At 70.1% G+C, this 57,671-nt stretch carries 47 protein-coding genes (2 of these 47 only partly in view); 19 read left to right on the plus strand and 28 right to left on the minus strand.

Annotated features, from left to right (window positions below; genetic code table 11):
- Positions 1-416: the 3' portion of a class I SAM-dependent methyltransferase gene (locus tag MED01_RS11295; protein ID WP_238668462.1), read on the plus strand. Its footprint begins 388 nt before the window's first position; the window shows 416 of its 804 coding nt (coding positions 389-804); the start codon falls outside the window, past its left edge; the stop codon is at positions 414-416.
- Between the two features lie 317 nt (positions 417-733).
- On the opposite strand, the gene MED01_RS11300 is transcribed toward MED01_RS11295, so the two are convergent.
- Positions 734-1,675, minus strand: coding sequence for a hypothetical protein (locus MED01_RS11300; protein ID WP_238668463.1), 942 nt, complete (start codon positions 1,673-1,675; stop codon positions 734-736).
- 286 nt (positions 1,676-1,961) lie between these two features.
- On the opposite strand from MED01_RS11300, the gene MED01_RS11305 reads away from it, so the two are divergent.
- Entirely contained in the window at positions 1,962-2,945 is a 984-nt protein-coding gene (locus tag MED01_RS11305) for an ATP-binding cassette domain-containing protein (RefSeq protein WP_238668464.1), read from the plus strand.
- Positions 2,942-3,769 (plus strand): ABC transporter permease, encoded by an 828-nt coding sequence (locus MED01_RS11310; RefSeq protein ID WP_238668465.1) that lies wholly within the window; start codon positions 2,942-2,944, stop codon positions 3,767-3,769. The genes MED01_RS11305 and MED01_RS11310 overlap by 4 nt, the downstream gene beginning before the upstream one ends.
- A 1-nt stretch (position 3,770) precedes the next feature.
- Here MED01_RS11310 and MED01_RS11315 read toward each other — a convergent pair whose 3' ends face one another.
- Positions 3,771-6,950 (minus strand): ATP-binding protein, encoded by a 3,180-nt coding sequence (locus MED01_RS11315; RefSeq protein WP_238668466.1) that lies wholly within the window; start codon positions 6,948-6,950, stop codon positions 3,771-3,773.
- A gap of 113 nt (positions 6,951-7,063) precedes the next feature.
- Here MED01_RS11315 and MED01_RS11320 point away from each other — a divergent pair, with 113 nt between their 5' ends.
- From MED01_RS11320 to MED01_RS11345, 6 genes are all read left to right on the plus strand, one after another.
- Positions 7,064-7,897 (plus strand): ABC transporter ATP-binding protein, encoded by an 834-nt coding sequence (locus tag MED01_RS11320; RefSeq protein ID WP_238668467.1) that lies wholly within the window; start codon positions 7,064-7,066, stop codon positions 7,895-7,897.
- A 31-nt stretch (positions 7,898-7,928) separates the two neighbouring features.
- Positions 7,929-8,912 (plus strand): ABC transporter substrate-binding protein, encoded by a 984-nt coding sequence (locus tag MED01_RS11325; RefSeq protein WP_238668468.1) that lies wholly within the window; start codon positions 7,929-7,931, stop codon positions 8,910-8,912.
- Positions 8,913-8,917: 5 nt separating this feature from the next.
- Positions 8,918-11,017 (plus strand): iron ABC transporter permease, encoded by a 2,100-nt coding sequence (locus tag MED01_RS11330; protein WP_274525590.1) that lies wholly within the window; start codon positions 8,918-8,920, stop codon positions 11,015-11,017.
- A 25-nt stretch (positions 11,018-11,042) separates the two neighbouring features.
- Entirely contained in the window at positions 11,043-11,948 is a 906-nt protein-coding gene (locus MED01_RS11335; protein ID WP_238668470.1) for a siderophore-interacting protein, read from the plus strand.
- A gap of 131 nt (positions 11,949-12,079) precedes the next feature.
- A complete protein-coding gene (locus MED01_RS11340; protein ID WP_091406888.1) occupies positions 12,080-13,540 on the plus strand; it encodes an SDR family NAD(P)-dependent oxidoreductase in 1,461 nt (486 codons plus the stop codon).
- A gap of 40 nt (positions 13,541-13,580) precedes the next feature.
- On the plus strand, positions 13,581-14,057 hold the full coding sequence (locus MED01_RS11345; RefSeq protein ID WP_238668471.1) for a heme-degrading domain-containing protein: 477 nt from the start codon (positions 13,581-13,583) through the stop codon (positions 14,055-14,057).
- Between the two features lie 44 nt (positions 14,058-14,101).
- On the opposite strand, the gene MED01_RS11350 is transcribed toward MED01_RS11345, so the two are convergent.
- Positions 14,102-15,478, minus strand: a complete 1,377-nt coding sequence (locus tag MED01_RS11350; RefSeq protein ID WP_238668472.1) for an FAD-dependent oxidoreductase — start codon at positions 15,476-15,478, stop codon at positions 14,102-14,104.
- A gap of 236 nt (positions 15,479-15,714) precedes the next feature.
- Here MED01_RS11350 and MED01_RS11355 point away from each other — a divergent pair, with 236 nt between their 5' ends.
- Positions 15,715-17,091: a serine hydrolase domain-containing protein gene (locus MED01_RS11355; protein ID WP_238668473.1), complete on the plus strand. Its 1,377-nt coding sequence runs from the start codon at positions 15,715-15,717 to the stop codon at positions 17,089-17,091.
- Between the two features lie 86 nt (positions 17,092-17,177).
- Positions 17,178-18,506: an alpha/beta hydrolase gene (locus tag MED01_RS11360; protein ID WP_238668474.1), complete on the plus strand. Its 1,329-nt coding sequence runs from the start codon at positions 17,178-17,180 to the stop codon at positions 18,504-18,506.
- Between the two features lie 59 nt (positions 18,507-18,565).
- Here the strand turns inward: MED01_RS11360 and MED01_RS11365 are convergent, their stop codons facing one another.
- The gene (locus MED01_RS11365) at positions 18,566-19,786 is read right to left on the minus strand and encodes an MFS transporter (RefSeq protein ID WP_238668475.1); all 1,221 of its coding nucleotides are present in this window, start codon (positions 19,784-19,786) and stop codon (positions 18,566-18,568) included.
- A gap of 41 nt (positions 19,787-19,827) precedes the next feature.
- On the opposite strand from MED01_RS11365, the gene MED01_RS11370 reads away from it, so the two are divergent.
- Entirely contained in the window at positions 19,828-20,937 is a 1,110-nt protein-coding gene (locus MED01_RS11370) for an ROK family protein (protein ID WP_238668476.1), read from the plus strand.
- A gap of 83 nt (positions 20,938-21,020) precedes the next feature.
- Here the strand turns inward: MED01_RS11370 and MED01_RS11375 are convergent, their stop codons facing one another.
- The 3 genes from MED01_RS11375 to MED01_RS11385 form a co-directional block, all read right to left on the minus strand.
- Positions 21,021-21,404, minus strand: a complete 384-nt coding sequence (locus MED01_RS11375) for a MerR family transcriptional regulator (RefSeq protein WP_238668477.1) — start codon at positions 21,402-21,404, stop codon at positions 21,021-21,023.
- Between the two features lie 256 nt (positions 21,405-21,660).
- On the minus strand, positions 21,661-22,113 hold the full coding sequence (locus MED01_RS11380) for an Rv0361 family membrane protein (RefSeq protein WP_238668478.1): 453 nt from the start codon (positions 22,111-22,113) through the stop codon (positions 21,661-21,663).
- Between the two features lie 57 nt (positions 22,114-22,170).
- Complete coding sequence (locus MED01_RS11385; protein ID WP_238668479.1) at positions 22,171-23,421, minus strand: L,D-transpeptidase; 1,251 nt, start codon at positions 23,419-23,421, stop codon at positions 22,171-22,173.
- A gap of 215 nt (positions 23,422-23,636) precedes the next feature.
- On the opposite strand from MED01_RS11385, the gene MED01_RS11390 reads away from it, so the two are divergent.
- Positions 23,637-24,161: a hypothetical protein gene (locus MED01_RS11390; RefSeq protein WP_238668480.1), complete on the plus strand. Its 525-nt coding sequence runs from the start codon at positions 23,637-23,639 to the stop codon at positions 24,159-24,161.
- A gap of 223 nt (positions 24,162-24,384) precedes the next feature.
- Positions 24,385-25,515, plus strand: coding sequence for a DUF1996 domain-containing protein (locus tag MED01_RS11395; RefSeq protein ID WP_238668481.1), 1,131 nt, complete (start codon positions 24,385-24,387; stop codon positions 25,513-25,515).
- 134 nt (positions 25,516-25,649) lie between these two features.
- On the opposite strand, the gene MED01_RS11400 is transcribed toward MED01_RS11395, so the two are convergent.
- The 3 genes from MED01_RS11400 to MED01_RS11410 are packed head-to-tail and all read right to left on the minus strand — an operon-like array spanning position 25,650 to position 26,214.
- Positions 25,650-25,823 carry a hypothetical protein gene (locus tag MED01_RS11400; protein WP_238668482.1) on the minus strand — a complete coding sequence of 58 codons (174 nt, stop codon included), beginning with the start codon at positions 25,821-25,823 and terminating at the stop codon, positions 25,650-25,652.
- The gene (locus tag MED01_RS11405; protein WP_238668483.1) at positions 25,820-26,038 is read right to left on the minus strand and encodes a hypothetical protein; all 219 of its coding nucleotides are present in this window, start codon (positions 26,036-26,038) and stop codon (positions 25,820-25,822) included. Before MED01_RS11405 ends, MED01_RS11400 begins: the two co-directional genes overlap by 4 nt.
- The gene (locus tag MED01_RS11410) at positions 26,035-26,214 is read right to left on the minus strand and encodes a hypothetical protein (RefSeq protein WP_238668484.1); all 180 of its coding nucleotides are present in this window, start codon (positions 26,212-26,214) and stop codon (positions 26,035-26,037) included. The genes MED01_RS11405 and MED01_RS11410 overlap by 4 nt, the downstream gene beginning before the upstream one ends.
- A 406-nt stretch (positions 26,215-26,620) precedes the next feature.
- Between MED01_RS11410 and MED01_RS11415 the strand changes: the two genes are divergently transcribed.
- Positions 26,621-27,748: a helix-turn-helix domain-containing protein gene (locus MED01_RS11415; RefSeq protein WP_238668485.1), complete on the plus strand. Its 1,128-nt coding sequence runs from the start codon at positions 26,621-26,623 to the stop codon at positions 27,746-27,748.
- Positions 27,745-28,323, plus strand: coding sequence for an HD domain-containing protein (locus MED01_RS11420; RefSeq protein WP_238668486.1), 579 nt, complete (start codon positions 27,745-27,747; stop codon positions 28,321-28,323). Before MED01_RS11415 ends, MED01_RS11420 begins: the two co-directional genes overlap by 4 nt.
- Positions 28,324-29,134: 811 nt before the next feature.
- Here MED01_RS11420 and MED01_RS11425 read toward each other — a convergent pair.
- The 13 genes from MED01_RS11425 to MED01_RS11485 form a co-directional block, all read right to left on the minus strand.
- Positions 29,135-30,496, minus strand: coding sequence for a hypothetical protein (locus MED01_RS11425; RefSeq protein WP_238668487.1), 1,362 nt, complete (start codon positions 30,494-30,496; stop codon positions 29,135-29,137).
- Between the two features lie 332 nt (positions 30,497-30,828).
- On the minus strand, positions 30,829-32,388 hold the full coding sequence (locus MED01_RS11430) for a hypothetical protein (protein WP_238668488.1): 1,560 nt from the start codon (positions 32,386-32,388) through the stop codon (positions 30,829-30,831).
- Positions 32,389-33,143: 755 nt separating this feature from the next.
- On the minus strand, positions 33,144-34,121 hold the full coding sequence (locus MED01_RS11435; protein ID WP_238668489.1) for a hypothetical protein: 978 nt from the start codon (positions 34,119-34,121) through the stop codon (positions 33,144-33,146).
- Positions 34,122-34,153: 32 nt separating this feature from the next.
- A complete protein-coding gene (locus MED01_RS11440; protein WP_238668490.1) occupies positions 34,154-35,683 on the minus strand; it encodes an OmpL47-type beta-barrel domain-containing protein in 1,530 nt (509 codons plus the stop codon).
- A gap of 8 nt (positions 35,684-35,691) precedes the next feature.
- Entirely contained in the window at positions 35,692-39,630 is a 3,939-nt protein-coding gene (locus tag MED01_RS11445) for a ThuA domain-containing protein (protein WP_238668491.1), read from the minus strand.
- Positions 39,631-39,653: 23 nt separating this feature from the next.
- Positions 39,654-40,658 (minus strand): multicopper oxidase domain-containing protein, encoded by a 1,005-nt coding sequence (locus tag MED01_RS11450; protein ID WP_238668492.1) that lies wholly within the window; start codon positions 40,656-40,658, stop codon positions 39,654-39,656.
- A 312-nt stretch (positions 40,659-40,970) separates the two neighbouring features.
- The gene (locus tag MED01_RS11455; protein WP_238668493.1) at positions 40,971-41,777 is read right to left on the minus strand and encodes an amino acid ABC transporter ATP-binding protein; all 807 of its coding nucleotides are present in this window, start codon (positions 41,775-41,777) and stop codon (positions 40,971-40,973) included.
- A gap of 5 nt (positions 41,778-41,782) precedes the next feature.
- A complete protein-coding gene (locus tag MED01_RS11460) occupies positions 41,783-42,577 on the minus strand; it encodes an amino acid ABC transporter permease (protein WP_238668494.1) in 795 nt (264 codons plus the stop codon).
- 77 nt (positions 42,578-42,654) lie between these two features.
- Positions 42,655-43,473 carry a basic amino acid ABC transporter substrate-binding protein gene (locus tag MED01_RS11465; RefSeq protein WP_238668495.1) on the minus strand — a complete coding sequence of 273 codons (819 nt, stop codon included), beginning with the start codon at positions 43,471-43,473 and terminating at the stop codon, positions 42,655-42,657.
- A gap of 176 nt (positions 43,474-43,649) precedes the next feature.
- A complete protein-coding gene (locus MED01_RS11470) occupies positions 43,650-44,327 on the minus strand; it encodes a hypothetical protein (protein ID WP_238668496.1) in 678 nt (225 codons plus the stop codon).
- Between the two features lie 86 nt (positions 44,328-44,413).
- Positions 44,414-45,325, minus strand: a complete 912-nt coding sequence (locus MED01_RS11475) for a sulfotransferase family protein (RefSeq protein WP_238668497.1) — start codon at positions 45,323-45,325, stop codon at positions 44,414-44,416.
- Positions 45,326-45,328: 3 nt separating this feature from the next.
- Positions 45,329-46,348: a sulfotransferase gene (locus tag MED01_RS11480; protein WP_238668498.1), complete on the minus strand. Its 1,020-nt coding sequence runs from the start codon at positions 46,346-46,348 to the stop codon at positions 45,329-45,331.
- Entirely contained in the window at positions 46,345-47,628 is a 1,284-nt protein-coding gene (locus MED01_RS11485; protein ID WP_238668499.1) for a glycosyltransferase family 4 protein, read from the minus strand. The genes MED01_RS11480 and MED01_RS11485 overlap by 4 nt, the downstream gene beginning before the upstream one ends.
- Positions 47,629-47,886: 258 nt before the next feature.
- On the opposite strand from MED01_RS11485, the gene MED01_RS11490 reads away from it, so the two are divergent.
- The 3 genes from MED01_RS11490 to MED01_RS11500 are packed head-to-tail and all read left to right on the plus strand — an operon-like array spanning position 47,887 to position 51,099.
- Positions 47,887-48,849, plus strand: coding sequence for a sulfotransferase family protein (locus MED01_RS11490; RefSeq protein WP_238668500.1), 963 nt, complete (start codon positions 47,887-47,889; stop codon positions 48,847-48,849).
- On the plus strand, positions 48,842-49,621 hold the full coding sequence (locus MED01_RS11495; RefSeq protein WP_238668501.1) for a sulfotransferase family protein: 780 nt from the start codon (positions 48,842-48,844) through the stop codon (positions 49,619-49,621). Before MED01_RS11490 ends, MED01_RS11495 begins: the two co-directional genes overlap by 8 nt.
- The gene (locus MED01_RS11500) at positions 49,618-51,099 is read left to right on the plus strand and encodes a hypothetical protein (RefSeq protein WP_238668502.1); all 1,482 of its coding nucleotides are present in this window, start codon (positions 49,618-49,620) and stop codon (positions 51,097-51,099) included. Before MED01_RS11495 ends, MED01_RS11500 begins: the two co-directional genes overlap by 4 nt.
- A gap of 158 nt (positions 51,100-51,257) precedes the next feature.
- Here MED01_RS11500 and MED01_RS11505 read toward each other — a convergent pair whose 3' ends face one another.
- The 5 genes from MED01_RS11505 to MED01_RS11525 form a co-directional block, all read right to left on the minus strand.
- Positions 51,258-52,112, minus strand: a complete 855-nt coding sequence (locus MED01_RS11505; protein WP_238668503.1) for a sulfotransferase family protein — start codon at positions 52,110-52,112, stop codon at positions 51,258-51,260.
- A complete protein-coding gene (locus MED01_RS11510; protein ID WP_238668504.1) occupies positions 52,109-53,689 on the minus strand; it encodes an oligosaccharide flippase family protein in 1,581 nt (526 codons plus the stop codon). The genes MED01_RS11505 and MED01_RS11510 overlap by 4 nt, the downstream gene beginning before the upstream one ends.
- Before the next feature lie 31 nt (positions 53,690-53,720).
- A complete protein-coding gene (locus MED01_RS11515) occupies positions 53,721-54,734 on the minus strand; it encodes a Wzz/FepE/Etk N-terminal domain-containing protein (protein ID WP_238668505.1) in 1,014 nt (337 codons plus the stop codon).
- Positions 54,735-54,759: 25 nt separating this feature from the next.
- Complete coding sequence (locus tag MED01_RS11520; protein WP_238668506.1) at positions 54,760-56,184, minus strand: O-antigen ligase family protein; 1,425 nt, start codon at positions 56,182-56,184, stop codon at positions 54,760-54,762.
- A gap of 205 nt (positions 56,185-56,389) precedes the next feature.
- Positions 56,390-57,671, minus strand: the 3' portion of a protein-coding gene (locus MED01_RS11525; RefSeq protein WP_238668507.1) for a glycosyltransferase family 4 protein. 32 nt of this gene lie beyond the right edge of the window; the window shows 1,282 of its 1,314 coding nt (coding positions 33-1,314); its start codon lies off the right edge, out of view; it ends in the stop codon at positions 56,390-56,392.

The raw sequence follows: 57,671 nt of genomic DNA on the forward strand, positions 1-57,671 counted from the left end.
GCGCGCTCAGGCCCGGCGGGTGGCTGGTGGTCGAGGAGTTCGACTGCACAGCGCCACAGCGGGTGCTGACCGCGCCCAGCGACGACGCCGCGAAGCTCTTCGCGCAGGTCATGGACGCCATGATGGGTGTCCTGGAGGACCACGGCGCCGACCTGGGCTGGGCGCAGGACGTACACACCGAGATGGCCCTCGCCGGACTGACCGACCTGGACACCATCACGCACTCGCAGAGCTGGGCCGGCGGGTCCACCGGAACGTCGCTCTACGAGACCAACTCCCGCCAGTTGGAGCCGGACCTGCTGGCGGCCGGGCTGTCGTCCCAGCAACTGCACGCCTTCCGGCGGCTGCTCGGTGACCCCGGATTCGCCGTCATGTCGTACCACTTCGTCTCCACGCGAGGCCGCCTACCGAGCTGAGCAGGTGGACCACCGCGCGGAGCGCGGTCACGCCGCCCGTACCTCTCCCGCCGCAGCACCTCCCCCCGCTGCGCTCCGGACAGCTCTACGACGGCGTCGATCGCACCGGCCGGGCTCCCTCGCGAGGGAGCCCGGCCGGCCCATGTCCGCGCCCGAGCCCGAGCCCGCGCAAGCGCCCGCGCCCGCGCCCGCGCCCGCCGATCTTGCACTTTCGGTCGCCGATTCGCGTGGGATGGTCCCTATGTCGGGACAGAAAGCGCAAGATCGCGGCTCGTGGGCGGGCTGGCCTCGTGGATCATGGAGTCGAGGATCGTGGCTCAGCGCGGAATGGTCTCCTGGTCGGCCAGGACAATCAGGTCGTCCGGGCGGGCCGACACCGGCGCTGTCGCTCCGTCGAGCCACACGAGATAGCCCACCGGCGGACCGGAGGAACCCCACCGGGCACCGACGATCGTGGCCGACCGCGCGTCGTGCGGCTGCGTGAGCAGGCGTACCCGGGTGCCCGGCGCGTGTCCGTCGTCGGCGACGATGAGCAGCGCATCGAGGATCTGCCGGACCCCGGCGACGGGCAACCCCGGAACCCACGGCTCGCCCGCGTATCCCAGACGCGGCGTCATCATCGTGCTCAGCAGCGCGGTCTGCCGGATCGCCTCCTGGCGAACCTGCCCGTCCACGCTGCGTTCGGCCACGATCAGCGCCTTCTGGATGCTCGACCAGAGGGCCAGTGGCTCCTGGTCGACCAGGCGGCGGGCCTCGCGGTCGACTTCGGCGCAGGCCGTGTCGAGCGCTGTGTCCTCGCCGAGTTCCGCGATCCAGGCGAGGTCCCCCACCTCGGGCAGCAACCCTGGCGAATCGGCCACGATCACGATGTACAACATCGCGAGCAGTTCCTCGCGGCCCTGGCCGTGATAGAGCGGGCCCACCCCGCTGCCGGTACGCCCACGGCTGGGCGGGAACCGCTCGACGAGATGCTGCGCGCGGCCATGAGGCAGGGCAGCGGCCCGCCTGGTGTCCGACACCCGCTCCTCGAACGACCGCCGCTCACGGCGTTCGACGAGCAGTTGGCGATGCGGGTCGAACCCGATCGGATAGATCGTCCGCCCGTACCGGGAAAGGGTTTCGCCGGGTCGGAGGCCGACCGATTCGAGTTGCCGGGCCGCCTCCGAGTAGGCAACGCCGGCCCGCGCTGCATGCTCTCGGATGGCGCGCTTGCGGGCGCGTCCCGGGGCCGGGGTCCGTCGGGGGATGGAATCAGACATGACGCCTCCGGTGCAGCCCCACGCACTCCACCGAACGGGCGACGTGACCGGCACGCCGGAAGTCGACACATCGGCGCGGAGTCGGAGACTCTTGGCCCCAGGCATGCGGTCAGACGTGGGCCACCGCATCGGGCGCTGGCAGGCGCTCTGCCGTGGCCAGCATATCGTGACGCCGACCGTCGGTGTGGATCTGACCGCCCTGACTCTCGGCCCCGGTGTCAGCCCGTGTCAGCCCGTGTCGGTGGCGTGTCAGGGTGGTGTCAGCGGGCCCGCGCAGACTCGGCGCATGACAGCTGACCTGGTGATCGAGGCCGAGGGCCTCGTGAAGACGTTTGGGAAGACGAGGGCGCTGCAGGGCGTGGACCTCGCCGTACCCCGTGGGACGGTGCTCGGGGTGCTCGGGCCCAACGGCGCCGGCAAGACCACCGCCGTGCGCATCCTCTCCACCCTGCTCGCCCCGGACGGCGGGACCGCCCGAATCAGCGGTTTCGACGTGGTACGGGACGCCGAGCGCGTTCGGCAGAGCATCGGCCTCACCGGCCAGTACGCCTCGGTCGACGAGGACCTGACCGGGCGGCAGAACCTGGAGCTGTTCGGCACCCTGCTGGAGCTGGGGCGCGCCGGTGCCCGGCGGCGGGCCGCCGAACTGCTCGACTGGTTCGACCTGACCGACGCCGCGAACCGTCAGGCCAAGACCTACTCCGGCGGCATGCGGCGACGGCTGGACCTGGCCGCCAGCCTCGTCGGCTCCCCCGACGTGATCTTCCTGGACGAGCCGACGACCGGGCTCGACCCGGCCAAGCGCGAGGACATGTGGGACGTCGTCCGTTCGCTTGTCAACAACGGTTCGACGGTGCTGCTCACCACCCAGTACCTGGAGGAGGCCGACGCGCTCGCCGACGCGATCACGGTGATCGACCATGGCCGGGTCATCGCGCACGACACGCCCGAAGGGCTCAAGCGGGTGGTCGGCGGGCAGACCCTGGAGGTCCGGCCGTCCGATCCGGCTCAGCTGCCCCGCACCGCGGAGATCCTGACCCAGGTCGGGTCCGGGGCGCAGGCCGACGAGATCCGCAAGGGCGTGCTCGCGGTGCCGGTCACCGACGACGCGGCCCTCACCGAGAGCGTCGCGCGGTTCGCCACGGCCGGCATCGCGGTCACCGAACTCTCCCTGCACCTGCCGAGCCTCGACGAGGTGTTCTTCACCCTCACCGGGCGTACGGCGTCCGAAGACGACACCACCACCCGCCCCACGGAGGTCGCGGCATGAGCACTCTGACCGACACCGCGCCCACGCGAAGCCGCGCACTCTCGACAACCACGCCGAACCCTCGGCCGTTCCGACTGGTCCGGCACTCGTTGGCGCTCGCCAAGCGCAGCCTCATCAAGACCTGGCGTACGCCCGAGGCGCTCATCGACGTCACACTGCAACCGGTGCTGTTCCTCATCATCTTCGTGTACGTCTTCGGCGGCGCCGTCGCCGGCTCCACTCACGACTACCTGCAGTTCCTGCTGCCCGGCATCCTGGCGCAGACGATCGCGACCGGTGCCATCGCGATCGGCGTCAACCTCAACACCGACATCGCCAAGGGCATCTTCGACCGGTTCCGATCGTTGCCGATCCCCCGCTCCGCACCACTTGTCGGCGCGGTCCTCGGCGACGTCGTCAGGTACGTCATCGTCACCGTGTCGACCCTCGCGATCGGCTACGTGATGGGTTTCCGGATCGACACCGACCCGTTCCGGGCGATCGCCGGGTGTCTGCTGGCGGTGCTGTTCGCGCTCTGCCTGAGCTGGCTGCCGGTGCTGGTGTCGATGAAGGTGCGGACCGCGGGTGCCGTGCAGGGTGTGATGTTCGCGTTGATCATGCCGCTGAGCTTCGCGTCCAACGTGTTCGTCGGCGCCGACACCCTGCCGGGCTGGATGCAGGCGTTCGTGGACGTCAACCCGATGACCCACCTGGTGGCCTCGGTCCGCGGGCTGTTCCTCGGCACCCCACTGGGCAACCACGTGTGGTGGACGCTCGCCTGGTGCGCCGGCTTCGTCGCGGTGTTCATGCCGCTGGCCCTGCGGGCGTACCGCAAGAAGATCTGACCTACGCGAGCAGGTCGTCCATCAGCTCGCGGACCCGGCTGACGGCCGCGGCGGGTGGCCGCTCGCGCCACGCGGCCAGCAACGGCTCACGCTGCTCCTCGCTCCCGAGGATGGCGTTGAGCCGTTCGCCGTTCTCAAAGGGGAAGAACATCTCGATCTGGGTGCCGATCCGCTTCGCGAGCACCGCCAGTTCGCGGGCGGTGTCGACGTCGCCGCGGTACGCCGCGAACTCCGCGCCGCCCGACGCCCACGCCCCGATCACCGGCAGGTCCCGTGAGGTCAGCGCGTCGTCGCGGGCGAGTGACAGCATCGCGGCCGCCTGGACGGTGGCATCGGTGCCCGACACCCGCCCAACCTGGGCCACCCGCAGGTAGATGATCGCCGCCGTGGCCCGGAGCATCACGCGCGGCTGTGGCTGCGGCCCGACCCAGCCGGCGAGGACACGCGTCACCTCGTCGGCGCGGGCGAGCGCCTCGTCGTACCGCTCACGCTGCCAGGCGAGGTGCGCCAGGCCGAGCAGCGCCTGCGCGGCGTCGATCTGCTCGGCCTGGCCCAGCGCGGCGGTTTCGCCCAGTCGCCGCTCCGCCTCCGCGTCGCCGGTCAGGGCGAGCTGCACGTCCAGCCGTACCCGGATCGACCGCGCGTCCTGCGTGGCGCCGACCAGTTCCATGTGCCGGACGCTGCGGGTCAGCCACTCGGCCGACCGGGCATCCCCGCCCGGGACCAGGAACTGCCCGACCGCACCCGCCGCCATCGCCATGCCCCAGTGGTCGCCGGCGGCCTCGAAGCGGTGGTAGGCCTGCTCGGCGTCACTGATCGACGCTTCCGGTAGGCCGCCGTTCTCCCGTACCGCCGCGCGCGCGAACAGCCCCAGCCCCTGCACGTACGGGTCCGGGTGCACGACCATCTCGGTAGCGCTCTTCAGGCTCTGCTCCAGATCGGACGCGTCGAAGCCGGGCAGCGCCGACGCGAGGGCGGTCATCCGGGACGACACCTCGCCGGGGCGTTCGGTCTGGAGCGTCCGTAGCGCCCGCCGGGCGAGCACGGCGGGTCGCAGATCGGCGCTGACGCCGGCGTTCACGCTGATCACCACGCACATCCAGGCCAGCCGGTCGGCGTGGGGCAGTGGCCGGCCGCTGGCCGCGCCGCGCAGGATCGCCGACCGCAGCCGCCGCTGCGGGTCGTCGATCTGCAGCAGCCCGCGCGCCCAGGCGAGGACCTCCAGGTGCAGGCCCCGCACCGACCAGAGGTGGAACAGCGCTGTGGCGACGTCGACGGCGGCGGGCTCGTCGTCCGCTCCCATTGCCCACCGCAGGCCCGCGACCAGGTTGTCCTGCTCGGCGGCGCAGCGGTGCAGCGCCTCGACCTGGCCGGGGCCGATGAAGCGGCCGGCCAGCGCGACGGCCTGCTCCCGCGCCCACCTGACGAGGCCGGCCATGGCCTGATCCCGGGCACCGGCCGCGTCCAGCCGGGCCTCGCCGTACTCACGGACCGTTTCGAGCATCCGGTAGCGCGGCGGACCATCCCCCTCGACCAGGGTCAACAGGGACTGTTCGACGAGGGTCGCCAGGCCGCGACGGACGTCCGGGGCCTGCGCGACGGCGGCGGCGAGGTCCGCTGTGAACGGCGCGGGGATGACAGCGACCCGCTGGAGCAGGTCACGGTCGGCTTCGGCGAGCAGTTCCCTGCTCCAGTCGACGAGCGCCCACAGGCTCGCGTGCCGCTCGGGCAGGCCGCGCAGTGCGTCGTCGAGCAGCGCGAACCGATCGGTCAGCCCGGCCAGCACATCGTCGATCGGCATGTGCCGCAGTCGCGCGGCGGCCAGTTCGAGGGCCAACGGCAGGTTGTCGAGCCGGTGGCACAGGGCGAGCGCCCGCTCGGTGTCCCAGGTCGGCACGGCGCCACCGGCCCGCGCCCGGGACTCGACCAGCGCGAGCGCGTCGGCGTCCGGCAACGCGGTCAGCCGGTGCACCAGCTCGCCGACCAGACCCAGTGGGGCACGGCTCGTCGCGAGCACCGCGACCTCCGGCGAGGCCGCCGCGACCAGGTCCGCGACGACGACTGCCACCGCGTCGAGCACGTGCTCGCAGTTGTCCAGCACCACCAGCCCGTCGAGGTCCGGCGCCACTGCGCGCAGCCGCTCCTCGGGGCTGAGGACCCGCCGCTCCAGGCCAAGGTTGCCGCCGGTCGCCGTGGTGTCCGCACCGCCGAGCGCGGCGAGCACAGTGGGCAGCACCTCGTCGGGCGAGCGCAGGCCAGCGAGTTCGATCACGCGGACCGCCTGCCCACCCGCTGCCGTACGCCTGGCCACCTCGGCGGCGAGCCGGGTCTTGCCCGCCCCGCCGGTCGCCACGACCGTCACGACGGGTGTCTCGGCGAGCGCGTCGGTGACGGCCTTGACGTCCCGCTCCCGTCCCACGAGGGCGGCCATGGGGCGGCGCCACGCGGCGGGCAGCGTGATCCGCGCCTGTTGCCGGGGCGGCGCCGCGACGGGTGGTGCGGTGAGTTCACCGCGCAGCAACGCCAGGTGGACGCTCGTGATCACGGGCGACGGGTCGGTGCCGTAGCGGTCGGCCAGGTCGGCGCGCAGCCGCTCGACGACCTCCAACGCCTCGGCCTCCCGTCCCTGTGCGGCAAGCACCCGGACGAGCAGGGCGGCGGACGGCTCGTCCGGCGGTGTCCGCGCGACGAGTCGGCCCAGGTCGACCTCGTCGAAGGGGCCCATGCCGGCGAGTGCCGCCTGCGCGCGCAGCGCGGCGACCTCCGCGAACAGGCGGGTGTCCTCGGCGCTGGCCAACTCCGGCACCTCGGGGAACAGGGCCCGCGCCTGGTCGGCCAGGCCGCGGGCGGCACTGACGTCACCGCACCGGAGCATGGTGCCGGCCTGATCGACGAGCGTGCGCGCCTCGACCGCGTCGACGGTGATCTGCTCGGTGGGCAGGCGGTATCCGCCGGGCACCGCGACCACTGGCAGCCCGAGACGGCGCACCCGGGACACGAGCGCCTGGACGGCGCCGGTCGCGTCGTCCGGTGGCGCGCCGTCCCAGACGGCGTCCACGAGCAGGCTCACGGAGACCGCCCGCCCGCGCGCGTCGACGAGCGCGCGGAGCACCGCCGCGAGCCGTTCACCCCGAACGGGCTGGCCGTCGACGGCGAGGGGGCCGAGGGTCGCGATGTGCACGGACCCAGCATCCCCCACGCGCGCACAGACCCGACGACCACCGGTACGCCAGGCCTGTCACGGCCCTGCGACCGGCTTGACAGGCCGGCTTTCAGTTAGGTTAGCCTAACCTCATGCAGAACGAGTTGGCGTCGGTCAACGGGGAGCGCAGCCTGTCCGGCGTCGACCTCCAGCTGGGCTATCACGGTGTGCCGGTGGTGCACGGTGCAGTGATCAACCTGCGCGCGGGTGCCGTCACCGCACTGGTGGGGCCCAACGGCAGCGGCAAGTCCACCCTGCTGCGGGCCCTGGCCCGGCTGCACCCGATCGAGGCCGGAATCGTGCACCTCGCCGACGGCGTCACGGCCGCCAGCCTCGCGGCCCGGGAGTTCGCCCGGCGGGTCACCCTGCTCGCCCAGAGCCGGCCGGTGCCCAGCGGCGTCACAGTTCGCGACGTCGTCGGCTACGGCCGCCACCCCTACCGCGGGCGCTGGCGCACCGAGGACCCGGACGGTCCCGCCGCCATCGCACGCGCCATGGACGTCACCGGCATAACCGCGATGGCCGACCGTCCCGTGGACGAACTCTCCGGAGGCGAGTTGCAGCGGGTCTGGTTGGCCACCTGCCTCGCCCAGGACACCCCGGTTCTGCTCCTCGACGAACCCACCACGTTTCTCGACCTGCGCTACCAGGTGGAGATCCTCGACCTGGTCCGCGACCTCGCGGACGATCACGGCGTCGCCGTCGGCGTCGTGCTGCACGACCTCAACCAGGCAGCCGCCGTGGCGGACGAGGTGGTCCTGTTGCAGCAGGGCCGGGTCCGCGCCACCGGCACCCCGGCAACGGTGTTCACCGAGAACGCCCTCACCGAGACCTATGGGATCCGCATCGAGGTGACCACCGATCCGGTCAACGGACTGGTCACCACCCGCCCGGTCGGGCGGCACCAGATCCGCGCCCTGGTCTGAACACCCCCATCCACAGCAGAGAAAGACCGTCATGACCCGTACCCGTTTCACAGCCCTCATCGCCGTCGTGGCCGCGCTGACGCTCGGCGCCTGCGGCACCACCGAGAACGCCGCGGCCCCCGACACCTCCGCCTCGGCGTCCGGCGGTCCGGTCACCGTCACCGACAGCCGGGGCAAGGAGATCACCCTCAAGACGCCGGCGACCAAGGTGGTCGGGCTTGAGTGGGGCGAGGTCGAACTGCTGGTCAGCCTCGGCGTCATGCCCGTCGGTGTCGCCGACCCCAAGGGCTACGGCACCTGGGTCACCTCCGCGAAGCTCGATCCGGGCGTCAAGGACGTCGGGGTCCGCGGGGAGCCCAGCGTCGACGCGATCGTCGCCCTCCAGCCCGATCTCGTCGTGATGGAGGACGACCGGGGCGCCGCCATCGTCAGTCAACTGGAGAAGTTCGTGCCAGTGGTGGTCGCCAAGGGCAGTGACGCCACCGACAACCTCGGCCGGATGCGCACCGACCTCAACATGATCGCGAAGGCGGTCGGCAAGACCACCGAGGCGGAGAAGCTGCTCGCCGACTTCGACGCGGCCATCGCCGACGGCAAGAAGAAGATCACCGACGCGGGTGCCGCCGGCCGTCCGTTCGCCATCGCCGACGGCTGGAAGGAGGGCAGCACCGTCAGCATCCGGATGTTCGGCACTGGCGCGCTGGTCTCCCAGATCGGCATCCAACTCGGCCTCACCAACGCCTGGACCGGTAAGACGGACGAGGTGTGGGGCCTGGGTCAGACCGACGTCGAGGGCATGACGGTCCTGAAGGACCCGAACATGCACCTCTTCTACAACGCCTCCGACGGCGACGACGTGTTCGCCGACGGCCTCGCCGGCAACGCCATCTGGACGTCGCTGCCCTTCGTGCGGAAGGGCAACCTGCACAAGATGCCCAACGGCATCTGGACCTTCGGCGGTCCGCTCTCCGGCAAGCAGTACATCGACGAACTCGTCAAGACGTACACGGTGTGAGCGTGCTGAAAGCGCCCCCGCGCCCGGAGCCGGCCACCCGGCCGGCTCCGGGCGGACGCCCGGCCGTGCCCCGCATCGCCGTCGTCTTCGTCGCCGCGCTCCTGCTGCTGCTCGTGGTCGGCGCGGTCCACCTCACCCAGGGCACCTCGAACGTCGGGGCCCTCGACCTGCTGCGCCTCACGACCGGCGCCGACGACGAGGCGGCCCGCGTCCTGATCGCGTCCCGGCTGCCCCGGCTGCTCGCCGGGCTCACCATCGGCGTGGCGCTCGGGTTCGCCGGGGCGGCGTTGCAGTCGATCGCCCGCAACCCGCTCGCGTCCCCCGACACCCTCGCGGTCAACGCGGGCGCCCACCTGGCGATCGTCGCCGTCGCCGCGTTCGGCGTCTCGCTGCCCGCGCTGCCCGCCGGCGGTCTCGCCTTCTGCGGCGGGCTGGCCGCCGCCGGCCTGGTGATGGCGATGTCCTCGGGTGGGCAGGCCGGCACCACCCGGCTGATCCTCGCCGGCTCGGCGACCGCGCTGGCGCTCGGGTCGGTGACCACCCTGCTGCTGCTCCTGTTCGAGCAGGCCACCATCGGGCTGTTCGCCTGGGGGAACGGCTCGCTGGTGCAGAGCGACCTGACCGCGCTCACCCAACTCGCCCCGGTGATCGTCGGTGCCGCCGTCGTGCTCGTGCTGCTCGGGCACCGCCTCGACATCCTCGCCCTCGGCGACGACACCGCCACAGTGCTCGGCCTCGACGTGCGGCGCACCCGGCTCACCGTCATGGTGCTGGCCGTGCTGCTCTCCGCCGCGGCAGTCACCCTCACCGGCCCGGTCGGCTTCGTCGGCCTGTGCGCACCGGTGATCGTCCGGCTGCTCGCCCCTGTGGTGCCGGGGGTGCACCGGCACCGCGTCCTGCTGCCGTTGTCCGGAATCGCCGGGGTCATCATCGTGCTCGGCTCCGACGTGCTGCTGCGAGCCGTGATGGGCGGGCAGGCCGGGGTCGACATCCCCACCGGCGTGGTCACCACTGTGTTCGGCGCGGCGATCCTCATCTGGCTGGCCCGCCGGCACCGCGACGCCGGCCCCACCCGTCGTCCGCCGGGCGGTCACGCGGCCGTCCGTTCCGCGGCCTTCCACCGCGGCGTCGTCGCCGTCACCGCCGTCCTGAGCGTCTGCGCCGTGACGGTCGGCATGCTCGCCGGTGACACCTGGGTGCTGCTCGGGGACGTCGTCAACTGGGTCAACGGCACCACCGGGCCCGCGTACACCTTTGTGCTGGACCAGCGGTGGCCGCGCGTCGCCGCGGCGGTCCTGGCCGGCGCGGCGCTCGCGGTCGCCGGCACCACAGTGCAGGCGGTCTGCCGCAATCCGCTGGCCGAACCCGGCATCCTCGGCATCACAGCGGGCGCCGGGCTCGGGGCGGTCTCCCTGCTCACCTTCGTGCCGCTGGCCGGAGTGTGGGCCGTCTCCGGCGTCGCCGGACTCGGCGCGATGCTGGCGTTCGCCCTGGTCTACGGCCTGGCCTGGCGCGGCGGACTGAGCTCCGACCGACTGGTGCTGATCGGCTTCGGGGCCTGGCAGGGCGGCATGGCGGTCATCACCTACCTGGTGGTCGCCTTCGACCCGTGGAACACCGGGAAGGCGTTGACCTGGCTGTCCGGCTCCACCTACGGTCGGACGCCCACCCAGGTGCTGCCGGTGCTGATCGCCCTGCTGGTGCTCACCCCGGCCGTTGTCGCCGCCCGCCGGGAGCTCGACCTGATGGCGCTGGACGACGACACCCCCCGCGTGCTGGGTGTCCGGCTGGAACGCACCCGGTTGATCGCGCTCGGCGCGGCGGCGTTGCTCACCTCCACCGCCGTCTCGGCCGTCGGGGTCATCGGGTTCGTCGGTCTGGTCGCCCCGCACGCCGCGCGGGCGCTCGTCGGCGGCCGGCACTCCCGGGTGCTCCCGGTGGCCGCCCTGCTCGGCGCGGCGCTGGTCAGCATCGCCGACACCTTCGGCCGGACGGTCATCGCGCCGGCCCAGATCCCCGCCGGCCTGGTCACCGCCATGATCGGCACCCCGTACTTCGTCTGGCTGCTGTGGCGCTCCCGCGCCGTGGCGAGCACCACCCGGTAGAGCCGCCCGAGTCGAGAGAGGCACCATGACCGAGACCCTGCCCATCGCCCCGTGGCGCGTGTTCGCCGTCACCGTCCGCGCGGTACGCCGCCTGAGCCCTTCCTTCACCCGGGTGACCTTCACCGGGGCGAACCTGGACCGCTTCGCCGACAACGGCTACGACCAGCGGATCAAGCTGGCACTGCCGCTGCCCGGTCAGGACCGGGCGACCCTGCCGGACGGCCCGGACTGGTACGCGACGTGGCGGGCCCTGCCCGAGCATCTGCGCAACCCGATCCGCACCTACACGGTGCGGGCGGTCCGCCCGCACCTGGCCGAGGTGGACGTCGACCTGGTGCTGCACGGCGACAGTGGTCCGGCGACGCGCTGGGCTCGGCGGGCCAGCGTCGGCGACGAGATCGCGCTGGTCGGGCCGGATGCCGGCTTCGACGGCAACCACGGCGGGGTCGAGTTTCGACAGTCCACCGGCGGCACGCTGTTGCTGGCCGGGGACGAGACCGCCGTGCCGGCGATCAGCAGCATCTGCGAGCGGCTCCCCCTCGACGCCCGGGGCACTGTCGTGCTGGAGGTGCCCGACGCCGCCGACGTGCTGCCGCTGCTCGCGCCGCCCGGCGTCGAGGTCCGCTGGCTGGCCCGGGGCGCCGACGGGTACGGCAGCAGGCTGGTGCCCGCCGTCGTCGCGGCCGCCGGGGAACTGCTGGCCCCCGGCACGTCGACGTCCGCCCAGCCAGTGTCGGACGTCGACGTGGACACCGAACTCCTGTGGGAGGTGCCCGAGCAGGCGGCCTCGGCACCGCTCTCCGCGTGGCTGGCCGGGGAAGCCGGCGTCATCCGTACCCTGCGTCGGCACCTGGTCGCCGAGCGGGGCCTGGACCGGCGGGCGGTGGCCTTCATGGGCTACTGGCGTCTCGGTCGCGCCGACGCCGACTGACAGCGCCGCGAGGCGCACCACGCCGGACGGCCGTGAGGTGCGTCGGAGGCGGTGAGGCGCGTACCGTTTCGGGTCGGACTTGGGGTGGACCGGCTGGAGCCGGCACGGGATACGGGACGAGACAACGACGCATGACGGTGGACAACATTACCGAAAACGGTCAAGAGGGCATTGACCGAAGCCGGCTGGAGGCCTGCCTCAGCGTCTTCGAGGCGTTGGAGGCGCTGCCCTCCGACCATCCCGACGTGGTGCAGGTGCAGCGGGCCACCGCCCGGCTCTACAAGGTGATCAAGCAGCGGCGGCGGGAGGAGCGACGGGACGCCATCCTCGCCGCCGACCGCGCGGTGACGGAGGCCACCGCCACCGGCGCTCCGGGGCGGATCGACGACGAGACGCAGGGCATTCCGCTCGCGTCCTCCGTCGCCGGCGAGACTGCCGGCTTCCTGCACAATCCCCGCGGCTGCTACGTCTGCAAGCAGCGCTACCGCGAGGTGGACGCCTTCTACCACCAGCTCTGCCCGTCCTGCGCCGCGTTGAACCGGGAGCGCCGCGACGCCCGCACCGACCTGACCGGCCGGCGTGCGCTGCTCACCGGCGGGCGGGCCAAGATCGGCATGTACATCGCGCTGCGGCTGCTGCGCGACGGCGCGCACACGACGGTGACGACCCGGTTCCCGCACGACGCGGTCCGCCGCTTCGCCGCGATGCCCGACAGCGCGGACTGGCTGCACCGGCTGCGCATCGTCGGGATTGACCTGCGCGACCCCGCCCAGGTGATCGCTCTGGCTGACGACGTCAGCAGCCAGGGCCCCCTCGACATCCTGATCAACAACGCGGCGCAGACCGTCCGCCGGTCCCCCGGGGCGTACGCGCAGCTCATCGCCGCCGAGGCCGCGGCCCTGCCGGACGGCCCGCTGCCGGAGCTGATCACGTTCGCCAAGCCGGACGGGCAGGGCGGCCCGGTGGGCAGCCTGACCGCCGGGCCACAGTCGACAGCGCTCACCCCGCACGCGCTCACCGCGCTGGCACTGACCAGCGGGTCGGCCTCGCCGGAACGGATCGCGGCGTCCACCGCCATCGACGCCGGCGGGCTCGTGCCCGACCTCGACTCGGTGAACAGCTGGGTCCAACGGGTCCAGGAGGTGGACCCGGTCGAGCTGCTCGAAGTGCAGTTGTGCAACGTCACAGCGCCGTTTGTCCTGGTCAGCCGGTTGCGCCCGGTGATGGCCGCCGCGTCGGCCCGCCGCAAGTACGTGGTGAACGTGTCGGCGATGGAAGGCCAGTTCGGCCGCGGGTACAAGGGGCCGGGGCACCCGCACACCAACATGGCCAAGGCGGCACTGAACATGCTGACCCGCACCAGCGCCGAGGAGATGTTGACCGACGGCATCCTGATGACCAGCGTCGACACCGGCTGGATCACGGACGAACGTCCCCACCCGACGAAGATGCGGCTGGCCGACGAGGGCTTCCACGCCCCGCTGGACCTGGTCGACGGCGCGGCCCGCGTGTACGACCCGATCGTCCGGGGCGAGCAGGGCGAGGATCTGTACGGCTGTTTCCTGAAGGACTACGCGCCCTGCGCCTGGTGATCGCACCGATGATCGCCTTTGCACGATGAGGAGAAGGAACATGTCAGCTGACCGTGAGTCGTGGCCGACGCTGGACGAGCTGCTGCGCGAGGAGAACGAGCTGGAGCTCGCGGGCCTGTCCGAGACCGACGCGTACGAGCTGGGGATGCTCGCCGTCACCGCCGCGACCGAGCAGCGGCTGCCGGTCTCGGTGGGTGTGTGGCGGGCCGGGCGACAGCTGTTCCACTGTGGCCTGCCGGGGTCGACGGCGGACAACGACGCTTGGCTGCGCCGCAAGGGTCGTGTGGTGATGCGGTTCGAGCACTCCTCGCTCTACATGGCCCGGCTGTGCCAGGACAAGCAGGTGACGCTGGCCGAGCGGTTCGGCCTGCCGGCCTCGCGGTACGCGGCGGCCGGGGGCGCGGTACCCCTGCGGGTTCGCGGCACCGGTGTGGTGGGCTGGGTCGGTGTCTCCGGGCTGCCGCAGCTGGACGATCACCGTTTCGTGGTCGACATCCTCCGCAAACTTTCCCGATAGAGCGTTCCCGGCGGCCTCGCAGGCGAGGCCGCCGGGTCACTCGCTCAGCGTGCGCGCCGGTTGGCGCGCAGGGCGCCCAGGAGCACGCCGGGGCGGGCCAGCGAGTGCGGGTGCTCGCGCATGGAGACGACGTCGTTGAATCGCCGCGCGGTCGCCACGTCCGTGATGGTCGCGGCGATGACCTGGCTGCTGGCCCAGCGGGAGAACCGGTAGCCGCGTGGGTAGGGCCCGTCGACGTGGGGCAACGCCAGGTCCGCCGAGGTGGAGAGCGACCAGGCGGCGTCGACCACCACCTTCTGGAGCGCCAGGTAGTGGCGCGCGGGCGCCCGCAGGTCCGGGCCGGACCGGAGGTACGTCGACAGGCAGGCCGCGTGCAGGGCCGACGCCGTCATGCCCTGCCCGTACACCGGGTTGAACGACGCGACGGCGTCACCGACGCTGATCAGGCCGGCCGGGAACCGCTTGAGCGCGTGGAAGTCCCGTCGTCGACTGTCGGCATGGTGGTAGGTCTGGACGTCGCCGATCATCTCCTGGTCGGCGACCTCGCCGAACTCCGGCGGGAACTGCTCGCGCAGGCGGCGGACGAAGTCATCAGCGGTTCGCCCCGGACGGTCGTCGCCGTAACCGGCCATCATCGCCATCCACCGACCGTCCTCGATGGCGAAGAACGCGGCCCCGGCCACGTCCATCGCCGTCCTCGGCGTGTTCAGGGCCAGTACGACGGTCGAGGCCGGGGTGACCTCCGGACGGCGGAACAGGGCGGTCGCGTAGTTGAGGTGCACTGTCATCCGCCGGGTGACCGGTCGGTCCCAGTCGGCCTGCTCCAGCCAGTCCGAGAGTCGGCTGGACCGCCCCATGGCGTCCACCACGAGGTCAGCGCGTTCGACACCGGGCACCCCACCGACCTCACAGCGGACCCCGGTGACAGCGGTGCCGTCGAACACGAGGCCGGTGGCGCGGGCGGTGATCGTCTTGACGTTGGGCAGTCGGAGCACCTGCTGGCGGATCAGGCCTTCCAGCAGCGGCCGACTGCCCGCCAGACTGTCGGCGTCGTCGGGGACGACGACCTTCAGACGCCCGTCGAGGTAGTTGCGCCGGGCCGTGGGCGGCGCCTCGACCGCTCCGCGCTTCAGTGCCTCGTCGCGGAATCCGGGAAACAGGCGCTCCAGCTGGAAGAGGCCGCCGGGCAGCAGCGCGTGCAGCTGCGTCCCCTGGGGTACGCCGGGCCGCGCGCCGGTCACCTGCGGGTCGTCCCGGTCGATGATGACGACGGTGTCGGCGTGGTCGGACAGCACCCGGGCGGCCAGGAGACCGGCGACACTGCCGCCCACCACGACGGCCGTGCCCATCGTCGGGGACGGCTGGTCAGGGGGTCGAGCCGCATTCAGCTCTGCGAAGACCCGGGACGGGGAGAGGGACATCGTGCTCTCCAAGGGGGTAACGGGGTGTGTGCCCTCCCCGGTCACTGTGCGCGACCGTGCGCGGACAGACCGGTGGACGGTGGTTCGACGTTTTGCCCGCCGATCGTCGCACAATCATCTGAATGGCAACCTGCTGTGTCTGCCAGATGACCGCCTGTTGACCGATGGGCCGGACGCGTCCGACGTTCGGACCGGTCAGGTGGCGCGTCCTCTGGCCGGCTGTCACGATCTCCGGCATGCCCGTTGCACGTCGAACTCTGCTCGGCGCCGGCCTGGCCGCCGCGACCACCGCCCTCACCGGTTGCGGTGCCACCGGCACGCCGAACCCCGGTTCGGCCGGCCCTGGCGACGCGACGACCGGGACGGGCGCCACCGGCAGCCGGGCCGGATTTGGTACGGCGGGAGACGCCGGGCCGCCGCTCAGGGCACCGGACGCACCGGTCGGCGGCAACCCACCAGTCCGTCAGGCCGGCTACGCGCAGGACGTGACCGCCCTGCTCCGCCGACACCTGCCCGCGACCCCGCAGACCGTGCAACACAAGGGTTTTCCCGGTGCGGTCGCTCTCGTCGTGGTGGGCGGAAAGGTGACCGTGCACACAGCGGTCGGTGAGGCGCTGCGTTATGCGGCGGGCCCGAAGCTGCTCGCGGCGAACCACCGCGTCGCGATGCGCCGGGACTCCATCTTCGACCTCGCCTCGGTGACCAAGGTGTACACGGCCATCCTGCTGTTGCAGCAGGTCGACAAGGGCCGTGTCGACCTCGGCGCTCCGGTGCGCGACTACCTGCCCGCCTTCACCGGCGCGGGCAAGGAGCGGATCACCGTCGAGATGCTGCTCACCCACACGAGCGGTCTTCCCGTCGGCGCCACAGTCACCGGCCTGCCCGACAACGCGGCCCGCTGGAAGGCCGTGCTCGGCACGCCGCTGGTCTCCGGCGCCGTGCCGGGGAAGACGTTCCGTTATTCCAGCGTCGGGCTCATGGTCGCCGGCAAGATCGTCGAGAAGGTCACCGGCCAGCGGCTCGACCAGGCGCTCAAGACCAACCTGACCGGCCCGCTCGGCCTGCGCGACACCGGCTTCAACCCGAACAGCTGGCTGTCAGCCGCCGCGAAGGCCAGCCGACTGGTCGCCACCGACGCCCGCTCGTCCAGAGGGCTGCTCCGTGGCGTCGTCCACGACGACGTCGCCAACCACCTTGGCGGCATCGCCGGTCACGCCGGCATCTTCGCCTCCGCGACCGATCTCGCGGCCATTGGTCAGCTGCTCCTCAACGAGGGCACCCACCAGGGCAAGCGGATCCTCGCCGTGGCGACGGTGCGCCGGATGCTCACCAACCACAACGCCGGCAAACCCGCCATCGACCCCGAGCGCCCCAACCGGACCTCGGCGCACGGCCTCGGCGTCGTCCTCGACCAGAGCTGGTTCATGGGGAAGCTCGCCTCGGCCCGGACCTTCGGCCACACCGGATTCGCCGGCCCTTCGCTCCTGGTCGCGCCCGACCGCAAACTCGTCCTGGCGCTGCTCACCAACCGGGCGCACCCCAACTGGAGCTGGTCGAACCCCGACCCGGTCCGCGCCGCCGTCGGCGACCTGCTCGCCACGAAGGTCAACTGACTGGAAGGTGTGGACCATCGCGCCCCACCCTGACACGATACTTGCGCTAGTAGTGCAAATACTTCGTCCGTCCTGGTGGAGGATCGATGCACACATCTCGCCGGAGCCTGCTCTCCGTGGTGGCCGGGGTCGCCCTCGCGGCCAGCCTGTCCGCAGTCGCCGTTCCACGCGCCGCCGAAGCCGCCGCCACACCGACGTACCGTCCAGTGATCTTCGTGCACGGCAGCGCCGGATCTGCGGCGCAGTTCGAGACCCAGGCCAAACGGCTGGCCAGCAACGGGTACCCGATCGACATCGTCGAAGCCCACGAGTACGACTCACCGAACGTCGCGACAATCCTGCCTCAGGTGTACGCGGGACTCGACGCACGGATCTCCCGCCTGCTGGCGGCCACCGGCGCGGACCGGGTCGACCTCGTCGCGCACTCGCTGGGCACCTTCGTCTCGCAGGGCTATCTCAACAGCTCGCCGGAGCGTGCCGCCCGGGTCGCGCACTACGTCAACCTGGACGGGCGTCCCGCGACCTCCCCGCCCGGTGGTGTGCCCACGCTCGCCATCTGGGGCGAGGGCGACCCGGCCCGCGCCGTCGTCGGCGCGACAAACGTGCACCTGCCGGACCAGTCGCACACCCAGACCGTGTCGTCGGCGGAGTCGTTCACCGAGATCTTCGGCTTCCTCAGGGGCCGCGCGCCCCACACGACGCGGATCGTGCCGCAACTCTTCGGCGCCGCCCGGGTCTCCGGCCGTGCCGTGCTCTTTCCGAGCAACGTCGGTGTCACCGGCGCGACCCTCGAGGTCTACCCGGTCAGCCCGCTGACCGGCGGCCGGCTGTCGCACCGGCCCGCACATCGGCTGTCACTCGGCGGCGACGGCTCGTTCGGCCCTCTCCCCGTGCTCGCCACGGCCCGCTACGAGTTCGCCATCGTGCGCCCGGGCGCCGCGACGCACCACTTCTACTTCCAGCCGTTCCTCCGCTCGAATTCGTTCCTGCGCCTGGCGACCAGCGAGCCGGGCGAGGGCCTCAGCGGCCTGGTCGAGACCAGCGACCGGCACACAGCGCTCACGATCCAACGGCAGAAGGAGTGGTGGGGCGACCAGGGCGCCGCCGGCGACCGCCTCTGGATCAACGGCAGGGATGTCCTGAACGCGGCGAACACACCGCGCGCCAAGCGGACGATCGGCATCTTCGCCTTCGACGACGGCAGCGACGGCGTCACCGACCTGACGGCCCCGTTGCCGGAGTTCTTCAGCCAGACCTTCATCACCGGCATGGACGTCTTCATCCCGGCGACGCCGGCACACAGCGGCCTGGTCCAGATCACAGTGGGCCAACGCGGCGGCGGCCACGACGTGATCAACGTGCCCAACTGGAGATCGAGCACCGACCGGGTGACGGTCAGCGTGGACGACTTCTGACCGCGTCCCGCGGACGGCCCGGTCACCTCAGGTCGAGATGGTGGCCGGGCGCGCTCTCGTCAGACGGTGGCCGGGACCCGCTCGCGCACTCGTCGCCCGACGGCGAAGCTGACCAGCCCCAGGATCAACCCGACAACCGCCAGGACGACGCCCACCCGGGCCGGCGCGAGGTAACCGAACCCGGCGGCGATGGCGACGCTGCCCAGCGCGGCGCCCAGGCTGTTCGCGATGTTCATTGCCGACTGGTTGACCGCCGCACCCATCAGTTGCGCTCCCGGGGCGACGGTGATCAGGCGCGCCTGCAGGACCGGACCGAGATACAGGCTTGTCGCACCGACCAGGAACGCGCCCACGAACAGGCCGACGCGGGTCGACGCCACGAGGCTGAACACGGCGATACTCACGATCATCGCCACGAAGCCGATGACCATGCTCCGCTGGAGGTCGCGGTCCGCCAGCCAGCCGCCCAGGGCGTTGCCGACGGTCATCCCCAGACCCACCGCGACCAACGTCCACGGCACCGTCGCGGCGGAGAGGCCTGTGACGTCGGTGGTGACCGGCGCGATGTAGGTGTTCACAGCGAAGAAGCCGGCGAAGCCGACCGCGCCGGTCGCGGCGACCAGCCAGACCTGCGAGGTCCGCAAGGCCCGCAACTCGGCGGCCGGCGAGCCGTCGACAGCGGCCGCGACCTCCGGCACGACCGCCAGCACCGCCAGCAGGGTGAGCAGGAAGAAACCGGCGATGACCAGGTACGCGACCCGCCAGTCGGCCGCCTGCCCGAGCCGCGTGATGAGGGGTACGCCGACCAGGTTGCTCACTGTCAGACCGCCGAGCACCGTGGCGAAACCACGGGCCTCGTTACCGGGGCCCATCAGGGTCGCCGCGAGCAGACCGGCCGCACCGAAGTACGCGCCGTGCGGCAGCGCCGCCGCGAACCGGGCCACCAGCACCAGGTCGAAGGTGGGGGCGAGCGCGGACGCGACAGTGCCGACGGCGAACAGCACGAGCAGCCCGAGGACGAGCTTCTTGCGGGGCAGGCGCGCGCTCAACGCGGCGATCAGTGGCGCGCCGACGACCACTCCGAGCGCGTACGCGGTGATCATCCAGCCTGCTCGGGCGACCGCGTCCGACGACGACTGCGCGTACTCGTGCGGAAGCAGACCGCGAGCGATGTCGGGCAGCAGCCCCATCGCCACGAACTCGGTCAGGCCGACAGCGACGCCGCCCAGTGCCAGAGCGGCCAGCGCCGCCAACCGCCGACCTCTACTCAACTCGATCACCGAAAAAATTTAGCAACAGCGTTGCGTAATAGGGTGGTGAGATGACTCGCGTCACTGCCGACGTCACCTTCCTACGCGACTACAACCAGGCACTGGTCATGGCGGTGGGGCGCACGGCTCGCACGTTCGAGCGCTCGACAGTGGTCGAGGCCACCGGCCTGACACCACAGGCGGTCTCCAAGGTCATCGCCCGGCTGACCGCTGACGGCCTGATCCGTCCCGCCGGCCTCCGGCGTCCGGGCATCGGCAAGCCCGCTGTCGTCTACGAACTCGTCCCGGACAGCCGGTACGCGATCGGCACCCACGTGGCCCGGCGCACGCTGCGGCTCGTCCTGGTCGACCTGGCCGGCACTGTGCACCACTCGGCGGTCAGCCCGCTGCCCCGCGACTTCACCCCGGAGCAACTCCTCGACGCCCTGAGCGCCGGCATCGACACGCTGGCTGGCATCGGCGACCTGCGGAGCCGGCTCACCGGGCTGGGCATCGGCATGATCGGCCCACTCGACCAGGCCAACGGCCTGGTCCGGGACGCCCACGGCCTGCGGCACTGGCACGACGTACCGCTGCGCGAGATCGCCGAGAAACGCCTCTGCCTCCCCGTCCACCTGGACAAGGACGTCACAGCGGGGATCACGGCCGAGGCCTGGCGGCACGGCGCGACGTTCGGCGACGCCGCCCTCATCATGGTCGAGTCCGGCATCGGCTGTGGCTTCTGGCTGGGCGGCGCGGCCCACCGGGGGGCGCACACCAACGCGGGCGAGTTCGGCCACACTGTTGTCGATCTGACCGGACCCCGCTGCGTCTGCGGCCGGCACGGATGCCTGGAGATCGTGCACCAGCACGCCGCCGAGGCCGGAGACGTCGCACAGGCCGCCCGCGTGCTGGCCGTCGGGGTCGTCAACCTGCTCCAGACCCTCGACCTCGCCCACGTGGTGCTGGCGGGCGCGGACCTCCTCCGGCACCCGCAGACCTATCTCGCGGCGGTCACCGAGGCGGTGGGGGCGGACGCCCGGCGCGCGGACTGGCTCAGCACCAGGGTGGCCCTGTCCAGCCTCGGCGCGGACGTGATCGCCGCGGGTGCCGCCATGCAGGTCCTCGACCAGCATTACGGCATCCCGGAGCTGGCCCATTCCTTGATCGTTGGCGGCTGAGCCGCTCGACGCCCGGCTGAGCTGCCACCGATCGCCGCAAAGTCGGACGGCGGCGGGTGGCGACAGCGCCATCGGCCGCGTCGTTACGCCACCGGGGCGGCGGTGTCCGTTCGGGTGCAACCGCTGGCCGGGCTCTCACTGAGCGCGATGACCTCGTCGAGCCGCTTGCGCGCCTGCCGGAGTTGAGTGATCTGCCGATCGATGCGGTCGCGTTCGGCGCGGAGCATGGCCCGCGACTGCGGGGTGTTGACCTTCGCGTCGACGCAGGGCAGCAGGTCCAGGATGGTTCGGCTGGCCAGGCCGGCGGCATACAGCATCTGGATCAGGTGCACCCGGTCGATCGCATCGTCGAGGTAGTGGCGCTGGCCGCCACCGCTTCGTGCGGCAGTCAGCAGGCCCTGCTCCTCGTAGTAGCGCAGGGCTCGTACCGACACCCCGGTTTTTGCGGCGAGTTCCCCGATCCGCATGGACCCCTCCCCCGGCCGGTGACGCCAGCCACACAGCCTCTTCCCTCACGTACGCGTCAGGTTTTAGCGTAGCTCGCGTACCGCTCGTTCCCGAACCTGCCCAGAGGCAGGTAATCATGCGGATCTCCGGTTCCACCGCTCTGGTCACCGGCGCCAACCGCGGCATCGGCCGATACTTCGCCGGACAACTGGTGGAACGCGGAGAGCCTGACCAGCGGCATCCGACTGGAACTCGCTGCGGCGACGGCGCGGTGACTCAGTGGCAGACGCGCCACTCGCCGTCCTCCTTGACCAGCGCCAGCCCTTGGGTGAGCCTCGCACCGGTGGCCTCCTGGACCGCCTCGACGGTGGCGGTCGCGGTCAGCCGCCCGTTGACGTTGTTGACGTTCACGTTGGTGATCTCGTAACTGCTGATCTTCAACTGAGCGGCCTGAACCCGGGCGAACTCCTCCTGCGTCATACCGTCGCGCACCCGGTCGCACAGCCGCCCGTACGCGCCCGGGTAGTTGCCGGCCTGCACGTCGTCGACGAACGCCGTCGCGGCCGCCCCGGCCGGCTCGACGGAGTCCTTGATTGAGCGGTAGAGCCAGAGGCCGACGCAGGTACCGATGACGCAGCACACCGCCAGTAGGACGCCGACGACGATCAGGACCGTACGAAGCGTCCGGTTGGGCCTCGGATCGGGAACCATCATCGGCTCGTACGACATGGCCCGGAGGGTAGGGCTGCCGGGCAAGCGGCGAGAGCCCGCCGGGTGCCCGGTGGTTCACCCTCCGGAGGCGGACGACCCCGGCGCCGGCACGCCACCGGCGACCGCACGCGCCGGCGGCGCCGGGGCCCGGGCCGGTCGCAGATCCGCGGGTACGGGCAGCGCGCTGCCCTTGACGAACTGGCCCCAACTGGTGTTCCAGGCCGTCCAGCCGTTGCCCGGCTGGAGCCGAACCTCGGTGCCGGTGAAGGTGACCAGGTCACCGACCTGGGTGACGCCCATCAACCAGTCGGCGTTGGCCGCCGAGATGTTCGTGCAGCCGTGCGAGACGTTGCGGTGTCCCTGATCCGACACCGACCAGGGTGCCCCGTGGATGAACTCGCCGCCCCAGGTGAGCCGTTGCGCGTCCTTGACGTTCACCACGTAGCCACCATTCGGCTCGCCCCGCGTGTCGAACGTGGTGTTCTGGTGCTTCTCCATGATCACCATCTTGCCGCTGGACGTGGGCGTGCTGCGCTTGCCGAGGCTGACCGGGATCCTGCGGATCAGCTTGCCGTCGCGCAGCACGCGCATCTGCTTGGTGGCGTTGTCGACTTCGAGCGCCACCTGCCGTCCGATCCGGGAGGTCGCGGTGCGGTCGGCGTCGCCGACGTGGTCCTCGCCGATCGGCAGGCCCTCCAGGCCGGCCCGGACACTGATGGTTGTGCCGGGCCGCCAGAAGTCGGGAGCCCGGTAGTAGACCTGGCTGCCGTCGTCCACCCAGGACCAGGCGCCCGGTTGGGCCGGTGTCGTGGTGACGAACAACCGACGCTGCACGTCGGCGCGGGCTGCCCTGGCGATGGGCGGATCGAAGCCGATGGTCACCGGCATGGCAGTGCCGTACGTCTGCTCGTCGGCGAAGTACAGGGTGCTGGTCACCTGCGGCTTCGTCGACGCCGCCGCGGTGGTGAAGGTGGTGGTGCGGGTGGTGGTCCGCCCGGAGTCGGCGGTGGCGGTCACCGCCGCGGTGTAGGTGCGCTGCGGCCGCAACGGAGCGGTCGGCACCCAGGCCGAGCCGTCCTCGCGCGGCTCCGCCCGGACCAGCGTGCCTGTGTCGTCGACGATGCGCACGGCGGTGATCTTTCCGCCCGTGACGAGCGGAACCACCTCGGCGCTGAGCGGCACGTTCCGGGAGAGATCGGCGGGCGTGAGGGTCAGTTCGGGCGATGGCACCACCCGCTCGGCGGGACGCACGGCGGCCTTCCGCTCGGTGGTGCACCCACCGAGAACCAGCGGTGTCGCCGCGACGGTCACCGCAACGAGCGCCATGCGCCTTCGTAAACTCATCGAACGTCCCCCGGCTTTCGCGTGTTCCGTGGCGGCAATTCTCTCCGCGTCGGCGGCGCCCTGCGCTGTTTCCGGAAATCACGCAACGAAGGTGGGAACGTTCGGGCGCGGCACGCGGTCGGGGTCCGTCGGTTGCGCTTCCCTTTCGTGATCCTCGGGGCATCGAAGCGTGATGCCGCCGTGGAATGCTGGCCGACATGCGCAGAAGACGACGTCAATGGATTCTGCTACCGCTGCCCCTCCTCCTCCTGACCGCCTGCTCGCCAGCGGAGCAGCCGATTGTCGCTCTCGCCGTGCAGGACGGCCGGCCGGTCGGCGTGCTGCTGACCTGCTACGACCGTGACGCCAATATCCGCGTGTTCGAGAACGGCCATCAGGATGACCCGGGCAAACGGTCCCTGATCAGGTGGAGCATCGGCGGCCCGCCCGCGAGCGAGGTCGTGGAGGTCACCCTGTTGGGCCAGCCGCCGGAGGGCTGGGAGGTCGCCGACTCTGTCGACAGCCCTGGGACCGAGGTGGACGTCGAGCTGCTCACCGAATTTCGGGCCGGGGTCACCTACACCCTCGACGGGTCAAGCCGCCGCGAGGCCCTCTCGGTGGACTTCACCCTCGCGGACCTGCCACGGATCGGCCCGGACCAGGTGTTGGTGCCGCGCGGAAGCAACTCGACGAAGGTCGTGTCGCGGGAGACCTTCCTGCGCAAGGCACGCGACCGCTGCTGAGCCGACACGGCCGACCACTCAAGAAAGCAGAGTGGTGCCGCAGCCGCCGATTACGGTTTTTGGAGATAAATCAAGGAATTGAGATTGAGTCGACATCCGGCGGCTCCGCAGAGCTGACCAGGCAATCGCTGAGCGCTATTTAAGGGAGAATTAATCGTTCCAATGGGAAACGAGCAGGGGGCCGACTCGTATTCTTCGTGCTCGGAAGAAAGGTGCTCCCCCGTTGATTAATCTCCGATCCACCCCTCGACACCGTCGTTCCGTCACCGCCCTGCTGCTGCTGAGCGTGGCGCTCGCCGGCGGATGCAAGGAGGCGCCGCGCACCCCCGGCGCTTCCGGCCCGTCCAGCGACACCGGCATCGGCTCGCCCGGCCCGGCCGCGCCGACCGCCCCGGGCGACCCGTCGGCCACGCCGAGCGCCCCGGGCACCTCGGCCACCCCGTCGGCGCCGGGCAAGCCCGGAACGCCGGCGACCAGCGCCGCCCCGCCCACCGCATCCGGCGGCTGGATCACCATCGACGCCGCCGCGCAGGCCGCCGCGACGAAGGCGTTCTTCGCGCGCAAACCCAAGCCGGTGACCGGCAACCCCGTCAAGGTGCCCGAATTCAACGTCGGCTGTACGACCAGCCACCACAACAGCGACGATCCGATCGTGCTGCCGAAGCTGGTGGGCGGCTCACACAACCACACGTTCTGGGGCAACAGGTCGACCGACGCCAACTCGACAGCCGAATCGCTGCGGGCGTCCAAGGCGACCACCTGCAACTCGCCGGACGACCAGTCCGCCTACTGGGTGCCGACGATGTACCAGAACGGCAAGGTCGTGGACCCGAAGGAGGTGACCGTCTACTACGGTTCCCGCCTGAAGGACCCGAGCAGGACGCAGCCCTTCCCGTTCGGCCTGCGAATGATCACCGGTAACGCCAAGAACCAGGTCGACACCCCGGACAAGCAGGGCAACCACTTCTGGTGCGCCGGCGTCGGCGGCGAGATCGGCCGCAGCGCCGACAAGACGTTCCCGATCTGCGCCAAGACCGCGAACATCGTCCGACAGCTCACCTTCCCGGACTGCTGGGACGGCAAGCACCTGGACAGCCCCGACCACAAGGCGCACATGGCGAACGGGGACCACACCGGGGCGTGCCCCAAGAGCCACCCGGTGCCCGTCCCGTCGGTGTCCTTCGTGATCTCGTACCCGTTGAGCGCGAACACGGACGGCATCACCCTCGCGTCCGGCACCTCGTTCTCGATGCACGCGGACTTCTTCAACGCGTGGAAGGACGAGGCGCTCGCCGCCCGGGTGCGCAACTGCCTCGACCAGGGCGTCAAGTGCAACTCGGCCGGCAACTTCTAGAGCGGTCGGTCGATGTGAGCTGGCCCGCGGATCGTCGCGGGCCAGTGATCGAGACGTAGCGAGGTCTCCGGTGGACGGCTCAGCCACCGGGCGGAATTGAAGACCGGAGACCTCGCCTAGTCGGCGACCTGGCATCAGACGAGGCGCTGCATCCGCACCTTCGGGTGCACGTTTCTCAGGTGGCCGTGCTTGTGTTGGCGGACCTGCTCGTCCCAGACGTCCTGGTCGTAGTCCGGGTCCGGCGGGATCCACTTGTGCGAGCCGTCGCTGTAGTGGAACTTCTCGTCACCCACCTGCAGGATGCTCACCGGAGCCAGCCGAGGAAGCGTCTGTGCAGCGCACCCGCCGGCACCCAGGTCAGGTCCTCCGAGGCCCGCACCAGCTGGGCACCCAGGTAAATGGCCAGGGAGATCGGAGCGTCATCGAACTCGGCGCGTAGCTCGCGCTGCCGCGTGCGGCAGGGCCAGGGCGCATCGCAGCCACCGCAGCTCCAGATCGGCAGCACCGGGCCGTGCGTGGTCATGCGCGGTCTCCGAGCAGCGCCGCCGTCATCGACCTCGCCTGCCGGCTGTTCGCTGAGTCCACCTGCCAGCATGGGTACGGCGTGAGCCGCGACCACCACGTCCAGCAGCCGTTGCACAGGCCATTTTTGCCCAGCAGATGCGCGACCAGGATCCATTGCTCCGCTTCGCTGCTCACTGCTCCTCCTCGGCGGGCCAGTGCGTCCGCTTGATGGGGATGCGGTGTCGGCTGCGACAGGGCAGCTCCGCCCCGCAGCGGCAGGTCCACCTCCACTTCGGCCACGACCAAGCCGGTCGGTGTCGCCGTGCCAGGGTCATCGCGACGGCGATCAGGTACTGGTCGTAGGTCACTCGTCGCCATGGTGGTGTCCTGTCTCGCATCGCTGGCTCCCTCCACCGGGCAGCAGTCCATGGCCGAGCCCGAAACGACGGGACCGGATCTGGAACGTTCGGTAACTGCGACGCTACGATCACGACGACGACGGTTGGACTCACCCGCAGTACACGTGAGCAGGCCAGATGGGCTGCCGCAGCTTTGGTTTCACGGCGGAACGTCGACCACGGGTCAACGTTGGGGGTGACGGATGACAGGTCGCGGACGATCAGCACCACATCGCGGCGCGGTGACCGGCTACCTGTTCAAGCTGATCCGGGAATCGATCCCGCTCACGCAGGAGCAGCTTGCCGTCGACCTGGACGTCGATCGCGTGACAGTGCAAAGCTGGGAATCCGGACGCCGGCCATTCACCGCGGTACCGCTAGGGCAGGCGATCGCCGTCCGACGCCGGCTCGGACGGCTCGGCGCAAACACACTCCTGCTCGCAGCACTCGACGACGCCGCCGAGGCCGATCTCATCCTCGCCGCCGTCCTCAACGAACAGGTGGACCGCTGCGACCTCGCCGAACATCCGCTGGGCTGGTCCGTGCTCACCCACCGTCTGACCGACTTGATCCTCTGGGCCGTCCTCGGGCAGACACCGACCTTCGCCAGAGGGCTACCCACCGCCCATCCGCGGCGGGGTCCAGTCGCCTCCGGGCCGACCCTGCCCGCCGACGAACAACGTGCATTCTTCGCTCACCTTCACGTCCTCGCCGATCGCGCCGCAGCCGGACGGCACCGGAACGTGCTGCTGCACCGGCAAGCCTGCTTCCTTGCCGGCATGGACCCCACCAAGGCAGCAGCAGGTTGGCTCACCCAGACCACCGCCCGAGCACACCGCACGACCACCTTTCGCACCTGGTCACCGCTGTGGCCCGACGCCCGTTCCGTCGTCACGTCCATCGCCAACCAGGGCGACCCGGAACCGTTACGAGACTTCATCGCTCGCGCACACCCCGACGACGCCTGCGAGCGTGCGGCCCTCAACTACTCGGCCTACTGGGTGGGCGAGATCCCATACCGCCACCGCGACGACTTCTTCATGCCCGAAGCGCTCGCTGACTGGCATGGCTCAATCCTTCTTCGGCACCTGGTCCACCGCCTCGATCCAGGGCATCCCTTCGTCGACCTCAACATCCACAACGTCTGGGCTCTGCTGGCCGCACGACGCGGTCTCGCTCTCGACAACCCCGCCGCGACTCGGGCGCTCCTCGACCGCAGTGTCCCGCTCCTGGACAGTGACCGGATCTCCGCGCAGTCGCGGCAGGAACTAACCTCTATCGTCTACCGCCTGCGGGCGGACGGACTCACCGGCACAGGGACGGGCAGATGACCGACGATCACGACGCCGCCGGAGCGATGAACTTCATCTTCGAAGCCGGCGTCCTCAAACGCGCCGCCCGGACCGGCTGGTGGTTCGCCGGCGTCAAGCAACCCGAGTCCATCGCCGAGCACTCCTTCCGAACGGCACTCATCGGAATGATGCTCGCCGCCATGGAGGGCGCCGACCCAGCCCGAGTGTCGATGCTCTGCACCCTGCACGACACCCAGGAAACCCGAATCACCGACATCCCACACATCGCCAAGCGCTACCTCACCGCCGTACCCAACACCGCCGTCACCGCCGACCAGGTCGCCACCTGTCCCCCAGCAGTCGCCGACGTCATCACCGCCGCCGTCGCCGAATACGAAGCCGGCGAGACACCAGAAGCCGTCGTCGCCCGCGACGCCGACAAACTGGAGTGCCTCGTCCAAGCCGTCGAATACCGCCACCAAGGCATCGACAACGTCCAGCGCTGGATCGACAGCTCACGAGCCGCCCTGAAAACCGCCAGCGCCCACCGCCTTGCCGACGCCGCCCTCACCGGACAACCACTCGCCTGGCTCACACCCCCGCCGCAGCAGTAAGCGCTCAACACTTGGCGTTGTATTGATCAGCGGCAGGGACGCACCCGACCAAATCGGGCTGTCTGTCTTGTGAGCTGCCGTTACGCTTGGCATTGATGGTCACCGTTGGGCGTCGCGGGTTCCCCTCTGACGGCATGGAAACGGCATGATCTTGGGCTCAGCCGGGGCCCGCGACGGTCCGGACGGCCCCAGGGGCGGCCCGATAAGGTGTCGGCTTTAGTCGGTCCTGTTTACTGACGCCAGCACATACGTTACTGATCGCACATGAAGATCCTTCGACGGTACTGGGGCCTTTTCGCGTTGGCTTTGCTGCTTACCGCCTGGTGGACGACCCAGGTGGGCCCTGGAGTGTTGTACCTACTGTCGGGTGCGGTCGTGCTCTGGTCGCTCTTCCAAGCGCCTGCCTGGTGTGGAGCCGCGACCCGAAGCCGCGGTGGCTTCTGCCGGAACAACTCGCGAGGGCTGCTGCTCGGCTGCCATCTCCGTGAGCATCGGTGGCAGAAGTTCAAGATGCTGTTCTACTCCAGCCGGTGGGCGGCCTTCAGCCGAGGCACATGGGCCACTCCCAGCGCCAAGCTCGCCACAGTGTCGGGCTTGATCGGAAGCGTGTCCGCCATAGCGACTGGCATCAAGGATTTCGCGTTGAGTTGAGCGGAACTTAGACGGATTCTCGCCTGACCTGCTGCGGCCTGGTCGACGCGCGCGTCACGCTCACTCCTCGACTCACGTCGTTGATGGCTGGTTGCCGACGTTTCACGCTGCATTGTGCCCCCGCGTGTACTCAGCCAAGCGGGCCAGGCTGCCAACTAGGCTAGTACCTCTGAATCTCCGCAAAACTGTCGATATCCACATCCGCCGCAGGGGAGAAGCGCCCCGAGATCACTAAGCGCCCCTTCTGCTCACCGGCCAGGTCAACCCGCAAGGCTTTCCAACATGGATGATCGCCATGAATTCTCAACTCACCGCCAGACAATTCGAAATCAGTAATATCAACATCAAGCACCGCCGGTTGGCCGCCTCTAGGTCGGATACGGAGATCGCCATCCGATAGACGCCCCGGACCAATCCTGATCCTCGTGGGACCTGCCGGCTTAACGTCTAGGTTTACATAGGTGCCCGAGATGTTCGGGGGGATTGATATCTCCACGTCTTCGGTCTCTACATCTGCGAATACCAGGCGGCCCGACAGGCTGTATGAGTACATATGAACGTTTGTCCGCTTCAGCTTCGAGTCCGAGAACTCGACCTCTCCGTCTATGTTGGACGATCGAGAGTGCAGATAAAAAAGGTCATCATTCGAGTCAAACAACAACTCCGAATCGGAGATTTCAGCCCGTCTAATCAAGAGGGTTGCGTCATTCTCAATATGCATCCGATCAAGCGCAAACGAGGAGCCGGCCGACTCGACTTCATCGAACGAAACTACGGATCTACCTTTGACCTTCATTCCCGACAGCAGGATCTTCATATTCTTGAACGTTGAGCCGGTGAAGTCCACGAGTGCGTCCTCGATTACCGCCCCCCGAAGCCGAATTTCTCCGTCCCGAAATGTGCAGTTGCGGAACTGCACCATGGCCCCTGCAAGCTTCACCTGGTCCAGGTCTACTACTTGGAAGTGCCCGCCAGAGAAGTCCAACTCCTGATCGTTCCATGAATGTTCAGAATCTAGATTCAAGAGCCGGGCGCGAATGGACTTCCATGCCGTTCGTTGCACCTCCTGCTCTCCGAGGTTCCTTTCCTCCCCGCCGAATGCCAGATTTGGGAGCCTAAGGTAAGAGCAAATGGCCATGACGCAAGGAGTCCGCCCCTCCCGCCAGTCATCGGCCAGGATTGCCAGGGAATGCAGCCCCGCCAAGCGTGCCGATGGACGCTCGTGCGCTAGAAGTTCAGCCGCCTTAACATAGCGATCGGAGTAGACCTGCTGATCGGCACGCAGCCCTTCCCGTTCCGCTAGGATCTGCTTACGAAAAGCATAGATCGCTCCGAGCGAAGCCCCAATGAGCGCGGTTAGGCTAACCGAGACAGTCAGGATAGCAGGAAGGGTTTTGTCATTCGGCGCGTGAAATCCTAAGAGTATTGCCGTAACCGCCCAAAGGATAATAAAGAGCGCGAAGAATAAAACTATTGCGGTGATCGCGGCGAACGGAAGAAGAATATAAAGGCTGCCACCCATCTTAGGTTCACCTAGCGCTACTACACTCCGAGTAACCGCCACCCGGACTGCGCGCGCCTTTTCCAATCCGAGTGACCTGCGGTCGCCTGCATCAGCCAACGCGTCCTCCATTCGAAGCCTCGATGAGAGATCGGACCACGAACCTCGGTGGCGCGCTACATCCTCGCCTGTCAGTTTCCATCCCGATGCTCCTTTGGATGTCAACCCGGAGACTCCTTGACCCCAGGCAACAAGCAGGGCTAGCTGACCGGCTCCCGCAGTGCCTTTACCTGAGGCGACCATCCGACGAAGTCCGTAGACGTCCGCCGCCCCCTGTGCCTGTCGTCACTCAGCTAGTCACCCACCTGTTCGCCGGAGGAGCCATCCGACTCTGCGCTGGTGTTTTGCTCGCCTTCATCGGCGTTGCTGGTCTTGCCACCCGCTGGGGTCGTCGCGCTGGGGTCGTCGCCCTCTCGCCCGGCTTTCGATTCAGGGTCGTTCAATGCCGAAACTTCATGGATAACGGTTCGCCAATCGCCACACTCGTCGAAAATGCCCGACGTCTCTAGGATCTTCCTCCTCCAGTACTCGGCGCGGCTGGAGTCTCTCTGCAAATCGGATCGCATTACAAAGAGCTGCAACCCGGAAATAAGACAGTGCCCCCTGCTAGAAGAGTAGGGAATCATCTGAGCTGGGAAGTCAGCCTCGATCCGCTCATCCAGAGGCTTTTCCCGCCAAGTGTTAACGACGAGAATACCCTTCGGGCTAACCCCAGTCTCCTCGAAGGAGTTCGCTACCCACTTCTCCAGCTGAGCGGCATGCTTCTCAGCAGCGCTTTTCGAGACGCCTTTAACTTCAACGACAGCTGCTCCCTCCGGAAAAACAACCTTCCAGTCGTCGCGACCCGGCTCCGGTTCGGTGACCACGCCCCCGAGAATTTCAAGGACCGCCTTCACTTCCAGTTCAAGAGCCCGCCCACTACCAAGGAATAGCTGGTTACGACTCTCGACCAACTCACTTTCCTTCTGCAAGTCGGCAAGCTCGGCGCGAGCACGCTCAATTGCTTTTTGCTGATCTACGATCTGAACGCGAAGTCGGTCCTGCTCGTCCGTAGCATAGCGTTCCGCCCACGGAGGACGGGTGGAGTCTGTCGACCCGCCGAGTGCGGCGATTGCTGCCAGCAGGTCCATTTGGAAGTCCAGGGCGGCCGGCAGCCACAGATTGTCAGGGAGAGCTTCTTCATCTTCTGGCGTTGGATCTTCCCCCTCATCTTCATTTTTTGGGGCCAGAAAATCCACGCTGGGCAAGAGGATTAGGTGCCCGCCGTTCTTGCTGCGCTGCATGAAGCTTACAACACGCTCAGTGCCGCTGACATGAGCCAAGGGTGCTCCGGGGTGTTGAGTCATGACCGCTTTGTAAGAAAGGTAGTCCTTATATTTTCTGAGCAAGGCAGGGATTGCCCCGTCGCCTGCTATCGATATCCGACTCCCGCGCGCCCCCGAGATATCATGCTCTGCGATCGGAAGCGCAGAGAGGAGATCAAATGGATCCAACTGAACCGTCTCGATCCTATTCCGTCCGGTTCCGGAATAAGTGCGGCGACCGGTGTCTACGCAGCACTCTTGCGGTGGCTGCGCGAACACCACCAACGCACGGCCCTGGTTGACGAATTCGACGAACTCTTCCCTTCGACGCTTAGCGTCGGCTTGAATACGAACCGATATATGCTCCGAGAGCCAAGGCAGCCCCCTGTAGCGCTTGTGATAACCAGAATCAAGATAGGTTCGGAAGCTTTCGGCGGGATCCCAGAAGACAACATCGAAATCGAATGCGCTGAGGTCTCCCGAAAATGTGGAGCGTTCTGTTTCATCGCCGCCGTATACCGGGTCATAGTCAAGGGAGAGTAGGCGCATCGCGCCAGTATAGACGTGGGTATCTAGAGCCTCCCCTTTCTTGCCATCCCGTCTGCCGTCGACCCGCCCCTCCTGGGGAGCGGGCCGCCGCCCGGCCCGCCACGTCAAGACGGCCTTGACGCACTGTCGGACGCTGGCGGGTCGGGCGGTGGTCTGCTCGGCTTGCCCGGGTCGATGGCAGGCGGGATGGCCCGCGCAACCACCCACGGACCGCAACGCGCCGACGTGGTTGCAACCATCTCGGAGCCCGAGCGCCCCCGCCGGAGGCGAAGTAATCGCAGCCCCACGACCGCCGCCAGCTCGCCGACGCGGCCGGCGTGCGCTCCCCTACGCCGCGCGGGCTCGTGGCCGCGCGGCCCGGCCGGCTGCCGGCCCACCACCACCCGGTCAACGCTGCTGTCGTTCGGCGGCGGCCCCTTGGGCTTTCCGCTTCCGCGCCAGCCGCCGGGCGTGTTGCGTGGCCGGAGTCGGAGCGCCAGCGGAGCGACGGACCTAGGCGGCGGCGCGTGCGGCCCGTTCAGGGCCGCCTTGAAGACGTACAGAAATTTTGAACAACCACGCCGGCAGTCGGTCTGTGAGGTTGCTCCCGCCGGCCGGGCCTGACCCGACTTTGAACTGGCTCCGTGCCCTCATGTGGACCCGCAGGAGGCAGTTACTCGTCCGCGGCACGCAAACGCCGACGCGACGGGTCGGACCCGGTACGACGGCGGCGGCCAGTCACCTTGCGGGTGACCGGCCGCCGTTGCGTCGATCAGTTAGAGCTTCGCCGCGCCCGCCTCGGTGGCCTCCTGCACCGCCGAGGAACGGCGGATCTCGGCCCGCTGGTCGCCGGCATCCTCCCGGGCCGGACCCGCCATCCGGGCGGCCCGGTTGGTGGTCGCCGCCGCCTGGTCACCGGTCACCCCGCCACGGATCCGGTTGTTCGCGGCCACCTGGGCGGCCGGGTCGTTGGACGTCACCGCCAACTGACCGTTGATGATGTTGTCGTCGACGGTGACCCCGCCGGTGGTGCTGGTGATGCTCACGTCCCCACCCCAGTAACCGCCGGAGGCGCAGCTGTCGAGGGTGCCGTTCGGTCCGAGCTGCACACCGCCCAGGTTGCCGGCGAAGGTGGCCCGACCCTGGACCGCACTGCCACACACCACGCTGCCGGTGGCGCTGTTGAGCACCGACAGCGTGCCGTCGACGAACGAGTCGTGCAGGTCGGTGTAGTAGGTGCCGGTGCTGCTGAGGTTGCGCTGCACCTGGGTGCCGCGGTCGAGCCGTACCTCGCCGGCACCGACGGTGACGTGCCCGGTGACCGTCGACGCCTCGGCGAACAGGAAGCTGTCGATGGTCGTGGAGCCCTTCGGCTTCACGGTGACGGTGCCGGTGCGGGCGTCCTTCAGGAAGATGCCGTACCCCCCGGCCGCGAGCACCACCTGGCCGTCGACTGTCGTGTCGGTGGCGTCGAGGTACCCGTCGGCGGCGACGCGTACCTCACCGCTGACCCGGCCACCGGTCACCACCAGGTTGCCGCCGGCTGCGACGGTGACGTTGCCGGTGATCGTGGTGCCGGTGAGCGCGCAGGACTCGCCGGCGGGGACGAGCAGGTCGTTGGGCACGGTCACCGCGCCGCCGGTGCCGATGCAGTGGGTGACCAGGTCGGCGTGCGCGGTGGGTGCCACGGCCAGCACCGAGGCCGCGATGAAGGCGCTCACTGTGGCGAGCTTGGCGACGGTACGTCCGGGCATCGTGGTACTCCCTTTCGGTGAGGTTCGAGGACTCATGCGCCGACGTCCGATCGGGCCGCGGCCCGGACGATGGCGCCCTGCTGCCGCCGGTCGAGCGTGCCGCCGGTCACGAGCGCGGCGGTGACCGCTTCGACGTGGCGGACGAACTCGGCGTGGCCGGGGTAGTCGGCGTGTTCGTCGATCAGATCGTTGATGGTGCAGCCGTCGCCGGTGTCAACGTTGGCCACACCGGTGTCGCCGCCGTCGATGATCACGGTGGCCCGGGTGTCCGAGTCGGGGCAGCGGTCGGTGTCGTCGACCACCACGGTGAACGACGTCGACTGCTCGGTGGAGGAGTTCCCCGCCGTGTCGGTCGCCCGGTACTTCACTGTGTGCGCGCCGGGTGCGCGGACGGCGACCGGAGCGGTGTACGCCGTCCAGCCTCCGGCGTCGAGCGCGTACTCGATCTTCGCCACGCCGGATTCGGCGTCGGTGGCCGTGACGGTGACTGTCGCGCCGCCGACGTATCCGCCGTCGTCGTTGCGGTCACCGGCCACGGTGGCGGCGACAGTGGGTGGAGTCGTGTCCTCGGCCTGCGGTTCGACCACGGTGAAGTGGGACATCTGCTCCGCCGACGTGTTCCCGGCGACGTCGGTGGCCCGGTAGTGCAGCATGTGCATCCCGGCCGTGTTCACCACGATCGGGTTCGTGTACGCGGTGAAGGCCGCCCCGTCCAACGAGTACTCGATGGTGGCGACGCCGGATCCGCTGTCGGTGGCGGCCAACGTGGCGGTGGCCGTACCGATGTAGTTGCCGTCGCCGTCGCGGTCGCCGGCCAGTGCGGCGGTGACCACCGGCGCGGTGGTGTCCTCCTCCCCCGGCTCGACGATCCGGAACGCCACCGAACCGACGGCGCTGGTGTTGCCGGCCTGGTCGGTGGCGCGGAACTGCACCGCGTGGTCGCCGATCGCTGTGACCCGCACCGGCTCGGTGTACGGCAGGAAGCTGGTGTCGTCGACCTGGTACTCGACGGTCTGGACCCCGGAGTCGGCGTCGGTGGCCGTCACTGTCACAGTGGCCGCGCCGAGGTAGTTGCCGTCCTGATCCTGGTCACCGGAGACCACGGCGGTCACTGTCGGCGCGGTGGTGTCGCCACCGCCACCGCCCTCGGTGACCACCAGCTCACCGACCATCGAGCTGTGGCCGGGAATCGAGCAGAAGTACCGGTACCGGCCCGGGGTCAGCGTCACTGTCGCCTGGTGGCGGCCGTCGTTGGCGTCGAACGGGCTGGCCAGGATGTTGAGTGTGACGTCGTGGTTGTAGCCCTCGGTGCTGGTGTCGAAGGTCAGGGTGTGCGGCATCCCGGTGGTGTTGCCGGTGGCCGCGCTGTTCTCCCAGATGATCGTGGTCGCTCCGGCCACCGCCGTGGTGGGCGCGGACTTGTATCGGGTGATGCTGTCGTCGGCGGTCCAGGTCAACACCTGGTCGGCGGCGACACGTGGGGCGGCGGAGGCGGGCACTGCGGCCAACGGGATCACCGTGAGCAGGAGCGCCGCCAGCGCGGCCTTCAGTCGTCGGGTCATCGTCACTCCTAGAGTTCCCGCGCACGGATGTTGCGGAACTCGGCCAGGTCGTTGTCGCCGTGGTTCTGCAGGCCGATGAAGCCGCGCAGGAACTGACGCAGGTCGGTCGGCGGGTCGCCGGCTCGCGAGGACTGCTTGCCGGGTGTGTTGTCGAATTCGTTGATCACCACGCCATTGCGGATCATCGTGTAGTGCTGCCCGACGGCGCGGATCTCGTAGTCGTTCCACTCGTTCTTCGGCGTCACGCCGGCCTGGGCCAGCGGCACCGGGTCGAAGTTGTAGACCGAGCCGGTCTTCTGCGGCTCACCGGTGTCACCGTCGTAGATCTGGATCTCGTGTCCGCAGTAGATCGCCATCCAGGCCGGCGAGGTCCGCGCCGACCCGACAGTGCCGCAGCTGTCCGGTGGCCGCTGGTCGAGGGGCGTTCGCAGGTCCGGGAACCGGATGAAGACTCCGGTGTTGGCCCGGCCGGTGCCCGGCGCGATGTCCCGGAACTGCAACTTCAGCGAGAAGTCGCCCAGCTCCTTGGTGTGCCAGAGCATGCCCAGGCCACCGCTGGAGCGCAGCGACCCGTCCGGCTGGATGCCGAACTGTCCCGACGGCGCCTGCTGCCAACCGCGCAGCGACTCGGCGGTGCCGTCGAAGAGCGGCTCGTACCCGGTGTGCCCGTCCCGGCCGATCTCCGACGCGGCTGCCAGCCGGGTGAGGGTGCCCGCTTCGCGGCTGCTGAGCAGGTCGTCGTCCTGCAACGCGCGGGCCACAGCGGTGACGTGCCGGACGAAACCGTTGTGGTCATCCCAGGTGCTCTCGTCGTCGATCAGGTCGTTGGCGGTGCAGCCCTGCCCGACAGTGCGACTGGGCACCCCGGTGTCGGTGTCGCCGAGCCACACCGTCGACCGGTCGTCGGGCACCGCGCAGCCCACCGTCACAGTGGTCTGCACCGTCGCGGTCTGACCGTCGGCGTACGTGACGGTGAGCTTCGCGGTGTAGGTGCCGACAGTGGCGTACGTGTGCCGGGGGTCCGCCTCGGTCGACGTGGCGCCGTCGCCGAACTCCCAGCGGTGGCTGACGCCGCCGGAGCGGGAACCGGTGAAGGCGATGGTCAGCGGCTTGTTCTGCACGGCGACCGATGTCGCCGCCGGCGCCGGGGTGGGCGCCCCGCCGGTGTAGGTGATCCGGATCAGCTTCTGGTTCGCGTGCAGGCTGAAGAACCCGCCGCCGTAGTCGAGCAGATAGAGCGCGCCGTCCGGACCGAACTTCGCGTCCATCCAGCTCTGCAACCGGTTGTCGCCGTTGCCACCGGGGATGATGGCCCGCAGCGACTCGGCGTACACCGGTGGGGCGGCCTGCGGCACGCCGGCCGGGTCGACTGTGACAGCTACCCGGTTGGACGCGTTCGACTGGTCGCCGATGAACCACTTGCCGTCCCAGTGCTCCGGCCACGCCACGCCACTGGTGGTGTCGACGAGGCTGCGGTGGTAGGTCGGGCCGGACATGATGGCCTGCCCGCCGCCGCGCAGGTACGGCTGCGTGTAGGTGGCGTCGGCCGCCACGTAGGTGGGCAGGCCGCTGCCGTCGGTCCGCTTCGGGAACACCGGGCCGCCGCCGTCCGGCGAATACCAGATCATGTTGTCCCGGGCCGCCGGGATGTCCTCCAGCCCGGTGTTGCGCGGCGAGGTGTTCTTCAGGTTGTCGCAGTCGTACCAGCCGGTCAGCACTGTCGCGTCGGTGTTGCTGCGGTCGCGGTACGGCTGCCGGTTGCCCATGCAGTACGGCCAGCCCTGGTTACCGGCGGAGGTGATGATGGTGGCCGTCTCGTACTTCGCCGGGCCCAGGGTGGGGCTGGGCGACGAGGCGTCCGGGCCGACCCAACCGGCGGTCAGCCACTGGTGCACCGGGTCGATCTGGAGGCGGGCGATGTTGCGTACGCCCATCACGTAGATCTCCGGCCGGGTCTTCTCGGTGCCCGGTGGGAACAGGTTGCCCTCCGGGATGGTGTACGTCCCGTCGGCCTCCGGATGGATCCGGATGATCTTGCCGGCGAGGTCGTTGGTGTTACCCGACGTACGACGGGCGTCCTGGAACGAGATGCCCTGGTACTCCTGGGTCCAGTTGTTGCCGGCGTAGCCCTGCGACCCCTCCGAGGAGTTGTTGTCGCCGGAGCCGACGTAGAGGTTGCCCTTGGCGTCGAACGCCATGCCGCCACCGGCGTGGCAGCAGCTGTGGATCTGCACCGGGAACTGCAACAGGTCCTTGCGGGTGGCCTGGTCGATGGTCTGCGCCTGCCTGTCGTAGGTGAACCGGGAGACGGTCCGCTGACCGACCCGCTTCACCCGGTCGACCGAGTCGTGCGGCATCCAGTAGACGTAGAGCCAGCCGTTCTCGGCGAACTTCGGGTCGGGCACGATGCCGAGCAGACCCTCCTCGTTCTTGACCAACTCGGAGCCGCTGCCCCGGTTGCCCATCACCTCCAGGGTGGTGAGCAGCTTGACCTGCTTGGTACGCGGGTCCCAGGAGTGGATCGTGCCGCAGCCCAGGCCGACCTTCGGGTCGTTCCAGTCAGCGATCGGGCCGCTCGGGCAGGCCGCCTTGCCGACGTAGAAGACAGTGCCGTCCGGCGCGATGGTGAGCCCGTGCGGCTCGCCCATCTGGTCCAGCTGCCCGGTCTGGTTCGCGGCGGTGAGTCGCTCCACCTTGTAGTTCGACGCGATGGTGGCCTGGCAGTCACCACGGACCCGACCGGTGGTCCAGTTGAGAGCGCCGGCGAGGTGCGTGCGGAACGCCTCCTCGCCGTAGCTGCCCTCGGTGTGGCCCATGCCGGTGTAGAACGACCGGCCGCCGTCGTAGTCCCGGCACCAGGACACCGGGTGGAAGGCGCCGTTGGCGGCCGCCCCCGGGTTGTAGTGCCGCTCCTCGACCTGGGCGAGGGTGTGCACGGTGCCGATCGGGTTCGGGTCCCAGTTCTCCCAGCGGTCGGACCGGGTGAGGGTCAGCGGCAGCGACGCGGTGGCCGGGTGCTTGCGGTCCAGGATGTTCACCACCGCGCGGTTCACAGCGGGCGGCTCCGGGGTGGTGGTGCTGCCGGTGAACAGACGCAGGTCGGCGAGTTGGACCAGCGGTTCACCGCTGTTCGCTGTGACGTTCAGCCGGTAGCGCGTGAACTCCTGCGGCGCGGCGATGTCGAACCGCCGGGTCTGGTACCGGTCCGGGAAGGTCTGCCCGGTGCGGCGGTCCAGGTCGGTCCAGCTCTGACCGTCGGTGGAGCCCTGCAGTGTCCAGTCCTTCGGGTCCCGACCGGAGGAGTCGTTGGCCGACGTGAGCGCGTACCCGGTGATCTTCTTCGGTGCGCTCAACTCGTACGCCACCCAGGCGGTCGGGGTGCGGACCAGCCACTTCGTGTTGGCGTCGCCGTCGGTCAGCTTCTCCTTCGTCTCGTTGGGCGGGTTCTCGCCGCTGGCGGTCACCCGGGTCACCGGCTCGGCGACCGGGATGGCGCCGGCTGGGCGGGTGCCGATCAGCCCGGTGAACCAGGTGGAGTCGACCTGGGCTCGGGCGGCGTCGGCGATGCCGACGAAACCGCCGCCGGCCTTGACGTAGTTCTGGAGCGCCGACTCCTGGTCACGGTTCAGCGCGGCGCCCGTCGCGGAGAGAAAGACAACGCTGCGGTACGCGGACAGCCCGGCCGCCGTGAAGACGCCCGGGTCCGTGGTGGCCGTGACATCGATGTCATGAACGGCACCAAGCTGTTTGATGGTGTCGACCGCGCGAGAAACCGGGTCCTGTTGCTCGGCCACCGGGCCGTGGAACACCAGGACCGCTGTCTGCTGCGGCTGCGCCGCCTGCGGGGCGGCCGCCGTTCGTGGTGCGGCAGCGGCGGCCGTCGTCGCCGGGAGCAGTGTCGCCAAGGCCGCTACCGCGGCGAGGGTTCGTCGTAGTTTTCTGGTCATGCCCGTCCCCACTTTCGGTTCGGTCAGCTTCCGTGCGTGTGGGTGTGGCCCTGGAACCGGTGGATCGCCTCCTCGGCGCCCGGCGGCATGCTGCCGTCGGCGTTGCGCACCAGGAAGATCCCGGCCATGCCGCCGTCGGAGTGCGTCTGCACGTGGCAGTGGTACATCCACGCGCCCGGTCCGACGCCCTCCCCGGCCAGCACCTGGAAACCGAACGAGCTGCCGGGATTGAGGTCCTTGTTGTCGACCACCAGGCTCGGGTCGCTCGGCCCCTCCAACATCCCGGTGCGGTTGTCCGCCCAGCGGTGCGCGTGCAGGTGGAAGGTGTGGAACAGGTTGCCGTGGCCGATGGCGATCCACTCGACGCGCTCGCCCAGGTTCGCCTCGAACATCGGGGTCGCCGGGGCCATCTTGTTGTTGATCATCATGTCGTGGAACACCGCGGTGAACTGCTTCGACGGCAGGATGTCGCCACGTCGTCTGACGATCAGCGCCCCGTACAGTCCCTTCGCGACACCGCCGGTGCCGTGGTCGGTGCCCATCGCGTGATCGTGGTAGTGCCAGTAGCCGGCGCTGCCCGGCATGTACCGTCGGCCCGCCGCCGCCACCATCTCGTGCGAGCGCCAGACGTACGTCCGCGTCTCGCCCGGGTTGTTGAACGAGGCGTTGAACGGGCTGCCGTCGGATTCGGTGCTGTAGTCCACCCCGTGCGGGTGGATGGAGAGCCGCTGGGTGGTGGTGTTGACCAGGGTGATCTCCAGGGTGTCACCCTCGTACATCTCCAGGACCGGGCCCGGAACGGTGGCCTGGCCGGGTGCCAGGCCGTACCCGAACAGGTTGCCGGGCAACTGCTCGGCGTAGATGGTGATCTTCTTGGTGACACCGGCGGCGGCCCGGGCGGGGCTGCCGCCGAACGCGGTGCCGATGGTCGGGGCGGACGCGCCCAACGCCCCGGCGGCGAGCGCGCCGGTGGCGATCAGCGATCTGCGGGACAGGTGGCGGTGAGGACCACCAGCGTGATCGTCCATGGGTCTCCGTTCCCAACCGGGCGAAGACGCGACGAGGGCAGGGTGCATCGACCCGAGCACGGGGGCGGTGGCACGACTGAGGGTGAGGCTCGTCGCGATCTTTGCTCGGAAGACTCAAAGCTTTCTATGGATGACAGCAACTTATGTAATCCATCGATGAAAGTACAGCTCTGATTGCAAAAAGATTACCTTGACATCACGACGTCCGTCGATTGACATAGAGCTGACACACAAGCAGACGCCGGGCTGCCGTCAATGCGGCAGCCCGGCGGGCAGACGTGCGGAAGCTGTGGTCAGAGATCGTGGCCGTGGTCAGCCGGCCGACTGCGGGCCCGTCCGGTCGGGCCCACCGAGCTGCGCGACATGGGTCGGGTCGAGGACCCGGGAGAGGAACGCGCGGGTCCGTTCGTGCTTCGGCGCGCCCAGCACCTCCTGCGGCGGCCCCTGCTCGACCACCACGCCACCGTCCATGAAGACGACCCGGTCGGCAACGTCGCGGGCGAACGCCATCTCGTGGGTGACCACCATCATCGTCATGCCGTCCTCGGCCAGCTTGCGCATGACGGTGAGCACGTCGCCGACGAGTTCCGGGTCGAGCGCGGAGGTCGGCTCGTCGAAGAGCATCAGCTTCGGCTCCATCGACAACGACCGGGCGATCGCCGCCCGCTGCTGCTGCCCGCCGGAGAGCTGCGCCGGGAAGGCGTCGGCCTTGTCGGTCAGCCCGACGCGCTCCAGGTTGTCCCGGGCGACCCTCTCGGCCTCGACCCGACCTCGCCGGAGCACCCGGCGCTGGGCGATGGTGAGGTTGTTCAGAACGGTCAGGTGCGGAAACAGGTTGAACGACTGGAACACCATGCCGATGCCGCGGCGGACCGCGTCGATCTCGACGTCCGGGTCGGTCATCTCGACCCCGTTCACCCAGATCTTGCCGGCGGTCGGCTCCTCCAGCAGGTCGACGCAGCGCAGCAGTGTCGACTTGCCGGAGCCGGACGGCCCGATGACGCAGACCACCTCGCCCTGGCCGACCTCGAAGTCGATGCCCTTGAGCACCTTGAGCGGCCCGAAGGACTTGTGCAGGTCGCGGATCTCCACGGCGGGGCGGGAGGAGACGGTCGTCATCGGGGTCACCGAGCCTTGGCGTAGCGGAGTTCGAGGCGTCGTACCACCTGCGACAGCGGCAGGGTGATCACCAGGTAGGCGAGGCCGGCCACCAGCAGCGGGGTCGCGTTCACCCGGTCGTTGAGCATGTCCCGACCGAACTTGGTGATCTCGATCGTCTGTGCCGTCACCCCGAGCACGTAGGCCAGCGACGAGTCCTTCGTGAGCAGGATCAGCTCGTTCGTCAGCGGCGGGATCACGATCCGGAACGCCTGCGGGATGACGATCGTGCGCATGGCCGTGAAGTGGGACATGCCGAGGGTTCGCGCCGCCTCCATCTGCCCCTTCGGCACGGCCTGGATGCCGGCCCGGATCGTCTCCGCCATGTACGCGGCGGCGGTCAACCCGAGGCCGATCGCGATCGAACCGAACACCCCGCCCGGAATCTCGCGCTCCGGGAAGGCGATCGGGATGCCGTACCCGACGAGGAAGAGCACCAGCAGCGCGGGCAGACCCCGGAACAGCTCGATGTACGCCGTCGCCACCCAGCGGTACGGCGCCACCCGGGACAGGCGCATCAGCGCCAGGACCGTGCCGAACACGAGGCCGAAGGCGAACGCGCCGAGCGTGTAGAGGATGGTGTTGCGCAGCGCGACGGTGATGATCGTCGGGAACATCGACTTGATGATGTCGACGCGGAAGAACGCGTCGGCCAGCCGGTCCCAGTCCGCGGCGACGAGCACCGTGGCGATGATGGCGATGAAGACCAGGTACTGGAGCCCGAGGGACAGCCGCTCCCGCTGGCGGCGTCGCAGCTTCACGTTCGCTCGTTGCCTTCCCGGAGGTTACCGACGTCGGAGGGCGCGCGGGACGCGCGCCCTCCGGTACTGCGCGGCGCTCAGACGCTCGGCCGCTTACCGATCCACTTCTCGTAGATCGTGTTGTACGTGCCGTCCTGCTTGGCCTTGGCCAACACCTCGTTGATCTTCTTGAGCAACTCCGGGTTGGTGTCCTTCTTCACGGGGAAGCCGTACTGCTCGCCGGTGTCGAACTCGGCGGCGACCTCGAACCCGCCCGGGTTCTTCTTCAGGTACTCGGTCCAGACCGGCAGGTCGTTGATGGCGGCCTCGACCTGGCCGTTGGAGACGGCCTGCTGGAGGGCGGCGAGGTCCTCGAACTCGACGAGCTTCAGGCCCTTCTCCGCCTCGAACTTCTTGGCGTAGTCACGACCCGTGGTGGCCGCCTGGACACCGAGCTTCCTGCCCTTGAGGTCGTCGAGCGACTTGTACGTCTTGCCGGTCTTCACCAACATCGCCTGGGTGGCGTCGAAGTACGGATCCGAGAAGTCGACCACCTTCCGCCGCTCCTCGGTGATGGTCATGCCGGCGGCGGCCGCGTCGCACTTGCCGGTGTTGAGGTCCTGGCCGGACTTGATCCCCTCGAACGGGGTGTCGATGATCGTCTGCTCGACGCCGAGCTCCTTGGCGACCAGGTCCATGATCTCGACGTCGAAGCCGGTCACCGTGCCGCTGGCGTCCTTGGACTGGAACGGCGGGTACGGCAGGTGGGTGCAGACCGTCAGCTTGCCCGCCGCCACCAGCTTGACGCCGCTCGCCTGGACCTCACTGTCGTCCTTCTTCGCACAACCCGCGGTCAACGCGAGGGCGGTGACGGCCACGACGAGGCCGGCCTGACGGACGGCGCTTGGGAACCTCACGGCTGTGTCCCTCCGATTCGGCTTCCATTGCACAGAAAGCCAATCTGGTTCATAGACTTTGCGATAAGCGACCGTACCCGATCCGGCGCATCGCCCCCAGATCACATCGTGACCGCTCGGCCGCCCCGTCCCGGTCGCCTCCGCCGGCAAACCCGACACTTGCCCCGCAACGTGCCTCAGCCACCGGTTCCCTCGGCCGCCCCGTCCGGGGTGAGGGCCCCCTCGTGGGGGTCTGTGTCCAGGAACACATGCTGGTGGCCCTTGCCGGAGTCGACGCTGATCTGGTCGAGCTGGGTAGCCGCGACCGACCAGATCGTCGCGGCCTCGGCCGCCTGCCGCGCGCTGACGTCCAGCACTGCCGCACGTTGCGCCGCCGGAACGCCGGCCGCCAGCGCGTAGGCGTCGACGGCCAGCGACGCCTGCTGGACCGCTCCGCGCAACCCTCCGCGCGCCACGTTGGTGGCGGTGGCCCCCGACGGCGGGTCGGCGAACGGCTCGGCCGCCTGGCGCATGACCTCCTGCCACTGGCGCGCCTTCGCCGGATCCGGCGCACGTCCGCCGGTCGTCTCCGTCTTGATGCCCGCCAGGACCGGGGCGACCTGGTCGCGGACCCGTCGAGCCGTATCGATCAGCTCCACGATCTGCTGGGCGTCCCGCTTCGCCTCGTCCTGTTTGATGCTCGCGATGGTCGCCTCGGTGGCGTCCGGACGGCCCACCTGGTAGCCGATCAACCCACCGAGGAGCGCGGTGACCAGTGCGACCACGCCCGCGACGGCCGCGAAGCGCACTGTGCGCTGGCGGCGCACGTCGGCCTTGTCCAACTGGTAGGAGGGTCGGCCGGTGCGGCGCGCCATCGCATCTCCTCACATCGATGGTGTGGGGCCAAAGATTAGCCGCCCCCGTGTCGTCCGTCGATAGCGAGGGCTTTGACACACGCCCGCTAGACGGGGTAGCCCCACTCGGCCAACGACTTCTCCAGCACCCGTTCGATCGCGGCGAGCTGCGCCGGGCTGAGTTCGTCCCGGTACGCCTCCGCCCGGCCCAGTGTGAAGTCGTACCGGGAGAAGCCCTTCTCGAAGGCGCTCGACCAGCTCAGGCCGAGGAAGTCGAGCATCCGGCCGACCTGCTCGCGCGGCTGCTCGACCAGGTCCTCGTAGCGCACGTCCAGCCACTGGTCGGCCGGGTGCCGCAGCCGGGCCTGCGCGAAGGCGTCCATCAGCATCTTCCAGCCCAGCGCGGCGAGCACCTGGAAGGAGCGACCGGACTCGACCCACTCCTCCCGCAGGTCGGACGGGAGCGGGCCATAGATCCAGTTGTCCGGCCCGCGCCAGCCATCCCACCAGCCCATCTGGAGCCACGAATTGGCCACCGCCCGGCCGTCGCGCACCACGTTGACCACCCGCAGCTCCGGGTACGCGGCGTGCAGCAGGCCGGTCCGTGGCCACCCGGTGACGTGCTGCACCAACTGCTGACAGCGCTGCCGTGCGATCCGCTCGTCGAAGAAGGCCCGCAGCCGCCGAGCCACGAACGGGGTCAGGTCCTCGGCGACCAGGTCCCGACACGGTCGGGAGAAGCCGGCCAGCACCTGCCGGTCGAGCAGGTGGTACGCCTCCGACGGCGCCACCCGGAGCCGGCCCCGTTCCAGCAACCGTCGACTGTGCCGCAGCGAGGTCATCCCCGCCGGGCGCGGCGTCGAACGCCGGTAGAGCGCGCCGTTGAACCTCCCCTTCGGGTTGAGTCGGGCCAGTTTGTCGTCCAGACCGGAGACGAAGCCGACAGCGGGATGCCGGGAGAGCAACTCCTGGACCAGTGTCGAACCGCAGCGACCAGTGCCCACCACCAGTGAGAGCATCGTTCAGCCTTCCTGCCGGGTGGCGGGTGACGAGGAGACGGCCGGGTCCGCGGCGAGGCGGGCGGCGGGAGAGGTGGCCGCCGGGCGGCGCAGCGGGTAGCCGAACCGGGACAGGGCCACAGCGGTCAGCCCGGTCACCACGACGTAGGCGCGGGTGGGCAGCCCGGTCAGCCACTCGGTGTCGGCGACCACGTCGACCAGCCCGGTGCGGTGCCGCGACGGATTGCCGGCCACCGAGTGGGTGGGGGCGAGCCGTACCGTGGCCGGTGTCGGAAACGGAAGCTCGTCGGGGGTCGCGCCGACGAAGCCGGCGATCCGGGCGGTGGCGCCAGCCGGGTCGGTGACGAAGTCCTCGTACCGCACCCGCAGGTAGCGGCCCGACGCGCGACGGCGGTCGCCCCACAGTCGTACTGTCGCGGTGTTCCAGACCAGCCAGAGCAGCGCGGCCTTGCCGACGGGTGGCCGGCTCATCAGCTCATCGTCGGCGCGCCCGTCCAGCGGGCGTCGGCGACGCCAGGAGTACGCGGTGGCGCGCGGGTCGCGCACCACGTGCAGGACGTACAGGTCGATGCCGGGCAGGCTGCCGAGCAGAGCACCGTACGGCGGCAGCTTGGACGAGTCGACGATGACACCGTCCGACCGACCGGCCAGGGCGTGCTCGGCGATCGAGGCGTAGAGCCGGGCCAGTTGCGTGTCGTCGGGGTGGCCCGCGACCGGCGGCTGCCCCCGACGCTGGCGGCGCAGCAGTGCGGGCAGTCCGCGCAGCCGCAGCCGCTGGGCCAACCGGACGGCGATCCCGGCCGGGTCGGCGTCGGTCAGGTCGGCGCGCACCCGCGCCCAGAGCGGGCAGTCGGCGACCGGGGCACCGCAGCCGCAGGGTCGGTTTTCCAGGATGCCGCGCCGCCACAGGTACCGCAGCTCGCCCGCCGCGAAGAAGCCCGGCAACTGTCCCAGGACCGTGGTGACCAGCGTGCTGCCACTGCGACCGCTGCCGGCGAGGTAGAGCACCCGTACCGGGCTCACCGGGCCGCTCCCCCACCGGCGGCCGTCCGGCCGGCCCGCCGCCGCGGCGGCAACGCCTCCGCGGCCTCCGCGTACAGCCCACGGATCCGGTCCAGGTGCCGGTCCGGGCCGAACTGGGCGGCGATCTTCGCCCGGCCGGCCCGGCCCATCCGGTACGCCCGCTCGGGGTCGGCCAGGAGGTCGTTCAGCGCGTCGCCGAGGGCCGTCGGCGCATCGGCGGCGACAATGCGACCATCCACCTCGGGCCGGACCAGCTCGGGAAGCCCGCCCAGGTCGGTGGCGACCACCGGCACACCGCAGGCGAACGCCTCCAGCACCGCCATCGGTTGGTTTTCGTGCCACCGGGACGGCACGGCGACCACAGCCGCCGACCGGATCAGCTCGTGCAGGCGCGGCTTGTCGAGACGGCCGTGGAACCGGACCCGGCCGGGCACCCGCCGTGCGGCGAGCGCCTCCAACTCCGGGCGGGCCGGACCGTCTCCGGCGATGTCCACCATTGCCCCGTCCGGCAGCGCGGCGGCCGCCTCGATCAGCACGTCGACACCCTTCTCCGGAGCCAGCCGCCCGGCGAAGACGACACCGCCGCCGGGCGTCTGCTTGGCCGCGACACCGGTCAGGTCGACGAAGTGGTTGACCACCCGCAACCGGTCCGGGTAGACGCCCGCGCGGCGCATCACGTCGGCCAGGAACTCGCTCGGGCTCACGAAGAGCTGCACCGGGTCGTACGCGTCGAACTGCCTGTGCAACCAGGACTCGACGGCGAGCAGGCCACTGCGCGACAGCGACCCGTCCTTGCAACGGCGCCGGGCCGCCTGCAACGGGCCACCCGTGACGCACGCCTGGCAGGGGCGGCCCCGGTCCAACAGTTGGTAGCTCGGGCAGGCGAGCTTGTAGTCGTGCAGGGTCAGCAGGCACGGCACACCGGCGGCGCGGGCCGCGGCGAGCACCGACGGGGAGAGCTGGTGGTAGATGTTGTGCAGGTGCAGCACGTCCGGCCGGAAATCGTCGATCACCCGGGCCAGCCCGCGGCGGCTCGTCGGTGACCACAGCATCCGGCCGACGGCCACCGCGCGGGGCCGCACCCCGCTCGGCGCCGGCTCCAACTCCACTTCGGACGGGAACCGCGCGGCGTACGGCAGCGGCGACTCGTTCTCCGGGTGGCTCATGCCGAAGTAGGCGACAGTGTCGCCGGCAACCCGTTGCAGGTCGGCGAGATCGAGCAGATACCCCTCCGCGCCGCCACGGCGGTAGAGGAACTTGTTCACATGCAGCACGCGCATCGACTCGCCCTGCTCACGTCGATCGGGCGAACCGGGCCCGGAGGTGATGACCGGGGTCTGCCCGCCCCGGCCAGGGCCCACGGTATGCAGGGCAGGTCGGCGAGTCCAGCTCACGTTTGGCATGTGGCTGAACGGGTGATCTTCGTCTGCCCGTGCGGTCCGCGGCCTGGCCTCCCGCCATGATCTCCCGATAGCCTGGCTGCCGCCGGTCACACCCGCTCTGGTGCAGGGCCGCAACGGTGTCCGACGAGGAGGACCGTGACAGCCGACGACGAGGTCTCCGCGCTCGCGTACACCGCGCGGCGGGTCCGGCGGCATCTTCGCTGGGCGCGTACCGAGGGGATCGGACGGCTGATCGAGGAGGACCGCCTCAACCCGATCGACCGGATCAGCACCGCAGTGGCGAAGCGACGCTGGCGACGGCGGGCCGGCCGTACGCCCGGCTCGGCGATGCCTGTCTACCTTGTCGGTCTGCAACGCTCCGGCACGAACATGCTGGTCCGGGGCCTGGACGCCGCCGGAGAGGTCGAGGTCCGCAACGAGAACGACGCCACCGTCTTCCATCGCTTCCAACTGCGCCCCGACCCGGTGCTGACCGCCGCAATCCAGCGCAGCCGGCACGCGTACGTCCTGGTCAAGCCGCTCTGCGAGAGCCACCGCGTGGACGAGCTGCTGGCCCTGCCGGGGCTGACGCCCGGGCGCGCGCTCTGGGTCTACCGCGACGTCGACGACCGGGCCCGCTCCGAGGTCGCCAAGTTCGGTGACGCCAACCTGCGGGCCCTGCGCGCGATCGCCGACGGAAGCATTGGCCGCCGGTGGCAGGGGCAGCGCCTCGACGCCGACACCATCGAGCTGATCCGGGCCCACGACCCGCAGCGGTTGGATCCGCACAGCGGCGCGGCGCTGTTCTGGTACGTCCGCAACTCGCTGTTCTTCCAACTCGGCCTGGACCGGCGGGCCGACGTGCTGCTCTGCCGCTACGACAGCCTGGTCGCGGAGCCCGCCGCGCAGCTCCGACGGCTCTGCGCCTTCCTCGACTTTCCCTACCATCCCCGGCTGCACGCGCACATCGCCCCACGTGCGTCGCACGACGCGGCGGGCCACCGACGGCTACCGATCGACAGGGGCGTCCGGGCCCGCTGCGACGAGCTGACCGACCGGCTCGACCGCGCCGCGGCCGACGTCCGCTCCGAGACGACGAAGGCGGTCGACAGTGGCTGAGACCGGAACCCGTACCGCGCCGATCTTCCTGGTCGGCTGCCAGCGGTCGGGCACCACGATGGTGCGCCTCGTCCTGGACTCGCACTCGCGGATCAGCTGCGGCCCGGAGACCCGGTTCCTGCCGGACCTGCGACGGATCGTCGGCCGGGACTGGGAACGACTGGCCCGTTTCGGTTTTCCGCGCGAGGACTGGCTGCACCGCATCCGGGACTTCTTCGGCGGTGTGCACGCCGACTACGCCGCCGCGCGGGGCAAGACCCGGTGGGCCGACAAGACCCCGCTGTACGCCATGTCCCTCGACTTCGTCACCGAGGTCTTCCCGGACGCCCAGATCGTGCACCTCATCCGGGACGGACGCGACGTGGTGGTCTCGCACCGCAAACGGTTCGGCTACTGGTCCGCTGTGAAGTGCGTCGTGAAGTGGCCGCGCTACATCCGCGCCGCGCGGGCCGTCGGCGCCACACTGCCGGCGGACCGCTACTACGAGCTGCGCTACGAGCAGGCGGTCAGCGAGCCGGAGAAGACGATGCGCGCGCTGTTCGAGTTCCTCGGCGAGCCGTGGGAGGACGGCATCCTCGACTACGACAGCAAGCAGCACGACGTGGCCCGGAAGTACACCACCGAGGCGGAGCGACGACGCGCGGCGGTGGGCGACACCGCGCCGATCTACGGCTCCCGGGTGGGCAGCTACCGCCGCGAACTCGACCCGTTCCTCCGCCTGCTGGTCTGGATCTTCTCTGGTCCGACCCTGCGCGCGCTGGGCTACCGGTGACCCGCCCCGGCCGGCTGCGCGCGGTCGCCACCGCCGTCGCCGCCACGCTCCTGCTCACCGCCGGCTGCACCGACGGCGGCGACGATCCACCGCCGACCCCCACCCCCTCCGCGACGGCGACACCCGCAGTCGGCACGCCGGGGCGCACCGCCGACCAGGTGAGCAACCCGTTCGGCGCGCACTGGGACTGGTCGCGGTACCAGCAGTTCGAGCCGTACCTGCGCCGGCTCGCCGGTTCGGCGACGTACGAGGAGATCTCCTGGTGCGAGATCGAACGGACCTCGGGGCAGGTCGACTGGTCCGGGCTGGACGACATCGCCGCACGCAGCAGAGAGCTGGGCATCACACTGCACCTGAAGATCCGTACCGGCGTGTGCTGGGCGACCGGTGGCACCGCCCGCTACACCCGGGGCGCGGCGAAGAAGACCGAGTCGGCGATGCCCACCGACCTCGGCGCGTACCAGCGGTTCGTCCGCTCGGTGGTGCAGCGCTACGGCCCGTACGGGGTGCGGGAGTACGCCATCGAGAACGAGGTCAACGCGCCGAGTTACTGGGCCGGCAGCCCCGAGGAGTACGCGCGGCTGGTCCGGGCCGCCGCCGAGACGATCCGCGCGACCGATCCGAAGGCGCTGGTGGTCGACTCCGGCATCAGCAGCGTCGCGTACGGCATGGGTGTCGCCGACCGGCTGGTGCGCGCCGGTCGGGTGCCGGAGGCCATCGCCGCCTACCAGGCGTACTTCCAACGTCGGGTCGGCACCCGGGGGCAGCAGATCCCGGCGGTGACCGGGGAGGCGCAGTTGCGCCGGGCGCTCGGCACCGAGACCAACAGCCGCAGCCTTCGCTTCCTGGCGGTGACCGAGTCGCTGCTGACCGACCGCACCGTCGACGTCCGTCAGGTGCACTTCTACGAGCACTTCAGCGGGGTGGCCCCGCTGCTGGACTACCTGCGCGCCACCACACCGCCGGGTACGGCGATCCAGGCATGGGAGGTCGGGCAGTTCTGGCGCGACGGCGACGGCGACCCGGCCAGCCGCGCGGCGGAGATGGTCAAGACGGTCACCCTGCTGGTCGCCGGCGGGATCGGCGAGATCAGTTGGCTGCCGTTGGCGTACAACCCGAACAACGCCGCCGGCAGCGAGGTCCGCTACGGCCTGCTCGACCCGGACGGCACCGAACGCGAGGCCGGCCGGATGCTGGCCGCCCTGGTCGACGCGGCCCGGGACGCCACGGTCACCCCGCTGCCCGCCCCGGTGGCCGGCAGACTGCACGGGGTCGCGTTCGTCCGTGGTGGACAGAGCACGCTGGTGCTCTGGTCGGCGTCGAAGACGCCGGTGACGGTGCCGGCGACACCGGGCGGACGGACCGGGGCGGTGGGCTCCCCGCTGGGCGCGGCCGGTGGCGGCACCACAGTGACCGACGTCCCCGTCCTGCTCCGCGCCGACCAGCCGGTGGACCGGATCCTCGCCACCGTCCGCTAACCCGAACGGCAGGTGTCGACCTCACCCCGCCGATCTTGCACTTTCTGTTGCCGTCTCACGGCTTCTGCGACTTCTGTCGGGGCAGAAAGTGCAAGATCGCGGGGGTGCAGGCGGCGGGTGGACCCGGCCTGGACCGGGCGGCACGTCCGAAGCGCGCGCTAGGCGGCGGGCCAGGGGTCGGGCCAGTCGAGCAGGGTGGCCAGGCGGGCGTTGTGCGGTGCGAAGTGGCCGCTCAGGCGCTCCCGCAGCTCCGGTGTGAGCTGGGAGGGGCCATGGTCGACGCGTCGGGTGTGCCTGGTGAACGCCTCAGGGGTGAAGGCCGGCAGGCCGAGGAAGCGCAGCACGTCGCCGAACGTGCCGGCCGGGTCGGTGTGCAGGTCCTCAGTCCGGGCGACGTGGATCCGCTCCCGCGGGACCTGCGCGAACCACCTGTCCAACTGCTCGGCGTAGCGGCCCCGGGCCGCGTACGAGTAATTACGCAACGCCCGGTGCGCGGCGGCGCTGTCCGGACCACCACGCGTCGCCCGGGCCAGCCGCTCCTCCTCCGCGTCGAGCGCGGCGGCGAAGGACAGCGGCTCGACGCCGTACGAGCGGGTGTGCAGGTAGTGCGAGTAGGCCCGCTGCACCGGGTCGCGCAGCAGGACGACGAAGCGGGCCTGCGGCACTGTCGCCGCGACCCGGGCCGGCACGCTCGGATGGAACAGGTAGTAGGGGCTCGCTTCGAACGTGCGCTCACCTGGGGCGAGACGAGGGAAGTGCCCCCGGTACCACCGCGTGCCCCGGGCGTGGTGGACGCTGAAGTACTGCAACTCCTTGCCGCTGGCCACCCGGACCTGCGGATGGGCGGCGAGGTGGTGATACAACGACGTGGTGCCGCAGCGCTGCCCACCGATCACCAGGAAGTCGGGCAACGGGCCGGGCTCCCCCGGCTTCGCCGCGCGCCCCCAGGCCCGCGCCGCGCGTACCCCCCGACGCAGCCGGTCGGTGACCTGACGCCGCACGACGCCGCTCACGAGCGGACCACGGGGCTGCCGGTGCCCACACCGGCGCCGTCGGCGGGCTCGGCCGAAACGCGTCGACCACCTCGGCGGGTCACCGAGCGCAACACCATGACGTCCTCCCGACTGAGCCCGAGGGCGAGCACCACGGCGAGGTACACCGCCACTACCGCGACCAGACCGACAACGAGCTGCGCGGTCCCGCCCCCGACCAACCACCGCACACCGAACCCGACACCCATCGCGACCAGCGCGGCGACCAGGCCCTTGACCATGCCCGCCGTCACCGGCACCGTGTGCACCTGCGCGCGCACCTGCCAGACCCGGGCGACGTTCACCGCTGCCAGCGACACCGCCCAGGCCACCGCCGCGCCGAGAATGCCGTACGCCGGGATGAGCCAGAGATTGAGCAGGACGTTGAGCAGCAGGGCCGCGAGGTTGTCGACCATGTTGACCGAGACCCGGCCGGACATGTTCAGCAGCGTCCCGCACGGCCCGGTGGCGGCGTTCACGAGTTGGCCGAGCGCCAGCACCACTGTCACCGCCGCACCGCCGGCCAGACCCGGGCCGCCGACCAGACGCAGCAACTGCTCCGGAAAGACCAGCAACGCCACGAAGGCCGGCAGCGACAGCCGGAGCACCCAACCGGTGGCGACCCGGTAGATCCGGCGGACCTCGTCCAGTCGACCCTGGTGGTAGAGGTGCGCCAGGTGCGGGCCGAACGAGGCGTTGACCGGTGCGAGCACGAACACCGCGATGGTGACCAGCCGGGTCGCCACGTGGTAGACACCGATCGCGTCAGGACCGTAGTCGAAGAAACCGAGCAGCAACGCGTCCACCCAGATCAGCCCGGTGGACGACAGCGAGGAGACCCAACTGACGGTGGAGAACCGGAACAGCTCGCCCGGCCGGTACGCGGGCCGGGCGGCGGGCACCCGGCGCACCATCCGGGCGAGCGCCACGAGGGCGAGCCCTGCCGCGCTCCAGCTCGCCGCCACCAGCGCCCAGAACGCGCCGGTCAGGCCCGCACCGAGGGCGAGCGCCAGCGCGGTGAGCACCAGCCGGGCGGCCGGCTCGTAGACCTGGCCGATGAGGGCGTAGGCCCGTTGCGTGCGCCAACCCCGGGTGGCCGCGAGCGCGGCCTCGCAGACGGTGGCGGCGGGCAGGCAGAGCGCCGCCAACCGCAGCCCGGTGGTGAGTTGCGGGTCGTGCAGGGCGTCGGCGAGCCACGGCGCGCCGATCGCCAGACCGAGGGCGATCACTGTGGACGCCACCGCCGAGATGCCGATCCCGAGCCGGATCGCGCCCCGGAGGGCGGCCGGCTCGTCGTCGGCGAGGTGCACCGCAACGAACCGGGTCAACCCGGCCCGGAAACCGGAGAGCGAGAGCAGCCCCAGCAGCGACAGCACGGCGTAGACCTGGGCGTACCGGCCCAGTTCGCGTACACCCAGGACCCGGGCCAGCAACAGCATGACCAGGAAGAGCGCCACCTGGCTGAGCACGGCGCTGCCCAGGTTCAGCACACCGCCGCGGGCCATGCCGCGTACCTGCTGGTCGCCGGCCTCCGGCGCGGCCGGCGACCGGCCGGTCACCGCACGCACCCGGCGGCCCGTTCTCCGACGGTCACGGCCGTGCCGCGGTCACGGTCTCCGCCGACGCCGAGGGGGCCGAGGTGCTTGCCGCCGGGGCCACCGGCCGGGCAGCGGCACGACCCCGCGAGAGCAGTTCGAGTACGCCCACCAGCAGCACCCCGAGCAGCAGACCCGCGCCGCCCACCGGCAGGACGGTGCGCACCAGCTCCGTCATCCGGCTCACCTCGTGCGTCTCGCCGATGCTTGTCACCTGCTTCGGATCGGCGGCCTGGGCCTGCGCCCGAGCCGCCTGCAACCCTTCCCGAGCCTGGGACAGGGCGTTGGTGGCCGCGTCCCGCTGGGCGAGCAGGGCCTGGTAGTCGGGGAGCTTCGGCCCCAGCTCGTCGAGCTTCTTCTGGGCGGCGGTGATCGCGGCGGTCGCCGCGTCGACACCTCGGCCGTTGCCGACCGCCTGCATGGAGAGCTGCTGCTGGCGCAGGCTGGTCAGTTCGCCCAGCGTGGCCTGGTAGATCCGGTCCGGCTGGGAGACCTTGTTCGCCTTCTCCCACTCACCGATCGCCTTGGTCGCCGCGGTGACGTCGGCGTTGGCCGCCTCGACCTCGCCGGTGGCGATGCCGACCTGGGACGAGAAGAGGAAGGCCAGCGCCCGGGTGGTGGTCGCGGTCAGCACCGGCGCGACAGTCGCCCGGTCGCCTGCGGTGTACGTCACCTCCAACTGGCTGCTCGCGCCGACCTGGGTGATGGCGAGCCCGTCGCGCAACCGCTCCGGCGGCACCCCGGTGTCAGCGCCCACGTCGGCGAGGACGCGGGGCGAGGTGACCGCCGCGCCGAACGCCGCGACGAACTGGTTCGCCGCCTGCGTACCGGTGTACTGCGTCCCGGCCGCGCCGCCCACCAGGGCCGGTGCCGCCACGTACGCGGTCCCGCTGAACTGCTGTGGCGCCAACAGGACGATGGCTGCCGCGGCGCCAGCGGCGAGCACCGGCACCCCCACGAGTACCCAGAGGCGCCGCCGGGCGACCCGCAGGTAGTCGACGATCTCCACCTTTTTCCCCAATGCTGTCGTTCAGTCAAACCGGGACGGACGTGCCTCGTGGCTGCTCGCCGCTCAGGTTCGGAGCCGGTTGGCGGGCGATCACGCTGGCCGCCGCGGCGAACGCGACGAAGTACCAGAGGGTGACCACGTTGGAAATGACGTTGGAGGCGGCGCTGACCGCCACGAACGCGGCGGCGCAGCCGGTGAACCCGACCGCGACGCCACGCTCGAAGCTGCCTGGAGGCGCGCGCCGCAGCGCGGTCCGGGCGGTGTGCAGAAAGGCGAACAGCATCAGCAGGTACGCCCCGAGACCGAGCAGCCCGGTCTCCACGTACGCCCGCAGGAAGTCGTTGTGCGGCTTCTTCGCCTCGTCGGTCTCGCGCTGGGTCATGTTCGGCCCGATGCCGGTCACCGGGTTCCGGTCGGCGAGCGTGACGATCTCGGTCCAGTAACCGATCCGCCAGGCCAGGGTGTTTCCGGTCGGGTCTCCGCCGACCGAGCGGGACGTGCCGAGTTGGGCGAAGCGTTCGCCGACGGCGGGCACCAGTGCCACCCCGGCGACCGCCACCACGCAGAGGGTGACCAGCATCCGCTTGCTGCGATGCAGCGCCGCGACCACCACCAGGCCGATCGCCGCACCAAGCAGGGCGCTGCGGGTGTTGGTCAGCAGCAGGAACAGCAGCGAGAGCGCGAGCAGCACCCCGAGGGACGCCCGCAGGCGACGATCCAGGAATCGGTACACAGCGAACCCGAAGATGACCATGAACATCAGGTAGCGGCCGAACGTGGTCGACTGGCTGAACGTGCCGCTGATCCGGGTGAAGTCGCCCTTCACCTCGGCGGGCGGGTTGCCGAGCAGCGAAAGCACGACGGTGTAGCCGAGCGCCAGCACCAGCGAGGCGTAGCAGGCGAGCAGGACCCGACGGATCGCCGCAGTGTCCGGCATGAGCTGTTCCAGCACCACGAACATCACCACCACGGTGAGGATCCGCAGCGCCTCCAACAGGCTGTTCGCCGGCCGGCTGGCGCCGAGGGCGCTGACCACGCTGCTGGCGCCGACGAGCAGCATGGCCCAGCTGAGCGGGGAGCCGCGTAGCCGCCCGCGCCGGCTGAGCTGTGCGGCCAGCCAGAGCCCGGCGGCGAGGAGGAACAGCACTGCGAGCAGTGTGGAGGGGTCCGCCGCCCGGGCCGTTCCGGCGGAGTCCGCCTGGCCTGCGCTCGGGCCGGTCAGCTTGAACAGGTCGACGCAGGAGCGCACCGCAAGCATCAGCAGCACGTACCCGGCGAACCGGGTCAACGCGAGGACTGCCACCGCGATCCCCGCGACCGCCGCGAGCGGCAGCACCATGCCCCGGCGGTCACCGGTCGCCATGGAGACACCAGCGACCACCGCCACGACCGCGGCGGCCAGCGCCGCTCCGCCGGTGAGCAGGCGGGTCGGGTCGAGCCGCCTGGTCATGAGCGGAGTGTCCTGCTGCGTGTGTTGTTCCACTGATCCCACTGAACTGAATCGGCGCTGCCCGGCCGCTGCCGGGCGCGGCCAACCGATGTCCTCCCGGCACAAGATCGGTTCAATCTAGTCCTGTCACCCCGACGGCAGAAGGGGCCGTTGCACCGACTGGCACGTCATCCGCCGGGCTGACCCGGTGGATGACCCCCTTCGGTCAGCCGGTGGCCGTGACTCGTGTCCTCGTCCGTCGCCCGGGCTGCGGAACCAGGCCGAGATACAACCGCTCCAACTCGCGCGCGGCGGTGTCCCAGCTGTACGTCCCGGTCACCCGGTCGCCCAGTGCCGCCGCGCCAGCCCGTTCACCGGCCAGATCGGCGAGCAGCGTCCGCAACGCCCGCACCAGATCGTCCTCGTCGCCGTCGCGGAACAACCGCCTCCCGGCGGCGTCGGACTCCAACACCTCGACGTGGGGGGCGATGTCGCTGGCGACCACGGGCAGTCCGTACGCCGCCGCCTCCAGCAACGTCAGCGGCAGCCCTTCCAACCGGGACGGCTGCACGAACCCGGCGGCGCTGGCGTACAGCTCGGTGAGCAGATCGCCGTAGGCGAATCCGGTGAAGACGATCCGGTCGTCCCCGTCGGCCTCGCGGCGCAGCCTGTCCACGTAGTCGTCGGTGAACGACGATCCGCCGACGATCGCCAGTCGCATCCGGGTGTCGGTACGGCGGAAGGCACGGATCAGCAGGTCGGCCGCCTTCTCCGGTACCAGCCGACCGACCAGCAGCAGGTAGCCGCCGGGGGCCAGCCCGAACCGCTCCTGGATCTGGCGGGTCCGTACCGGTCGGGCCGGGTTCACCCCGTTCGGGATATAGGTGGTGGGCCGACCGAACCGGTTCTCGTAGTGGGCGACGAGCCCACGGGAGACCGCGACCCGTTGATGGGGGACGTACCCGCTGAGCCAGTGGGCGGTCCCCAGCACCGTCCGTGCGGCCAACCCCCACTTGGCCCGCTGGTTGTCCAGGCCATGCACGGTGAGCACCACCCGTGCCCGGGAGAGCCAACGCGGCATCGGGGAGACCAGGCTCGGCCCGAGGCCGTGGTAGTGCACGATGTCGGGCCGCTCCGTCATCGCCGCCACCGTCGAGGCCGCCGCGTGGACGATGGCGTCGAGGTGCTTGCTGGCGATCGTGTGCACCTGGCGCAGCCGTACGCCCCGGTGGCCGTCGGCCGGCGTCTCACCGTAGCTTCTGCGGCAGTAGACAGTGACCTCGTGCCCGTAGCTGGCCAGCCGGCTCGCCATCTCCTCCACGTGCCGTTCGATCCCGCCGTAGGTCGCCGGTATGCCCTTCTGACCGATCATCGCGATCCGCAGCGGACGCCAGTTCGCGTCCGCTCCGGTGGTGTCACGTCCGGCAGCCCGCGTATCGAGCGGCTGCCGCGCCGAGACACCCTCGTCCCGCTGCCGGGGAATCGCGGGATGTCCAGTGCGCTGGTCC

The organism is Micromonospora alfalfae (assembly GCF_022230925.1).
GTDB classification, from domain to species: Bacteria; Actinomycetota; Actinomycetes; order Mycobacteriales; family Micromonosporaceae; genus Micromonospora; species Micromonospora alfalfae.

Excerpts from the sequence above, each read along its gene's own strand:
- MED01_RS11300 (WP_238668463.1), bottom strand. The coding sequence starts at position 1,675 with ATGTCTGATTCCATCCCCCGACGGACCCCGGCCCCGGGACGCGCCCGC.
- MED01_RS11305 (WP_238668464.1), top strand. The coding sequence starts at position 1,962 with ATGACAGCTGACCTGGTGATCGAGGCCGAGGGCCTCGTGAAGACGTTT.
- MED01_RS11310 (WP_238668465.1), top strand. The coding sequence starts at position 2,942 with ATGAGCACTCTGACCGACACCGCGCCCACGCGAAGCCGCGCACTCTCG.
- MED01_RS11320 (WP_238668467.1), top strand. The coding sequence starts at position 7,064 with ATGCAGAACGAGTTGGCGTCGGTCAACGGGGAGCGCAGCCTGTCCGGC.
- MED01_RS11325 (WP_238668468.1), top strand. The coding sequence starts at position 7,929 with ATGACCCGTACCCGTTTCACAGCCCTCATCGCCGTCGTGGCCGCGCTG.
- MED01_RS11335 (WP_238668470.1), top strand. The coding sequence starts at position 11,043 with ATGACCGAGACCCTGCCCATCGCCCCGTGGCGCGTGTTCGCCGTCACC.
- MED01_RS11340 (WP_091406888.1), top strand. The coding sequence starts at position 12,080 with ATGACGGTGGACAACATTACCGAAAACGGTCAAGAGGGCATTGACCGA.
- MED01_RS11345 (WP_238668471.1), top strand. The coding sequence starts at position 13,581 with ATGTCAGCTGACCGTGAGTCGTGGCCGACGCTGGACGAGCTGCTGCGC.
- MED01_RS11350 (WP_238668472.1), bottom strand. The coding sequence starts at position 15,478 with ATGTCCCTCTCCCCGTCCCGGGTCTTCGCAGAGCTGAATGCGGCTCGA.
- MED01_RS11355 (WP_238668473.1), top strand. The coding sequence starts at position 15,715 with ATGCCCGTTGCACGTCGAACTCTGCTCGGCGCCGGCCTGGCCGCCGCG.
- MED01_RS11360 (WP_238668474.1), top strand. The coding sequence starts at position 17,178 with ATGCACACATCTCGCCGGAGCCTGCTCTCCGTGGTGGCCGGGGTCGCC.
- MED01_RS11370 (WP_238668476.1), top strand. The coding sequence starts at position 19,828 with ATGACTCGCGTCACTGCCGACGTCACCTTCCTACGCGACTACAACCAG.
- MED01_RS11375 (WP_238668477.1), bottom strand. The coding sequence starts at position 21,404 with ATGCGGATCGGGGAACTCGCCGCAAAAACCGGGGTGTCGGTACGAGCC.
- MED01_RS11380 (WP_238668478.1), bottom strand. The coding sequence starts at position 22,113 with ATGTCGTACGAGCCGATGATGGTTCCCGATCCGAGGCCCAACCGGACG.
- MED01_RS11385 (WP_238668479.1), bottom strand. The coding sequence starts at position 23,421 with ATGGCGCTCGTTGCGGTGACCGTCGCGGCGACACCGCTGGTTCTCGGT.
- MED01_RS11390 (WP_238668480.1), top strand. The coding sequence starts at position 23,637 with ATGCGCAGAAGACGACGTCAATGGATTCTGCTACCGCTGCCCCTCCTC.
- MED01_RS11405 (WP_238668483.1), bottom strand. The coding sequence starts at position 26,038 with ATGACCACGCACGGCCCGGTGCTGCCGATCTGGAGCTGCGGTGGCTGC.
- MED01_RS11415 (WP_238668485.1), top strand. The coding sequence starts at position 26,621 with ATGACAGGTCGCGGACGATCAGCACCACATCGCGGCGCGGTGACCGGC.
- MED01_RS11420 (WP_238668486.1), top strand. The coding sequence starts at position 27,745 with ATGACCGACGATCACGACGCCGCCGGAGCGATGAACTTCATCTTCGAA.
- MED01_RS11425 (WP_238668487.1), bottom strand. The coding sequence starts at position 30,496 with ATGGGTGGCAGCCTTTATATTCTTCTTCCGTTCGCCGCGATCACCGCA.
- MED01_RS11430 (WP_238668488.1), bottom strand. The coding sequence starts at position 32,388 with ATGCGCCTACTCTCCCTTGACTATGACCCGGTATACGGCGGCGATGAA.
- MED01_RS11435 (WP_238668489.1), bottom strand. The coding sequence starts at position 34,121 with ATGCCCGGACGTACCGTCGCCAAGCTCGCCACAGTGAGCGCCTTCATC.
- MED01_RS11440 (WP_238668490.1), bottom strand. The coding sequence starts at position 35,683 with ATGACCCGACGACTGAAGGCCGCGCTGGCGGCGCTCCTGCTCACGGTG.
- MED01_RS11445 (WP_238668491.1), bottom strand. The coding sequence starts at position 39,630 with ATGACCAGAAAACTACGACGAACCCTCGCCGCGGTAGCGGCCTTGGCG.
- MED01_RS11450 (WP_238668492.1), bottom strand. The coding sequence starts at position 40,658 with ATGGACGATCACGCTGGTGGTCCTCACCGCCACCTGTCCCGCAGATCG.
- MED01_RS11455 (WP_238668493.1), bottom strand. The coding sequence starts at position 41,777 with ATGACGACCGTCTCCTCCCGCCCCGCCGTGGAGATCCGCGACCTGCAC.
- MED01_RS11470 (WP_238668496.1), bottom strand. The coding sequence starts at position 44,327 with ATGGCGCGCCGCACCGGCCGACCCTCCTACCAGTTGGACAAGGCCGAC.
- MED01_RS11475 (WP_238668497.1), bottom strand. The coding sequence starts at position 45,325 with ATGCTCTCACTGGTGGTGGGCACTGGTCGCTGCGGTTCGACACTGGTC.
- MED01_RS11485 (WP_238668499.1), bottom strand. The coding sequence starts at position 47,628 with ATGCGCGTGCTGCATGTGAACAAGTTCCTCTACCGCCGTGGCGGCGCG.
- MED01_RS11520 (WP_238668506.1), bottom strand. The coding sequence starts at position 56,184 with ATGACCAGGCGGCTCGACCCGACCCGCCTGCTCACCGGCGGAGCGGCG.